The organism is Micromonospora sp. DT233, from assembly GCF_049841815.1.
In the GTDB taxonomy this organism is placed as follows: Bacteria; Actinomycetota; Actinomycetes; order Mycobacteriales; family Micromonosporaceae; genus Micromonospora.
On record NZ_JBNCLB010000002.1, the window covers coordinates 1 to 56035 of the forward strand.

50 protein-coding genes, 1 tRNA gene and 1 other RNA gene (1 of these 52 cut by a window edge) are annotated in these 56035 nt (G+C 71.4%); 17 read left to right on the forward strand and 35 right to left on the reverse strand.

All coding sequences use genetic code 11. The features are described from left to right. Window positions 1–391: 391 nt before the first annotated feature. From ACLQ2V_RS04130 to rnpB, 5 genes are all read right to left on the reverse strand, one after another. Window positions 392–2113, reverse strand: coding sequence for a GmrSD restriction endonuclease domain-containing protein (locus ACLQ2V_RS04130; RefSeq protein ID WP_425717012.1), 1722 nt, complete (start codon window positions 2111–2113; stop codon window positions 392–394). Between the two features lie 140 nt (window positions 2114–2253). Then, window positions 2254–3084 (reverse strand): IS630 family transposase, encoded by an 831-nt coding sequence (locus tag ACLQ2V_RS04135; protein WP_425717013.1) that lies wholly within the window; start codon window positions 3082–3084, stop codon window positions 2254–2256. Window positions 3085–3112: 28 nt separating this feature from the next. After that, window positions 3113–3352: a helix-turn-helix domain-containing protein gene (locus ACLQ2V_RS04140; protein WP_425717014.1), complete on the reverse strand. Its 240-nt coding sequence runs from the start codon at window positions 3350–3352 to the stop codon at window positions 3113–3115. A gap of 393 nt (window positions 3353–3745) precedes the next feature. Next, complete coding sequence (locus ACLQ2V_RS04145; RefSeq protein ID WP_425717015.1) at window positions 3746–5503, reverse strand: DUF4209 domain-containing protein; 1758 nt, start codon at window positions 5501–5503, stop codon at window positions 3746–3748. Window positions 5504–6130: 627 nt separating this feature from the next. Beyond that, window positions 6131–6546, reverse strand: an RNA gene (gene rnpB, locus ACLQ2V_RS04150) — RNase P RNA component class A. A gap of 192 nt (window positions 6547–6738) precedes the next feature. Between rnpB and ACLQ2V_RS04155 the strand changes: the two genes are divergently transcribed. Together ACLQ2V_RS04155 and ACLQ2V_RS04160 are read left to right on the forward strand one after the other, a co-directional pair. Further along, on the forward strand, window positions 6739–7500 hold the full coding sequence (locus tag ACLQ2V_RS04155; protein WP_425717016.1) for a sulfite exporter TauE/SafE family protein: 762 nt from the start codon (window positions 6739–6741) through the stop codon (window positions 7498–7500). Between the two features lie 48 nt (window positions 7501–7548). Beyond that, window positions 7549–8025 (forward strand): MarR family winged helix-turn-helix transcriptional regulator, encoded by a 477-nt coding sequence (locus ACLQ2V_RS04160; protein WP_425717017.1) that lies wholly within the window; start codon window positions 7549–7551, stop codon window positions 8023–8025. 56 nt (window positions 8026–8081) lie between these two features. Here the strand turns inward: ACLQ2V_RS04160 and mctP are convergent, their stop codons facing one another. The 7 genes from mctP to ACLQ2V_RS04195 all read right to left on the reverse strand — a co-directional run bounded on the left by mctP (window position 8082) and on the right by ACLQ2V_RS04195 (window position 15163). Continuing rightward, entirely contained in the window at window positions 8082–9737 is a 1656-nt protein-coding gene (gene mctP / locus ACLQ2V_RS04165; RefSeq protein WP_425717018.1) for a monocarboxylate uptake permease MctP, read from the reverse strand. A 58-nt stretch (window positions 9738–9795) separates the two neighbouring features. Continuing rightward, on the reverse strand, window positions 9796–10038 hold the full coding sequence (locus ACLQ2V_RS04170) for a DUF3311 domain-containing protein (RefSeq protein WP_425717019.1): 243 nt from the start codon (window positions 10036–10038) through the stop codon (window positions 9796–9798). A 301-nt stretch (window positions 10039–10339) separates the two neighbouring features. Next, the gene (locus ACLQ2V_RS04175; RefSeq protein ID WP_425717020.1) at window positions 10340–11560 is read right to left on the reverse strand and encodes a bifunctional RNase H/acid phosphatase; all 1221 of its coding nucleotides are present in this window, start codon (window positions 11558–11560) and stop codon (window positions 10340–10342) included. A 5-nt stretch (window positions 11561–11565) separates the two neighbouring features. After that, complete coding sequence (locus tag ACLQ2V_RS04180; RefSeq protein ID WP_425717021.1) at window positions 11566–12303, reverse strand: zinc ribbon domain-containing protein; 738 nt, start codon at window positions 12301–12303, stop codon at window positions 11566–11568. Then, window positions 12293–13228 carry a Nif3-like dinuclear metal center hexameric protein gene (locus ACLQ2V_RS04185; RefSeq protein WP_425717022.1) on the reverse strand — a complete coding sequence of 312 codons (936 nt, stop codon included), beginning with the start codon at window positions 13226–13228 and terminating at the stop codon, window positions 12293–12295. Before ACLQ2V_RS04185 ends, ACLQ2V_RS04180 begins: the two co-directional genes overlap by 11 nt. A 103-nt stretch (window positions 13229–13331) precedes the next feature. Next, entirely contained in the window at window positions 13332–13937 is a 606-nt protein-coding gene (locus ACLQ2V_RS04190) for a flavoprotein (RefSeq protein ID WP_425717023.1), read from the reverse strand. After that, on the reverse strand, window positions 13934–15163 hold the full coding sequence (locus ACLQ2V_RS04195) for a helix-turn-helix domain-containing protein (RefSeq protein WP_425717024.1): 1230 nt from the start codon (window positions 15161–15163) through the stop codon (window positions 13934–13936). Before ACLQ2V_RS04195 ends, ACLQ2V_RS04190 begins: the two co-directional genes overlap by 4 nt. 271 nt (window positions 15164–15434) lie before the next feature. Between ACLQ2V_RS04195 and ACLQ2V_RS04200 the strand changes: the two genes are divergently transcribed. Then, window positions 15435–16106, forward strand: coding sequence for a bifunctional DNA primase/polymerase (locus tag ACLQ2V_RS04200; protein WP_425717025.1), 672 nt, complete (start codon window positions 15435–15437; stop codon window positions 16104–16106). Window positions 16107–16507: 401 nt separating this feature from the next. Here ACLQ2V_RS04200 and ACLQ2V_RS04205 read toward each other — a convergent pair whose 3' ends face one another. The 5 genes from ACLQ2V_RS04205 to ACLQ2V_RS04225 are packed head-to-tail and all read right to left on the reverse strand — an operon-like array spanning window position 16508 to window position 22776. Beyond that, window positions 16508–17230: an FAD:protein FMN transferase gene (locus tag ACLQ2V_RS04205; RefSeq protein WP_425717718.1), complete on the reverse strand. Its 723-nt coding sequence runs from the start codon at window positions 17228–17230 to the stop codon at window positions 16508–16510. 49 nt (window positions 17231–17279) lie between these two features. Continuing rightward, complete coding sequence (locus ACLQ2V_RS04210) at window positions 17280–17873, reverse strand: FMN-binding protein (protein WP_425717026.1); 594 nt, start codon at window positions 17871–17873, stop codon at window positions 17280–17282. 36 nt (window positions 17874–17909) lie between these two features. Beyond that, window positions 17910–19325, reverse strand: coding sequence for a ferredoxin reductase family protein (locus ACLQ2V_RS04215; protein WP_425717027.1), 1416 nt, complete (start codon window positions 19323–19325; stop codon window positions 17910–17912). Continuing rightward, window positions 19322–20701, reverse strand: a complete 1380-nt coding sequence (locus ACLQ2V_RS04220) for a DUF1501 domain-containing protein (protein ID WP_425717028.1) — start codon at window positions 20699–20701, stop codon at window positions 19322–19324. Before ACLQ2V_RS04220 ends, ACLQ2V_RS04215 begins: the two co-directional genes overlap by 4 nt. An 8-nt stretch (window positions 20702–20709) precedes the next feature. Then, window positions 20710–22776: a DUF1800 domain-containing protein gene (locus tag ACLQ2V_RS04225; protein WP_425717029.1), complete on the reverse strand. Its 2067-nt coding sequence runs from the start codon at window positions 22774–22776 to the stop codon at window positions 20710–20712. 492 nt (window positions 22777–23268) lie between these two features. Between ACLQ2V_RS04225 and ACLQ2V_RS04230 the strand changes: the two genes are divergently transcribed. Beyond that, on the forward strand, window positions 23269–23526 hold the full coding sequence (locus ACLQ2V_RS04230) for a DUF3040 domain-containing protein (protein ID WP_425717030.1): 258 nt from the start codon (window positions 23269–23271) through the stop codon (window positions 23524–23526). Here the strand turns inward: ACLQ2V_RS04230 and ACLQ2V_RS04235 are convergent. Both ACLQ2V_RS04235 and ACLQ2V_RS04240 read right to left on the reverse strand, forming a co-directional pair. Then, window positions 23495–24628, reverse strand: coding sequence for an SWIM zinc finger family protein (locus tag ACLQ2V_RS04235; protein WP_425717031.1), 1134 nt, complete (start codon window positions 24626–24628; stop codon window positions 23495–23497). The two genes, ACLQ2V_RS04230 and ACLQ2V_RS04235, sit on opposite strands and share 32 nt — an antisense overlap. Continuing rightward, entirely contained in the window at window positions 24625–27957 is a 3333-nt protein-coding gene (locus tag ACLQ2V_RS04240) for an SNF2-related protein (RefSeq protein ID WP_425717719.1), read from the reverse strand. The genes ACLQ2V_RS04235 and ACLQ2V_RS04240 overlap by 4 nt, the downstream gene beginning before the upstream one ends. Window positions 27958–28055: 98 nt before the next feature. On the opposite strand from ACLQ2V_RS04240, the gene ACLQ2V_RS04245 reads away from it, so the two are divergent. Next, the gene (locus tag ACLQ2V_RS04245; RefSeq protein ID WP_425717032.1) at window positions 28056–28931 is read left to right on the forward strand and encodes a carbohydrate kinase family protein; all 876 of its coding nucleotides are present in this window, start codon (window positions 28056–28058) and stop codon (window positions 28929–28931) included. A 78-nt stretch (window positions 28932–29009) separates the two neighbouring features. Here ACLQ2V_RS04245 and ACLQ2V_RS04250 read toward each other — a convergent pair whose 3' ends face one another. After that, window positions 29010–29531, reverse strand: coding sequence for a DinB family protein (locus ACLQ2V_RS04250; protein WP_425717033.1), 522 nt, complete (start codon window positions 29529–29531; stop codon window positions 29010–29012). 99 nt (window positions 29532–29630) lie between these two features. On the opposite strand from ACLQ2V_RS04250, the gene ACLQ2V_RS04255 reads away from it, so the two are divergent. Next, a complete protein-coding gene (locus tag ACLQ2V_RS04255; RefSeq protein ID WP_425717034.1) occupies window positions 29631–29837 on the forward strand; it encodes a hypothetical protein in 207 nt (68 codons plus the stop codon). Between the two features lie 64 nt (window positions 29838–29901). Here the strand turns inward: ACLQ2V_RS04255 and ACLQ2V_RS04260 are convergent, their stop codons facing one another. From ACLQ2V_RS04260 to ACLQ2V_RS04270, 3 genes are all read right to left on the reverse strand, one after another. Continuing rightward, window positions 29902–31053 carry a polysaccharide pyruvyl transferase family protein gene (locus ACLQ2V_RS04260; protein WP_425717035.1) on the reverse strand — a complete coding sequence of 384 codons (1152 nt, stop codon included), beginning with the start codon at window positions 31051–31053 and terminating at the stop codon, window positions 29902–29904. A gap of 281 nt (window positions 31054–31334) precedes the next feature. Beyond that, on the reverse strand, window positions 31335–32363 hold the full coding sequence (locus tag ACLQ2V_RS04265) for a hypothetical protein (RefSeq protein ID WP_425717036.1): 1029 nt from the start codon (window positions 32361–32363) through the stop codon (window positions 31335–31337). Beyond that, complete coding sequence (locus tag ACLQ2V_RS04270) at window positions 32360–32941, reverse strand: PadR family transcriptional regulator (protein WP_425717037.1); 582 nt, start codon at window positions 32939–32941, stop codon at window positions 32360–32362. Before ACLQ2V_RS04270 ends, ACLQ2V_RS04265 begins: the two co-directional genes overlap by 4 nt. Before the next feature lie 111 nt (window positions 32942–33052). Between ACLQ2V_RS04270 and ACLQ2V_RS04275 the strand changes: the two genes are divergently transcribed. After that, complete coding sequence (locus tag ACLQ2V_RS04275; protein WP_425717038.1) at window positions 33053–33955, forward strand: aminoglycoside phosphotransferase family protein; 903 nt, start codon at window positions 33053–33055, stop codon at window positions 33953–33955. 87 nt (window positions 33956–34042) lie between these two features. Here ACLQ2V_RS04275 and ACLQ2V_RS04280 read toward each other — a convergent pair whose 3' ends face one another. Then, window positions 34043–34489 carry a MarR family winged helix-turn-helix transcriptional regulator gene (locus ACLQ2V_RS04280; protein WP_425717039.1) on the reverse strand — a complete coding sequence of 149 codons (447 nt, stop codon included), beginning with the start codon at window positions 34487–34489 and terminating at the stop codon, window positions 34043–34045. Between the two features lie 60 nt (window positions 34490–34549). Here ACLQ2V_RS04280 and ACLQ2V_RS04285 point away from each other — a divergent pair, with 60 nt between their 5' ends. The 5 genes from ACLQ2V_RS04285 to ACLQ2V_RS04305 all read left to right on the forward strand — a co-directional run bounded on the left by ACLQ2V_RS04285 (window position 34550) and on the right by ACLQ2V_RS04305 (window position 39535). Beyond that, on the forward strand, window positions 34550–35035 hold the full coding sequence (locus ACLQ2V_RS04285) for a MarR family winged helix-turn-helix transcriptional regulator (protein ID WP_425717040.1): 486 nt from the start codon (window positions 34550–34552) through the stop codon (window positions 35033–35035). Between the two features lie 228 nt (window positions 35036–35263). After that, a complete protein-coding gene (locus ACLQ2V_RS04290; RefSeq protein ID WP_425717041.1) occupies window positions 35264–35872 on the forward strand; it encodes a sigma-70 family RNA polymerase sigma factor in 609 nt (202 codons plus the stop codon). Window positions 35873–35925: 53 nt separating this feature from the next. Then, a complete protein-coding gene (locus tag ACLQ2V_RS04295) occupies window positions 35926–36891 on the forward strand; it encodes a hypothetical protein (RefSeq protein ID WP_425717042.1) in 966 nt (321 codons plus the stop codon). Between the two features lie 943 nt (window positions 36892–37834). Continuing rightward, window positions 37835–38722, forward strand: a complete 888-nt coding sequence (locus ACLQ2V_RS04300; RefSeq protein ID WP_425717043.1) for a hypothetical protein — start codon at window positions 37835–37837, stop codon at window positions 38720–38722. Window positions 38723–38968: 246 nt separating this feature from the next. Continuing rightward, window positions 38969–39535: an HD domain-containing protein gene (locus ACLQ2V_RS04305; RefSeq protein WP_425717044.1), complete on the forward strand. Its 567-nt coding sequence runs from the start codon at window positions 38969–38971 to the stop codon at window positions 39533–39535. Here the strand turns inward: ACLQ2V_RS04305 and ACLQ2V_RS04310 are convergent. The 3 genes from ACLQ2V_RS04310 to ACLQ2V_RS04320 all read right to left on the reverse strand — a co-directional run bounded on the left by ACLQ2V_RS04310 (window position 39523) and on the right by ACLQ2V_RS04320 (window position 41204). Beyond that, a complete protein-coding gene (locus ACLQ2V_RS04310; RefSeq protein WP_425717045.1) occupies window positions 39523–39993 on the reverse strand; it encodes an NUDIX domain-containing protein in 471 nt (156 codons plus the stop codon). The genes ACLQ2V_RS04305 and ACLQ2V_RS04310 overlap by 13 nt on opposite strands. Window positions 39994–39997: 4 nt before the next feature. Then, entirely contained in the window at window positions 39998–40756 is a 759-nt protein-coding gene (locus ACLQ2V_RS04315; RefSeq protein ID WP_425717046.1) for an XRE family transcriptional regulator, read from the reverse strand. A 163-nt stretch (window positions 40757–40919) separates the two neighbouring features. Beyond that, on the reverse strand, window positions 40920–41204 hold the full coding sequence (locus ACLQ2V_RS04320) for a hypothetical protein (protein WP_425717047.1): 285 nt from the start codon (window positions 41202–41204) through the stop codon (window positions 40920–40922). 7 nt (window positions 41205–41211) lie between these two features. On the opposite strand from ACLQ2V_RS04320, the gene ACLQ2V_RS04325 reads away from it, so the two are divergent. Continuing rightward, complete coding sequence (locus ACLQ2V_RS04325) at window positions 41212–42432, forward strand: helix-turn-helix domain-containing protein (RefSeq protein WP_425717048.1); 1221 nt, start codon at window positions 41212–41214, stop codon at window positions 42430–42432. A gap of 79 nt (window positions 42433–42511) precedes the next feature. Here the strand turns inward: ACLQ2V_RS04325 and ACLQ2V_RS04330 are convergent. From ACLQ2V_RS04330 to ACLQ2V_RS04355, 6 genes are all read right to left on the reverse strand, one after another. Next, window positions 42512–42583, reverse strand: a tRNA-Val gene (locus ACLQ2V_RS04330). A gap of 82 nt (window positions 42584–42665) precedes the next feature. Continuing rightward, the gene (locus tag ACLQ2V_RS04335) at window positions 42666–43133 is read right to left on the reverse strand and encodes a peroxiredoxin (RefSeq protein WP_425717049.1); all 468 of its coding nucleotides are present in this window, start codon (window positions 43131–43133) and stop codon (window positions 42666–42668) included. A gap of 89 nt (window positions 43134–43222) precedes the next feature. Next, complete coding sequence (locus ACLQ2V_RS04340; protein ID WP_425717050.1) at window positions 43223–43660, reverse strand: DUF3052 domain-containing protein; 438 nt, start codon at window positions 43658–43660, stop codon at window positions 43223–43225. A gap of 112 nt (window positions 43661–43772) precedes the next feature. Next, window positions 43773–46625: a thiamine pyrophosphate-dependent enzyme gene (locus ACLQ2V_RS04345; RefSeq protein WP_425717051.1), complete on the reverse strand. Its 2853-nt coding sequence runs from the start codon at window positions 46623–46625 to the stop codon at window positions 43773–43775. A 215-nt stretch (window positions 46626–46840) separates the two neighbouring features. Next, complete coding sequence (locus tag ACLQ2V_RS04350) at window positions 46841–47245, reverse strand: secondary thiamine-phosphate synthase enzyme YjbQ (protein WP_425717052.1); 405 nt, start codon at window positions 47243–47245, stop codon at window positions 46841–46843. Window positions 47246–47369: 124 nt separating this feature from the next. Beyond that, window positions 47370–47843 (reverse strand): hypothetical protein, encoded by a 474-nt coding sequence (locus ACLQ2V_RS04355; protein WP_425717053.1) that lies wholly within the window; start codon window positions 47841–47843, stop codon window positions 47370–47372. 297 nt (window positions 47844–48140) lie between these two features. Between ACLQ2V_RS04355 and aceE the strand changes: the two genes are divergently transcribed. Then, a complete protein-coding gene (gene aceE / locus ACLQ2V_RS04360) occupies window positions 48141–50885 on the forward strand; it encodes a pyruvate dehydrogenase (acetyl-transferring), homodimeric type (RefSeq protein WP_425717054.1) in 2745 nt (914 codons plus the stop codon). Window positions 50886–51101: 216 nt separating this feature from the next. Here aceE and ACLQ2V_RS04365 read toward each other — a convergent pair whose 3' ends face one another. Continuing rightward, window positions 51102–51548, reverse strand: a complete 447-nt coding sequence (locus ACLQ2V_RS04365; protein WP_425717055.1) for an SRPBCC family protein — start codon at window positions 51546–51548, stop codon at window positions 51102–51104. 208 nt (window positions 51549–51756) lie between these two features. Here ACLQ2V_RS04365 and ACLQ2V_RS04370 point away from each other — a divergent pair, with 208 nt between their 5' ends. The 3 genes from ACLQ2V_RS04370 to gltX all read left to right on the forward strand — a co-directional run bounded on the left by ACLQ2V_RS04370 (window position 51757) and on the right by gltX (window position 55852). Next, a complete protein-coding gene (locus tag ACLQ2V_RS04370; protein ID WP_425717056.1) occupies window positions 51757–53106 on the forward strand; it encodes a GH1 family beta-glucosidase in 1350 nt (449 codons plus the stop codon). A 3-nt stretch (window positions 53107–53109) separates the two neighbouring features. Then, complete coding sequence (locus ACLQ2V_RS04375; RefSeq protein WP_425717057.1) at window positions 53110–54375, forward strand: MFS transporter; 1266 nt, start codon at window positions 53110–53112, stop codon at window positions 54373–54375. Window positions 54376–54442: 67 nt separating this feature from the next. Further along, window positions 54443–55852 carry a glutamate--tRNA ligase gene (gltX, locus tag ACLQ2V_RS04380; protein ID WP_425717058.1) on the forward strand — a complete coding sequence of 470 codons (1410 nt, stop codon included), beginning with the start codon at window positions 54443–54445 and terminating at the stop codon, window positions 55850–55852. A gap of 155 nt (window positions 55853–56007) precedes the next feature. Here gltX and ACLQ2V_RS04385 read toward each other — a convergent pair whose 3' ends face one another. Next, window positions 56008–56035: the 3' portion of a copper resistance CopC family protein gene (locus ACLQ2V_RS04385; protein ID WP_425717059.1), read on the reverse strand. The gene runs 635 nt beyond the window's last position; the window shows 28 of its 663 coding nt (coding positions 636–663); its start codon lies beyond the right edge, outside the window; it ends in the stop codon at window positions 56008–56010.

Sequence of the window (56035 nt, forward strand, 5' to 3'; positions counted from 1 at the left end):
GCGGTGGCTGCTCCATGACCACGGACAAAACCACACCGCCACAGCAGGTCAGAACGGATCTCCTGCTGGAGTATTAGGACGTCAAACGTCGGCCAAAGTCGATCATCAACGACTATCGGTACCCGAACATAGAACCAGCTCAGAGCCTTGATCACGGCCCTGAGCTGGTGGGCGGCGGACGAGTCAACCTGTACGCCGGATTATCAATGCCCTACCCGCACGACCAGGGACGAAACCTGACGACAGCCAAGGTGGGCCGTCGCCAGGCCGTCGGAGGAGTCGTAGACTCAACTGGCGCATGAGGCCCTACCGCTGTGGCAACACTAGGCACTATGGCCAGCGGAAATGCCGCAGGGTCCTTTAACCAACAGGGGCGCACCGTCCCTCATTGTCATTCTGGTCCCTGTGAGTCAAACAAGGTCCCAGTGGGGAATATGTTTTCGAACATTGGGTCAATAGGTTGCTGCTGATAAGCGCCAGGAAGTAGTCGCCCAAGCCCTCGCCCAAGCCCTCTTTCAGGTTCCGCCTTCAGGTCAGCCAGCTTCCTACCGTAGGCGGCAAGCATTTCGGCGCGTTCAACTGCAAACTTCGTAAAGTCATCGCCGAACAGGCTTGGGGGAAGGAGAGCGGAGTCCATTACCCCGGTCACATCAGCTGGCATTTTCGATCGGTACACCGAAGGTGCCTTATCACTTATATCACGATTCTCGGCCCTGGAAATAATGGCAAAGTTCGCCAACGCATTAACCCTGCCATTCCAACTATTATCCTGAGGGTTCAACTTCGCAAGAAAGGCCCGCGGATAACAATGATGATACTCGCGCCTATTCGGCTCCGAAAGAACATCATCTAGCGAAACTGGCTCACCGGAGATAAAGGACTTAGGAACACGGGAAGCTAGAAGTAGGACGAAAGTCTTGGTCGCAACATTCCTTATGGAAAAGTTATTCCTCAGGAAAAAGGACGCCTTAAGCGAGGACGTAATGTCAGCTAGGCTTGATTCCTCACCCTTGCGCAAGTTGATCGCTTCTTCAATGTCACGCTTGATGTTGCGCTGGGGATTTCCACTGTATCGATGTGAGAAACAGCTACGCCAAAACCACTTCACAAGCTCCTGACGCTCACCGTCCGTTAGAGGATCGGATTGGCGCACAGAGAAGAATGCCGAGAGAGGAACCAACAAGCTAGGATAAGGCAAAAGCTTCAGGTGGCGAACGTGAAAATTCTGCCGGACAAAATCGATACTCCGACGAATAGCCCTCTCCACCACGCCGAAATCCTGGCGTACCACTCCGCCGTTCACGGACACGAGTGCTGTTGGTGAGGGGTCGCCAGTCAAGACCGCAGCCGTGCAGCGCATCATCAGATCGCTGTCATCCCCTACGTCCTCGAAGCCAAAATCCTCAAATTCTTCTGAGAGCTGAGCAAAGCGCTCTTGAAGATTAAAATCATCGCTCCAAGTCCAGGCCGTCAGAAGTTGATATGTATCGAGCGGCGTCCCCATACGATTAACCCGCTCGAAGACTATGGCGACCGTAGCCCGATCCTCTGTTTCAAAGGTCTGAACGGGCAACAATAAACTCAAGAATCTCTGCTGAACCGTAACTATTTCCCTATGCCGACTTTCGTCAAGCTCGCGGGTTTTTAGGGAGAATTCAACCGGTTCAAAAAAGGTGGACAACGGAAAATATCGTTGAGGGCTGGCCTGCTCAGGTGGCAACGCCGCAAAGCGGGAATCTTGAGCATCCTCAACCGCATCGAAATCGTAGTAAATTGGCAGCCAGACTTCCGGGTCGTGGACGGCAGAATCAATTCGCCGTTGAAATGTGGTGAAAATGGAAGTAAGTCGCTGCTGGCCATCCAATACGTAATCCACCGGGTAGTCTTTATCGGGAGGAGGCAGCTCGAAAGTTCCGAGCCTATTTTCCACCTTCAGGCGCTCGGTAGTACGCCACAGCAGGATTGATCCGATGGGGAATTGTTTATAAATGGAATCCATTAACAGCGCCGACGCTTTGGGCTCCCATACGAATTTCCGCTGAAAGCCAGGTATCCGGATCGTTCCATCAACTAGCCGGTCGATTGCCGACAAGATGCTCAGGTGTTCACTCACCCAAGCCACCATACTGGACAGTCGCGGCCGGGAACAGTCGTCGAACCGGCAGAGCGGATAGCTCGCTGCAGGCGTACGTCATCGACGCCGAGCCCGAAGATTCGCCCTGTCGCATCCCGCAGCCAGCGCCTAGTGCCTCGTCATGCAGCCTTGAACGGGTAATCCGGGTGGCGGATCTTGGATCCGGTGGCGAATGACGTCTTGGGTTTCGCGTGGTGGTTGTGCCAGCGGATGTAGGCGCCGATGGCGGCGTCCTGCTCTGTGTGGGTGCGGTGGTCGGTGCCGTTAAGGGCGAAGTACCACACGGCGGCGAACTCGGCTTCGATCCAGTTCAGCCATGACGCGTAGGTGGGCAGGAACACCAGGTCGACGGGGTTGGTCGCGCACCAGGCGCGGACCTCGGGGTACTTGTGCGGGGAGAAGTTGTCGCAGATGAGGTAGAGGCGCTGGTCGGGCCAGCGGGCGCGCAGCACCTTGAGGAAGCTGAGGAACTCCCGCGACCGTTTGCGGTCGCGGATGCGGATGCGGTAGTGCAGCTTCCCGGTGGTCAGGTCCAGGGCGGCGATCATGTGCCGCACGCCTTGGTCGCGCGTGTAGGTGGCGCGTAGTCGCACTGGTTGTCGGACAGGTCGCCAGGCGCGGCCGGGGCGGGGTTGCAGGTTCAGCGGCCCGAACTCGTCGACGCACAGGACCCGCCCGTCTGCGGGCGGGTGGTCGTAGAGGTCCAGGATCCGGCGCATCTTGGTCGTGAAGTCGGGGTCGGTGCTGGCCTTCCACGTCTTGGTGGCCTGCCACGACACCCCACGCTCGTGCAGGACCCGCCGCACCGTTTCGACGCTGATCGTCGTGACGTAGCCGGCGGCGATGAGGTAGTCGCGCAGCTTGGTCAGGGACCAGCAGGAGAAGGGTTTGCCGAGGAACCGGGGGTCGCACCGGGCGATGACGCAGATCCTCCTCGCGGGTCTGCTCATCGATCCGTCTCGGTGCGCCCCCGCTCCATCATGGGTCCAGCGCGTCGAACCCCCGTTCGTTGAACGCGTGGATCACGTCGCGGACGTAGTCCTCGGTCACCTTCAGCAGGTGCGCGATGTCCGGGGCCGGCTGGCCCTGGGCGGACATCAGCACCACGATCGCCCGCCGTAGCTTCACCGGGTCCTTCGCCGTCCTGGTGATCCGCTGCAACCGCTGACCCTCGGCCATCGACACCTGCCGCACGAACACCTCTGGCCGCCTACCCACCGGCCACCACCTCCCACACGAGTGCTGGGAGACAGCTTGCCCGACACGTCCTCAGAACAGATGGATTACACGATCAACGTTCAAAGACGAGGCACTAGTCGCTTACTCTTTACCCATGACTAGGTCCAAATGGTTCCAGCTCTCCGACCAACTGTGGACTACGTAGTCGACGAGCCGACCCCGTCCACGCACGGCAGGGAGGCGCAGACGCGCATCGGCCGCAATGGCGTCTCGCCCCCAAAACAGCGCCCGACGACCAGGGGCAGCCCGGGCAATGCCGTTGCCCGCCGAAACGTTTTTACAGAAGGAAGGACTACGGATTATGCGGTCAGGCAGTAGAACGGCCGAGGCTGGACATTTTTGACCAATAGCTAAAAAAACCTGACTAATGAGCTATACCCCCGGAGATGACGCTTCCCTCTCAACTGCTCCCACCCCATCTGGCACCTCCCCTGCCGGTCGCGGATCCGTCTGTGCATCCATCAGCATCCCGTAATATGACAGAATCACGAGCCTCAGGCACAGCCACCACGCATAGACTGCACTGACGCTCCACGACTGAGGGTCATTCAGCAAGCCATGGGCCAGATCATTGCGGAGGTTTGGGCCGATCTGTTCACATAAAAGAGCACGCAGCTCTAGGTTCAGGTCGGGCCCCAACAATTTAGAGGACTCCGACATATCAAGCAAGGCATTGAGCCCTTTTTCACTCTCAGAGCCATCCTCGTTGACAAAAAGAGTGAAAATTCCGTGGTCCTTCATGTGTCTGCGAACCATCTGCTCGATCTGTGGAACGAGCAGCGAGATAGCTGATGGAAAGTCGCCAGCAAGCCCGTGCGACAATCCACGCGCCCACAATCCACCGTGCATCGGGGGGACCACCGGAGATTCGTGACAGATGTTTGCGAGGAACCGGGCATCAAAGCGGTGTTCGAGCATCACAATCTCAAGGGCAGGGTAGATGAGCGCCTTGACCTTGAGATCAATACCAAGAGCGAACGACCTGACCACCTCAGCAAAAAGTGCCGTATCAGAAGGCTCATCCACACCGAGCCCTGGGCGGGACGCGACCTTACGTCCGTCAGCGCTAAAAGTCGAGCTTCCAAACAGGCGTGACAGGCTCCCGCGCGAGCGCTCTCGTTCGTCTTCTATTGCCTGCTTAGCATCGATCAGCGGCGCAATTCCAGAAAGGGCCACAAGTGCTTCTAAACGTCCCTTTCCTGACACCCGCTTACGCGCACCGTCTACGTAACGAGTGATATCGATCGGATCAGACTCGACGCGCATCATCTCCTCAAGAGAGATTTCTCGGGTATCAGCGAGTCGGTTACGTAAATAATGAATTCGCTGATCAAGATCGCGCGTGGTACGATATTTACGAGGGAGGCCACGTAGAGCTGTTATCGCCTTTTCGATGAACGTGCCTACGACGAGTGCCCCCCTGCCCTCCGCCAGTCGCTCCTCTGCCTCGTTGACGTAAGCCTGAGATATGCGTTCGATGCATTCGTTAGCGAGATCTACTTCACCGGCCCGCGAGAACCAAGTAGCGGCGTGGCGCTCATACGCGCGCCCGAGCCGATAGTTCCCCGCAACGGAAGAGGCGAGCGCTACGAAATGGTCGGCCAAACCCTGAGCCCGCTCCCGATTTGGAAACTTGGCGACGCCGAGCAGATCCGAAATTTCAGTCAGCATGAAGCCTGCAGAGCCATCATTGGCTAGCAGGAATTCAACCAACCTTGCCCCCATGTCCTCCACCACTTGGCGGCCGCCCTTGCCCCGGCGCAGCGACAGCTCAAGCCCTCGTCGCCAACCATCACGGCCCGAATTGAGCCAAGCTTCGCGCTCTAAAGGCACGGCGATATAGCCGTCCACCGCAGCAGCGAGTAGACCTATATTGGCCCGATTACCATAGGACCAAGCGATGTCAGCGACCCTTGCCCTCAGGGCCGGCTCCACAATAAGGGGTACAAGTCGCGCCAGCAGCTCCAGATCCACCTCGCTCAGGTCTTCCGGAACAAACGACCGGCGATTCCCAATTTCGATGGCAGGCGTGTACGGCTCTGCCCAGTTATCAGGAACCAGCATGGGGGATGCTGCCTTCGTTAGGACATCCAACACCCGCGTCCTGAGATTTTGCTCTCCTAACTCCATCTGCGCTTCCGCCCTCAGCCGGGCAAGGTCAATCGACAGCGTCTCTGGGAAATCATGTCCCCGCGAGCGGCCGTTCCCATGCACTAGAGCGGGAGCCCACCACGATGGGTCGATTGACTCCTCAGCTCCTGCCACCCCAGATGTGCCCGTCACCTGTGATTCCTCCATACTCCTCGCCAGCACCCACCCTCACACAGCATGCGAGATCACGATCATTCCGCAACAGCGGCTATGCCCGCATCTCGTTTCCTCTCCCGCCTTGTGGGTCCTCGCATGCCCGCCCGCCAACGGTAACGATCGTGTCAACCACCTAGCGGTATGTGAGCGTCGGTCATCTTTCGTCAAGAGACAAAAAGAGGGTGAGCTTGTGATCCGTCAGTTGATGTGCGACGCGGTTCCGCCAGGACATACCTGGCTCCCTCCCGCACGCCGCCCGCCGTCAACGAGGACCAGACCGCCGCCGAGCCCCAGAAGCCACCGCAAACGCGTCCACCTGACCGAGGAGTCAAGGAATCTTGGGCCGTCTCTGGGCCGTCAAACGCCACCCAACGATGATCAAGGCCAACCAACAGCACCAGACATAGAACCAGCTCAGTGCCTTGATCGAGGCTCTGAGCTGGTGGGCGACGGACGAGTCGACCTGTACGCCGGATTCTGTGCCCGGCGCGTACCCCTCGCGGGGTCCGCGCCAGCGGCGGCCATCCATCTAGGCCTGCCGTCGCCGGCAGGCTCGTGCGGCCTACCCGCAGACATCGGGCGGGCAGCCCTCAAGCGTCTGCGCTGGGTCACCATCTCGCGATGGCGGCCCATTTTGGCCTTGCTCCGGGTGGGGTTTACCGAGCCATCCCGGTCACCCGGGATGCTGGTGGGCTCTTACCCCACCGTTTCACCCTTACCGTCCCCGTGAGGTCGGCGGTCTGTTTTCTGTGGCACTGTCCCGCGGGTCGCCCCGGGTTGCCGTTAGCAACCACCCTGCCCTGTGGAGTCCGGACGTTCCTCGGCGACGGGCCGAAGCCCGCCGACGCGACCGCCCGGTCGACTCGTCCGTCGCGCCCTCATCCTAACGACGCCAAGTCCCACGCTATTGCGCCCCCTGGCCTCCACGGCAACATGATCGACTTCATGTACGGCATGTTGTGGCTACGAATGGCGAGGAACGGACGTTGTGCCGTACATGGAGTTGATCATGAGAGCGGGCGGAGGGCGCGCGGTGGGGCGTACTAGCCTCGGGGCCCATGGATGTCTCCGACGTCGTGTTGCTGGTGGTCGCCGGGCTCGCCGCGGGCACGGTGAACGCGGTGGCCGGGGGCGGCTCGCTGATCACCTTTCCGGCGCTGATCGCCGTCGGGCTCCCGCCGGTGGCGGCGAACGTCACGAACTCGGTGTCGGTCTTCCCCGGGTACGTGGCCAGCGTGGCGGGCAGCCGCGCGGATCTGCCGCGCGGGCGGTCGCTGTGGTTGCTGCTGCCCACCGCGGTCGTCGGGACCGCCGTCGGGTGCGTGCTGCTGCTGGCCACCCCGGCGCGGGCGTTCGAGCTGGTGGTGCCGTTCCTGGTGCTCGGGGCCACCGCCGTGCTCGCCTTCCAGGATCCGCTGCGCCGCCTGGTCGGGCACCCGGCCGAGTTGGGCGCGCGCCGTCGTACCGTCACGGTGCAGGCCATGGTCGCGCTCGGCACGGTGTACGGGGGCTACTTCGGCGCGGCGCTCGGGGTGATGCTGGTGGCCGGGCTGGCCCTGGTGCTGGACGCGACGCTGGCCCGGGTGTCGGCGGTGAAGAACCTGCTCTCGGCGGTGGTCGGGCTGACCACGCTGGTCGTGTTCGCGCTCTTCGGCCCGCTGAACTGGGCCGCCGTCGCGGTGGTCGCCCCGGCGACGCTGGTCGGCGGGTACGCGGGCGCGCGGCTGGCCCGCCGGCTGCCGCCGGTGGTGCTGAAGACGTTGATCGTGGTCTTCGGCACGGTGATCGGCTGCTACCTGCTGTGGCGGGCGCTGCGCTGACCTGGCATACCGCTCCGCCCCCGAACCCGATAGCTGTATCATACAGCTATGAGTGACGACCGCGTTACCGAGCCGGACGGTCCGGAGTCCGCCCTCGGCCGGATCGAGACCGAGGTGGCGCTGCTGATGCGCCTCGGCGAGGGGACCCGGCGGGCCACCGGCACCGCCGAGCACCGGGTGCTGGACCGCGCGGCGTACGTCATCCTGCGCCACCTGGCCGCCGCCGGCCCGCAGAACGTCTCGGCGCTGGCCGCCCGGCTCAACCTGGACGGCTCCACGGTCACCCGGCAGGTCTCCGCGATGCAGCGGGACGGGCTGATCAACCGCGCCCCCGACCCGAGCGACGGCCGGGGGACCGTCATCTCCCCCAGCCCGGCCGGCCTGCAGCGGATGGCCGCCGTCCGGGCGGCCCGCACCCGGCTCTACGGCGGCATCCTCGGCGACTGGACCCCCGAGGACCGGGAAACCCTGGCCGACATGCTCGCCCGCCTGAACCACGCCCTGGAGGACCACCCCCGCCGCTGACGCACCCACACGCGGGCGGCGCGTGAGGGCCCCCGCAGGGGCCCTCACGCGTACGGTCAGGCGACCGGTTCCGCGGTGGCGTCGGCGCCCCGGGAGGTGCCGGGGGTGACGCGCGGGTCGCCCTCGTCGGCGAAGTAGTCGTCCGGGGTGGTGCCGTCGACGCCCTCGTTCACCTTCGCGGCCCGCAGCACCAGGGTGACCAGCGCGGCGACGAGCAGGTTCGCCAGCACCGCGACGATGCCCACGTAGATCGTCTTGGTGGTGTCGAAGCCGAACTCGCTCAGCGGGAACGCCGAGCCGCCGAAGTGCTTCTTGCCGTTGGCCGGGTTGCCGATCTGGTAGAGCATCCACATGCCCAGCCCCATGCCCGCGGCCCAGCCGGCGACCAGGCCGGCCCGGTGGAACCAGCGGGTGTAGAGGCCCAGGGCGACCGCCGGCAGCGTCTGGAGGATGATCACGCCACCGATGAGCTGGAGGTCGATGGAGAACTGCGGGTCGAGGAAGACGATGCAGGCCACCGCGCCGACCTTCACCACCAGCGAGGTGATCTTCGAGACGTTCGCCTCCTGCTTCGGGGTGGCGTCCCGCTTCAGGTACTCCTTGTAGACGTTGCGGGTGAACAGATTCGCCGCCGCGATCGACATGATCGCCGCCGGCACCAGCGCGCCGATGCCGATGGCCGCGTACGCGACCCCGGCGAACCAGTTCGGGAACTGCTGGTCGAAGAGCACCGGGACGACGGTGTTCACGTCCGCGGTGCCGGCCTTCGCGCCGGGCAGCGGCTTCACCCCGGCTGCGATGGCCATGAGGCCGAGCAGCGCGATCAGGCCCAGCAGCAGGCTGTACGCCGGCAGCGCCGACATGTTCCGCTTGATCACGTCACGGTTCTTGCTGGCCAGCACGCCGGTGATGCTGTGCGGGTAGAGGAAGAGCGCCAGCGCCGAACCGAGCGCCAGGGTGGCGTACTGGAGCTGGTTGTTGGCGGTGAGCAGGATGCCGTCGTTCGGGTTGGGTGTCGCGGCGAACTTGGCCTCGGCGGCGTCGAAGATGCTGCCCCAGCCGCCCAGCTTCGTGGGCAGCCAGATCACGGCCACCAGGATCACGATGTAGATCAACGAGTCCTTGACGAACGCGATCAGCGCCGGGGCGCGCAGCCCCGACTGGTACGTGTACGCGGCCAGGATCGCGAACGCGATGATGATCGGCAGGTGCCGGGCCACCGCGTTGTCGCCGGTCACCCCCATCGTCTTGAGCACCGCCTCGATGCCCACGAGCTGCAACGCGATGTACGGCATGGTGGCGACGATGCCGGTGATCGCGATGATCAGCGCCAGCACCGGCGAGTCGAAGCGGCTGCGGACGAAGTCGGCCGGGGTGACGAAACCGTGCCGGTGCGAGACCGACCAGAGCCGGCAGAGCACCAGGAACACCAGCGGGTAGATGATGATGGTGTAGGGCACGGCGTAGAAGCCCAACGCCCCCGCGCTGAACATCAGCGCCGGCACCGCCACGAAGGTGTACGCGGTGTAGAGGTCACCGCCGACGAGGAACCAGGTGATCCAGCCGCCGAAGCTGCGCCCGCCGAGCCCCCACTCGTCGAGGTGGGCCATGTCCTTCGGCGCGCGCCACCGGGCGGCCACGAAGCCCATGACGCTGACCAGCAGGAACAGCGCCGAGAAGACGATGATCTCGGTAAGGTGGTCGCGCCACATCACTGCACCACCTTCGTTCGCGACTGCGGGGCGCGCAGGCCCGACTCACTCCTCGCGCTCACCGGTCACCCCGCTTCTTGGTCATCTGGTAGACCAGCGTGGTGGTGGCCACGCCGACCAGGATGTAGGCCAGTTGCAGCCAGTAGAAGCGCGGGAATCCGAGCACGCGCGGCGCGTCGGCGTTGAAGAACGCCGGGATCAGCGGCAGCACGATCGGGACAAACAACAACCAGTTCCAGGGGCTGTGGTCCTTCGCCCTGGACGACGCCGTCGCGGGCGCCTCCGGTTCGGGTGCAGCCATCCAACACACCTCCGGGATCTGACATCTCGTCACGGGACTGCCGGAGGTTACGGCCCTGTGACGCCCCCCTCACGGTCCACATGCGACGTTGCGCCGAACGGCCCTCCGCCTGCGCCCAACGGCACACCCCGGGCCGCGCCCAACGGCACAGCACGGCCTACGCCCAACGGCACAGCACGGCCTACGCCCAACGGCACAGCACGGCCTACGCCCAACGGCACAGCACGGCCTACGCCCAACGGCACGGCACGGGGGCACGGCGGTGGGGCGACCGCCGGAGGTCGGCGGCGGGGGCGCCGGGTCAGAGCGCGCTCAGGTGGGCGGTGTCGTTGACCGAGCGGACCGCCACGCCGCCGTCGGGCCAGCGGTCCAGCACGGAGATGCCGGCCGGGTCGAGGTAGAGCCGGTGCAGCAACGCGTCGTCGGCGGCGAGGGCGTCGCGCAGCACCAGCTTGATCGGCGAGACGTGCGTGACGACCACCACGGTCTCCCCGGGGTACGCCCCGAGCAGCGCCTCCGTGGCCCGGCCCACCCGCGCGGCGACCTCGGCGAACGACTCCCCGTCGGGCGGGGCGACCCGGGTCGAGGCGAGCCAGGCGTCCAGCTCCCCCGGCCAGTCGGCCCGCACCTCGGCGAAGGTGCGCCCCTCCCACGCGCCGAAGTCGCACTCGATCAGGTCGTCGACGGTGCGCACCGGCACGTCGCCGATGGCCCTGGCGATCAGCCGGGCGGTCCCCGTACACCGGGACAGCGGTGAGCTGACCACGGCGGCGACGGTCGGGGCGAGGGCGGCCACCCGGGCGGCCGTGGCCCGTGCCTGGGCCCGGCCCCGCGCGGAGAGCGGCACGTCGCCGCGGCCGGAGTAGCGGCGTTGCGCGGTGAACTCGGTCTCGCCGTGCCGGACCAGGATCAGCCGGGTGGCGGCCTCGGCGGGCCGGGGCTCCCAGGAGGCGGGGGTGGTGGCCGGGTCGGAGCCGGCCCCCCGGGTGGCGGCGCGCGCCGGGGCGTCGCCCGACGACGCGGGGCGGGCCGGAGTGTCGGCCGACGGCGGGGCGGCGCGGGCCGGCTCGGGGGACGGCGGTGGCGCGATCACCTCGCGGGGTGGCTTGCCGGCAGCGGCGTCCATGGCGGCGTTGGCGAGGGCGTCGGCGTGCTTGTTGCGCTCCCGGGGGATCCACTGGAAGCGCACCGCCGCGAACCGGCCGACCAGGGCCGCCGCCTGCGCGGCCAGCGGACGCAGGCCGGGATGCTTGATCTGCCAGCGGCCGCACATCTGCTCGACCACCAGCTTGGAGTCCATCCGGGCGTCGACCTCGGCCGCGCCCAGCTCGGCGGCGGCCTCCAGGCCGGCGATCAGCCCCCGGTACTCGGCGACGTTGTTGGTCGCCGTGCCGATCGCTGCGGAGCGCTCGAGGAGCACCTCGCCGCTGGCCGGGTCCCGGACCACCGCGCCGTAGCCGGCGGGGCCGGGGTTGCCCCGGGACCCGCCGTCGGCCTCGATGACGACCGCGCGCACCGCCATCGGGCCTACAGCCCCGACTCGTTGGTGCGGACCATGATCCGGCGGCACTCCTCGCAGCGGACCACCTCGTCCGGCGCCGCCTTGCGGATGCGGGCCATGTCCGCGCCGGAGAGCTCCAGCCGGCAGCCGCCGCACCGGGCGCCGGTCAGCAGCGCCGCGCCCAGGCCGGTGTCGGCGCGGATCTTGTCGTAGAGGGTGACCAGCTCGGCCGGGAGGTCACCGGCGAGGGGCTGGCGGGCGGTCCGCTTGAACTCCTCCTCCTTGGCGATCTCGGCGAGGGCGTCGTCGCGGCGGCGCTCGGCCGCCGTACGCCGCTCGCGGGCGTCGGCCGCGCGCCGCTCGACGCCGTCGAGGACGGCCTGGGCGGTCTCCCGCTGCTCCATCAGCTCCAGCTCGGCGTCCTCCAGGTCGCTCTGCCGGCGGTTGAGCGAGACCAGCTCGTGCTGGAGCGCCTCCAGCTCGCGGGCCGGGCCGGAGCCGGAGGCCAGCCGGGCCTCGTCCTTGCTCTTGCGGGCCCGGACCTGCTCGACGTCCTTCTCCAGCCGGGCGATGTCCCGGTCCAGGTCGTCGACGGCGACCTGGGCGCGGACCCGCTCGTCCTCCAGCGCGGAGAGCTCCCGGGCCACGGCCTCCAGCTCGGCCCGCTCGGGCAGGGAGCGGCGGCGGTGGGCGAGCTGGGCGAGGGTGGTGTCGATCGCCTGAAGGTCGAGCAGGCGGCGTTGGACCTTGGGGTCAGCCTTCACGGTCGGGGCTCCTTGTCGTCCGCGGCGAGGCGGGGTCGGGGTCGGCGGTGGGCGCCGGGGCGGGGTCGGCAGGTGCCGGGCCGGGGTGGGGCGCGGGGGCGTGCAGCGTCCACGGGTCGGTGTCCAGGTCGGAGACCGTGGTCTCGACGCCCAGCGCGGCCCGCAGCTCGGCGGCCAGGGCGTCCAGCCAGGGTCGTTCGGTCGCCCAGTGTGCGGCGTCGAGCAGGGCGGGGCCGCCGGCGGCGAGGTGCTCGCCGGCCGGATGGTGGCGCAGGTCGGCGGTGAGGTAGGCGTCGACGCCGGCGGCGGTCGCCGCGCCGAGGAAGCCGTCGCCGGAACCGCCGCTGACCGCAAGGGTACGCACCAGCAGGTCGGGGTCGCCGGCGGCGCGGACGCCCCAGGCGGTGGCGGGCAGCACGGCGGCGGCGTGCCGGGTCAGCTCGGCGAGGGTCATCGGTCGGGGCAGCTCGCCGATCCGGCCGATGCCCCGCCCCGCGCCGGCCGCCGGGGCGTTCGCCGCCGGGGGTTGCAGGGGGCGCAGCCCGGTCAGCCCGAAGCGGGCCGCCAGGGCGTCGGAGACGCCGGGGTCGGCCACGTCGGCGTTGGTGTGCGCCACGTAGAGCGCCACGTCCGCCTTGATCAGCCGGTGGACGATCCGCCCCTTGTACGTCGTCGCGGCGACCGAGGAGACCCCGCGCAGCAGCAGCGGATGGTGGGCGACGATCATGTCCGCCCCGGCGGCGAGGGCCTCGGCGACCGTCTCGGGCACCACGTCGACCACGCAGGCCACCCGGCGCACCGGGGCGGTGGGCTCGCCGAGCACCAGCCCGACCCGGTCCCACTCCTCGGCCCAGGCGGGCGGGTAGCGGCGCTCCAGCGTCGCCACCACGTCGGCCACCGTCGGCGGGGTCGCTGTTGTGCTCACGGCGGGCCACTCTACCGGCGCGGCCGGTACGGTCGGGGCTCGGCCGTTGGGAGGGGCCCCCGGCGCAACGGAATCCGTCAACAAGGGGCCCCTGCTTCTGTCGTCAGGCGGCGGGGGTGACCGGTTGGCGCCGGTCGCGGAGCGCGGCCAGGCCGGCGCCCCAGGGGAAGGCGTGCAGGTGCCGCTCGCCGGTGCCGGGCGGGTGCAGCGGCACCACATGGTCGCCGAAGATCACGTCGACCCCCCATGCGGCGAGTCGGGCGAGGCTGTCCCGGAAGGCCGGGTGCCCGGCCATCGTGACGTTGGTGAACGGCACCGCCACGATCGGCACGCCCCGGCACTGCGCCTCGACCAGCAGGCCGAGGGCGAGAGTGTCGGTGATCCCGGCCGCCCACTTGTTGACCGTGTTCACCGTGGCCGGGCAGACGATCATCGCGTCGGCCGGTGGCAGCACGTCCGGGTCGCCCGGGTTCTTGTAGCGGCTGCGGACCGGGTGGCCGGTCTGGCGGGCCAGGGCCGGCCGGTCGACGAACTTCGCGCCGTCCGGCGTGGTGATCACGCAGACCTCCCAGTCGTCCTGCTGGGCCAGCTCGACCAGGCGGCCGACGTGACCCGCCAGGGGCGACCCGCAGGCCACGACGTGCAGCACCCCGCGCCGGTTGCTCTCCTCGCGGTGCGGGCCGCTCGGGCCGATCCCCACCGCGCTCATACTCCGACTCCCATGTGCTCAGCCAACTCCGCAATCGGCGCGGGAGGCGCACCCCGTGTGCGACGCAGGACGTCCGACATCACCTCGTGGGCGATCGGGCGGCAGCGGATCTCCGAGGGCGCGAGCCGGTCGCCGCGCAGCAGCATCTCCCCGGCGTTGGGCACGTCGCCGATCTGGGCCATCGCCCGCGCGATGTCGAGCAGGTGGTGGGCCCGGCGCTCGGGCATCAGGGCGTCGAAGGCGGGCGCGATGATGCGCTGGTGGTGCACCTCCACCGCCCGCCCGCCGTCGCCCAGCTCCACGGCGGCGGCGGCCCGGTGCAGCTCGACGTTGGTCGGGCCGAAGGAGGTCCAGTAGTGGTTCTGGTCGCCGTCGAGCAGGAGGGCCACCTCCTCCGCGCCGTTGATCAGGTCGTCGACGGTGGCGGGGTCGCCCAGCCGAGCGGCGGCCATCGCGCCCTGCAACAGCAGCATCCCGTAGACGGAGAGGCGCTCGGGGGTGTGGTCGTTGAGGCCGCCGGGCGCCAGCCGGTTGGCGATGTTGACGTTGAGCTCGAGCGCGGGGCGGAACCGGCCCATGGCGACCATGGCGTTGCAGACCCGGGTGGTGGCGATCCCGGCCAGCAGCGGGTCGTCGGCCCGCTGGGCGACCCCCATCGACCGGTCGGCGGCCAGCCAGGCCAGGTCGCCCTCGCCCAGCTTGCGCAGCACCGAGGAGGCGATCTGGTACACCTGGGCGAGCAGGTGGGCGGCCTCCCGGGCCTGGTCGCCGCCGTGGCCGGCGTCGGCCGCCTGGGCGTCGCGCAGCAGCTTCGGCAGCGCCCGGGTGAGCATCCCGTAGCGGCCGTACTGGTAGGTGAGCCAGGCGTGGTTGACCGCCTTGCGCAGGTTCGCCAGCGGCGGCGGGAACGGGGCCGCGTCGAAGTAGGCGCTCATCGAGTCGTACCGCTCCAGGGCGGCCCGGATCTCCTGGATCTCGACCTGGTCGATGCAGTTCAGCGCGTCGGTACGCCGTTCCGGGTCCTTGCCGAGCAGCAGTTGCACGTCGATCTGGAGGATGGCGGCGATCTCGTAGAGGACGGAGAACTTGTCCAGCCGGCGCACCCCGCGCTCGACCTTGTCCACCCAGCTCTTGGACTTTCCGAGCCGGTCGGCGAAGACCTGTTGGGACATCTTGCGTCGGCCGCGCCAGTACGCCACCCGCCGGCCTATGGGTAACTCGTCCATCTCCCCATCCCTCCCCTGCGCCGGGTCCTCCTCGGATCCGGCACCGACCGCGCGGGCGTGGCCGCCGTCCGTTCTGTGCGGCTATTGGGTGGTCGCACAGCCTGTACGTTTTTGATGCGAAAGGTCCATTTAGCTTGGTGCAAGTTGCATGGAGCCGCGCTGGTGCAAATTGCATCAAGCCTCGGTCGAGTCAACGACAGCGGGGACAGGGCGGTAACGGCGCACAGGTGACCCGGCAGCTACCGCCGCCGGGCGAGGGGAGTTCGTACGCATGTGGAGGAACGTCGGGCCGCGGGTCGCGCAGCTCTCACCGCTGGAACGCGTCCGGCTGCGGTCGGTCGCCGTCCGCTACGCGATGCACGGCTGGGGAGTGACGCCCGGCGCCTTTCTGGCCCGCAGCCGCTTCGTGTGCGGCCGGGCGGGCTGTCCCACCGTAGGCTGCCACCCCGCCCTGGCGGAATGGGACCGGGCGGCCAGTACGGACCCGGCGCGGGTGGCGACCTGGTGGCGCAGCCGCCCGCACGGGGTGCTGCTGCCCACCGGCCGGGCGTTCGACGTGCTGGAGGTGCCGACCAGCCTCGGACGCGACGTCCTCGACGCGGTGCGGACCCACCCGGCCGGGGTCGGGGTCCGCGGCCCGGTGCTGGTCACGCCGACCGGTCGGTGGATGTTCCTGGTCCGCCCCGGCGATCCGCTGCGCCCCGAGCTGGAGCACTGCTTCGACGTGGTCCGCCACGGCGTCGGCTCCTGGATTCCGGCGCCGCCGACCCGGCTGCCGGAGGGCACGGTCCGCTGGGCGGTGGCCCCGGAACAGGCCTGCTGGCGGCTGCCCGACTCCTACCTGGTGCAGAACGTGCTGATCGACACGCTGCGGGCCACCGGCGTGACGCTCGCCCCCGAGATGTACTCCGGACGCCTGCCGCTGCCCCGGCGCGCCCGGTGACCCGGCGCGACGATCCCGCCGGGTCGGGCCGGGTCAGGCGGTGGTGTCGGTGAGCCGACGGGGGCCGGGCAGCGTCCCGGCGGCCCGGGAGGTCGTTGATGCGGACGAGGGGGCGACCACGCCCCGAGCGGAGGTGGGATGTCCAGCAGGGATGACGCGGCACGCCGACCCGACGGCGCGGAACCACCACCGGAGCACCGGCACGGCCACCGCTGGCCGCCCACCCGCCCGGTCGGCTCCCGCCCCGGCCGCCCCCGGCCCCCGGGCGCCCACCCGGCCGGCTCCCGCCGACCCGCCCGCTGACCAACGCGCGCGAGCGGGCCCGGGCCGCCACCCGGGCGCGGCCCACGTCCGCTGTCAGTCGATGAGCGGAAGTGCGTCAGTCGACGAGCGGAAGTGCGTCAGTCGACGAGCGGGAGTGCGGTGGAGTGCAGGCAGCGCCCGTCGTCGGTGACCACCGCGTGCAGGTGGCCGGGGAGGCGGTCGAGCCAGCCGATGCCGGCGGTCCCCATCGCCACCGCCGCCGTGGCGTACGCGTCGGCGACCCCGAGGTCCGGGCCGACCACGGTGACCGAGCGCAGGCCGGTGGCCGGGGCGCCCCGGCGCGGGTCGAGCACGTGCGCCCCGCGCTCGTAGACGCCGGAGGTCGCCACGGCCAGGTCGGTGCCGGCCAGCACCAGGCAGGTCGACATCGGCTCCCACGGGTGCCGCACGCCCACCCGCCAGGGCCGGCCGCCGGCCGAGAGCCCGCGCACGCGCACGTCCCCGCCGGCGTTCAGGCAGTGGTTCGCCGCACCCGAGGCCAGCAGCCGGTCCGAGGCGACCTGCGCCGCCCAACCCTTCACGTAACCGGACGGGTCCAGCCGCCCGGTGGCGTACGCGTCGAAGAAGCCGTCCGTGTCGCCCCACAGCTCCGCGCAGCGCTCCAGGACCGCCCGCAGCGCCGCCGACGCCTCCGACAGCAGCACCTCACCCCGGTCGAAGCGGCACACCTCGCTGTCGGCCCGGTAGGTACTGAACCGGGCGTCGACCTCGCGCAGCCAGTCGAAGACGTCGTCGGCCAGGGCGTCGAGCCGGGCCGCCGGAAGATCGTCGGCGAGGTCGAGGCTGATCGCCGTACCCATGATCTGCTCGACCCGGCGCAGGCCCGGGCGGGTCGCCGACGCGGCCACCTCAGCGCGCCTTGTCGATCGCCGCCTGCAACGACTGCCGGTACGACCCGCTGGTGGAGGTCGCCCCGGAGACGGTGTCCAGGTCGGCGCTCTGCCGCTGCACCACCTGCCCGGAGGTGCCGCTGTAGCGGCCGTCGACCTCCTCGTTGCGCCGCTGCGACTGGGCGAACTTCTGCGGCAGCTCCAACGCGACCGCCCGGACGATCCGGTCGCCGGTCAGGACGATCTGCACCTGCACGTTGCCGTACTCGTTGGTGACCACCGGGCCGGTCACGGTCCGGGTGGTCGACTTCGGCGGCGCGGCGGTGGTGGGGCGCGGGGCGGAGGTGGGCCGCTTCGGGGCGGTGGTGGTCCGCGCGCCCGGGGTGCGCCCGGCGCTGGCCTTGGGCTTCGGGGTGGCGCTGGTCTTGGCGGCCGAGCGCGACGGGGTGGGCCCGCCGGCCGACCGCTGCGGCGTCGGCCCGGAGGCCGCGACCGAGGGCCGGACGGCGGGCAGTTCCTGGGCGACCTGGGTGGCCTGCGGGGAGCCCTTGAGCACCACCAGGGCGGTGGTGCCGGCCGCGAGGCCGGTGATCGCGAGCAACGCGCGACGCATGGGTGGCCTTCCTTACAGCTCGAAGGTGACGAGCCTTTACAGCTCGAAGGTGGCGAGGTGGATCTGGCGGTTCGGCACGCCGGCGGTGCGCAGCGCCCGGACGCAGTGCCCGACCAGGCCGGGCGGGCCGCAGAGGTAGACGTCCCGGCGGGCCACGTCGGGCACCAGCCGGCGCAGCCCCTCGGCGCTGAGCACCTGCCGGGGGCCGGCGTCGTCGCGGGAGCCGATGACGTACCAGACGTCCGCGCCGCGCTCCTGGGCCAGCCAGTCCAGCTCCTCGTGCAGGAGCACGTCGTCGGGGGTGCGGGCGCGGTAGATCAGCGCCGCGCCGGGCGGCAGCTCCTCCAGCATGGCCCGCAGCGGGGTGATGCCGCTGCCGCCGGCGATCAGCAGGGCCCGCTCGCGGGTGCGGTGGGCGGCGGTGAAGGTGCCCGAGGGGCCCTCCGCCCAGACCCGGGTGCCCGGCGTCAGGTCCCGCAGGCCGGCGGTGTGCCCGCCGACGACCTTGACGGTCAGCCGCAGCCAGCGGCCGTTGGCGGCGGCGGAGACCGAGAACGGGTGCGACTGCCACCAGCGGCCGGCGGCGAGGAACCGCCACCGGAAGAACTGCCCGCCGAGCAGGTCGAGCTGCCCCAGCCGCTCGCCGGTCAGGTAGACCGAGACGGTGTCCGGGCTCTCGGCGACCACATCGGCCACCCGCAGCCGGTGGCGCAGGTTGAACCGCAGCGGGGCGACCACCCGGCCCCAGAGCACGGCGGCGGCCACCAGCGCGTACCCGGCGATCCAGCCGGTGCGCACCGGGCCGGGATGGAAGAGCTGGGTGCCGTTGCTGAACTGGTGGCTGAAGCCGAGCGCCAGCACCAGGTAGCTGGCGCGGTGCAGGTGGTGCCAGAGCTCGTAGGGCAGCGCCCGGCGGATCGCCCGGACGCTGGTCAGGCCGACCAGCACCAGGATCCCGGCGGCGGAGAACGCCGCCACCATGTCGTCGTAGTCGCGCAGCAGCTCACCGGCCTGACCGAGCACGGAGCGCCGGCCGGTGGCGGCGTAGCCGACCACGATCAGCGACAGGTGGGCCAGCACGGCGACCAGCAGGGTCGCGCCCACGTCGCGGTGCCAGCGGGAGAGCCGCTCGCCGGCCAGCCGCCCGAGGACGCCCAGCCGGCTCATCATCAGCACCTGCACCAGCAGCAGGTAGCCGGCGACCAGGCCGACGATCCGGCCGGCGGAGGTCACCGCCGCCCCGGTGGAGTCCAGCGAGTTGGCCGGGGTGTCCAGCCACCAGGGCAGCACCGCGGCCAGCAGGCCCGCCCAGAACAAGGCGGTCAGCGCCCGCCGGCCGCCGGGTCCGCGCCGGGGCACCGGCGGCGGGGGTACGGGAGCAGGCGACCGGCCGCCGTGCCGGGACGAGGTCCCGGTGCGGCGGCCGGCGGCGTGGGTGTGCTGGTACGTCACGCGTACAGCTTCATCGGCATGAACTTCTGCCGGGGGAAGATCTTGTCGACCTGGGCGGTGGTCAGCCCGAACCGCCCTTGGGCGACGGAGCCGTAGACGTTGAACATGTTGTTGTACTCCGGCACGTCGCCGGAGTCCAGGTCGTCCAGGCCGTCCCACTTGCCGAGCACCGAGCCGGCGAGCTTACGACCGGAGAGGATGGTGACCACGTTGCCGTGGCCGTGGTCGGTGCCGCCGCCGTTGGAGCCGACCCGGCGGCCGAACTCGCTGGACACCATGATCGTCACGTCGTCGGCCCGGTCGCCCAGGTCGGTGAAGAAGGCGGCCATCGCGCTGGCCAGCTCGCCGAGGCGCCGGTGCAGCTGACCGCCGGCGCGGGTGCCCTGGTTCTCGTGGGTGTCGTAGCCGCCCATGCCGACGGTGGCCACCCGCACGTTCGCCCCGCCCTTGATGAGCTGGGCGAGCTGCTGGAACGAGTAACCGACGCCCTCGTACTTCACGCCCTCGGCCGGCTGGTACGGCTTCGCCGCCAGCTTCTGCGCGGTGGTCAGCGCGCCGAGCCCGTCGTGCACCGCCTCGCTGACCGGGTGGTTGATGCCGGTGAAGAGGCCCCGGATCGCCTTCTCGGTGGCGGCCCGGTACTTCTCGTCGCCGTTGAGCCGCAGCGAGCCGACGCTGTTCATGGAGAGCGCGCCGTTGTTGCCGACCAGCGACCGGGGCAGGGTGCTGCCGATGCCGACGCTGCGGAACGCGGTGCCCTTGCCGAGGTTGTCGACGAGGCTGTCCAGCCAGCCCCGGCCGCCGGTCTCGCTGGGCAGGCCACCCAGGTTGCAGGCGTCCGCGGCCTGGAAGTGGCTGCGGGAGAGCCGCTCGTCGGAGGTCGCCGGGACGAAGCCGAGCTGACCGGCCTTGAGCCACTTCTCCAGCGGCTTGAACGCGCTGGTCAGCTTGAAGCCGCGGCCCAGGGCCAGGGAGTCGTCGCCGAGCAGCAGGTCGGGGCGGGCCTTGGCCAGCACCGGGTCGTCGGCCGGGGCGACCAGGCTCAGCCCGTCCAGCCCGCCGTAGAGGAAGACGTGGATCAGGGTGCCGGTCTTGGTCGCGGCGAACGACGCGGAGGTGGTGACGAACTGGGCGGTGGCCAGCGCGGTCGCGGTGGCGGCGGCCCCGGCGACGAACGTGCGCCGGGTGACGCCCCGGCCGTCCTGCTGGGCCTCCTCCAGGTGCTCCAACCGGCGGTAGCGGTCGGCCTCGGCGGCGTTCTCGGCGGCGACGATGTCGGCCTCCGCCCGCAGCAGCGCCTCGGCCGGGTTGTCGGCCAGCCGCCGCAGGTCGGGGCATTCGGGGTGCAGGGGGAACGAGTGCACAGTCTTCTCCATCGGATGCCTCACCGGAGGTGGTGCTGGGGGGACGCGAGGATCGCCCGCGCGACGGCGGCGACGGCCCCGTTGAAGGTGGCGTCGACCCGGGTGCCGGCCGAGACGCCGGCCACGTCGAGGATCAGCTCCCGCTCCCGGGAGCTGAGCTTCTGGTGCACCAGGCGCTTGGCCATCGCGTCCACGTACGCCCCGGCGGTCGTCGGCGGCTTGGCCACCAGCTTCTCCGGCTTGGTGAACGTGAACTGGGTGCGGTAGCCGGCCAGCAGCTCGCCGGCCTCGTTCCAGCCGTTGACCATGGTGCCGGCGGAGGTCCAGGCGACGTAGACGTCCGGGTAGCCGTCCGGGGTGGGCTGACCCATCGGGTACTGGCCCAGCGCGCGCATCTTGTCCTGGATCTGGCGCAGCCCCTGGGCGAAGGCGGTGCGCCGGCTGTCGCCCTGCTTGAAGCCGGGGGCGGCCTGCGGGGCGACGTCGAGGGTGCGGTACGTGGCGACCAGGTACTCCATCGGGCGGCGCACCTTCTGCCCGACCGACGCCCAGAACTCCGAGGAGCTGAAGAGCGTCATCAGCATCGGCTTGATCATGCCCTTGTTCGCCGCGTACGTCTTGGCCAGCCGGTCCACCAGGGACTTCGGCGGGGTGTCCGAGACGAAGCGGGTCGCCAGGCTCTGCGCGACGTACTTCGCCGTCGACTGGTGCAGCGCGATGTAGGCGATGTACGAGTCGATGGCCGCGTCGGCCTTCTTCGGGTCCTCGGAGTTGTTCGGGTGGCTGAAGCCGAGGACCTTCACCTTGCCCAGGTAGTGCCGCTCGGGGCGGAAGACGTACTTGCCGTCGTTGACGCCGCGCCCGGTCTGCAGCAGGGCGGCCTGCCGCACGTCCTTCTCGGTGTAGCCGCCGTCGACGCCGACCGAGTACAGCTCCAGGTTCTCCCGGGCCAGGTTCTCGTTGACCGCGTCGGCGCGGGAGTCGTTCTGGCTCAGGTAGAGCAGCAGCGCCGGGTGCTTGTTCGCGGCGACCAGCATCTCCGGGTAGCTGCCCAGCGCGTGCTTGCGCACCACGTCGGCGTCGAACGACGCCCGGTACGCCTCGCCGCCGTCGAAGTCGGCGGCGACGTGCAGGAAGTCGTTCCAGAAGTCGACCATCACCTCGAAGAGCTGCCGCTCCGACCAGATCTGCCGGGCGATGGTGGCGTCGACGATCTCGCGCTCCGGCTGCGCGCCCCGCTCGTTGAGCGCCTCGCGCTGCTCGCGCAGCTGCTTGGGGCTGAGCTTGAGGGTGGGCAGGTCGCCCAGCTTCAGCTCCGCCGCGCTCGGGGCGATCTTCTCGGGCTCCAACTGCTGGCGGATCCAGGCGTCGATGCCGAGCCGCTTGATGTCGGCCAGCAGCTTCGGGGTGGCCCCGAAGGTGGCCCGGCTGGCCAGGTGCCGGATCGGGTCCTTGGCCAGGACGGTCTTCACCGTCACCTCGGTGGCCGCGGCGGCGGCGGCCGGGCCCGAGAAGGTACGCCCACCGGTGGGGCTGTTCTTCTTCAGCGCCGTCCCGGCGCGGGAGCCCATGTAGCTCTCGTTCTGCTCGGTGTAGGTGCGCACCGTGCTCGGCTGCTGGCCGCTGGGGCGGGCGGGGGTGCCGTCGGTGACCGTGGTGCCCGTGGCGTCGCCGACGGGCGCGTCGCCGCCGAAGAGGTCGCGCACCTTCGGGGTCATCGCCAGGGCGGCGCCGCCGGCGACCACGGCGGCGGTGCCGCCGAGGGCCACGAGGGCCCGCCGCCGGCCCACCCGGCGGCCCGGGTCGCCGTCGTCGTCCAGGTTGGGCAACCCGTAGCCGGGCGTGGCGGTCTGGGCCGGCCGGCCCAGACCCTCCGGGCCCACCCACTGCGGGCCGCTGCGGGCCGGCGGGGCGCCGGCGGTGGCGTACCCGGGGGCGGGCTGCCCGCCGGGGTACGGGTGGTGCCCGGTCGGGCCGTTCGGGGCGGACGGGTCGTGGTCGCGGTGACCGTCCGGGGTGAGGTGCTGTCGTCCGTCCCAGCCGCGGTCGTCCCGCGGGCTGCGCGGTGGCACATTCTGGTCGGCCATGTACCAATCCCGTTTTCGTCGAGCGCCGGCACGGCTAACGCCCGGGGGTGGGGCGGGTGCGGCGACTACTGCCTGAGAAGTTGCTACGGGAACGTATCCGGGGGGTGGTGGACCGACAAGGTGCCCGGATTCGGCCATCGAGGGCACTTAAGACAGGGCTCAACGGGCCACCCGCCGCGAGGCATTGTGGCCGGTGCCGGCCTCGGCGTCCCCAGCAGGGCGAATCCGTCTCGCATCCACCCGAACACCGGTTCTCGCCCGGCCCGCGCGCCACTCGGCGCACCACCGGGCACAGGAAAACTTAAGGCGGGGATAAGGCCCCGCTCAGCCGGCCCGAACCCGCCTCCGCGCGCGGCCAGGGCGGCCCGGCCGCCGGGTCACCCGCCCGCGCGGGCTGCCGGGTCGAAAGTAGCAGCAGCAGGAGCGCGTGAGTCGCCGCCACAGCGGGTATGCCGCCGGACCGCTGACCGCGTGAGGGGAAGGCACACCACCATGCTCAGCAAAGAGGACCAGCGCAGATTCGAAGAGATCACCCGTCAGCTCCGAGAGAGCGACCCGAAGTTCTTCGCCCGACTGCAACACCGGACGCGGGCCCGTCGGGGCCGCTACCTGATGCTGTTGACCATCGTGCTCTGGGCCGCGCTTCCGGCGGCGACCGTGCTCGCCGGCGGGCTGGCCGGGGCGGTCTTCGCGGTGGTACTGCTGGCCAACGCCGCGCTCATGTGGCACTTCCGTCGTCGCTGGCTGTGACCCGGGCGGCCGACGGCCCAGTGTGGACCGGGGCGTCCGCCTCCGGGCGGGCGCGGCCGAACTCCCGGTACGCCCGGTGCAGCCGCTCCACCAGGCCGGGCCCGCCGAGCGCGGGGGCGGGCGCACCGAGCTGACGCAGCAGCAGGTCCGGGTCGGTCGACAGGTTCGGTGGCCGGTTCGGCAGCGGCACCGGCGGCACCCAGAACCGGTCGACCGCGTCGGCCAGCGCCGGCACAGGCAGCGAGACCAACGCCCGCGCGGCGCCCACGGCCGGCACCACCCGACCCATGCCGTCCACGCCGTCCACGCCGCCCACACCGTCCAGGCCACCTGCGCCGCCCGCGCCGTCCAGGCCGTCCGCGCCGTCCACGCCGGACGACCGGTCGGCCCGGTCGAGCCGGCCGGCCCCGCCCGCGCCACTGCCGGTGCCGCCCGCCGTGGCGGGTGATCCCGCCGGGACCGGGGCGGCGGGGCGGTCGCCGATGGGCGGGGCGGCGTCGGGGTCGACGGCGGCGGCGCGCAGGGCGCGCAGGCGGCCCAGCAGCTCCGCCCGACGCCGGCCCCGCCAGTGCAGCAGCTCGAACGGGTCGGCGTCGAACGCCTCCGCGAGCAGGTAGAACGTCGCCGCCAGGTGCTTGCACGGCACCGCGTAGTCGGGGCAGTTGCACCGCTGGGTCAGCTCGTCGACGTCGGCGGGGAAGAGCGGCGCCCCGGCCGTGGCGCAGAGCTGCTCCAACTCGGCCGGGAGGTCCCCGGCCAGCAGCCGGGCGCTGAAGAACGCCTGCGCCGCCAGCTCCGCCTCGATGCGCTGCCACAGCTTCGCCGGGAACGGCGCCAGCGCGATGCGCACCTCGTACGGCCGGGGTCGGGAGCCCTGCACGCGGGCGGTGACCACCCCGGGGGCGATGCCGAGGTCGAGCACCTGCCCCGAGCGCGCGTACGACCGGCCGCGGGTGAGCCGGGTGCCCAGCGCGAACGACTCCAGCACCTCCAGGAACCGCCGCGACCACCAGGACCGGCCGATCGCGCCCCGGGTGCTGCGGGCCCGCAGCCCGCCGTCGACCCGGCGCGGCGGGCCGTAGTCGGCGAAGCGGTCGGTCACTCCACCACCGCCCCGGCCTCCAGCGCGAAGAGCTCGCGCAGCCGGTCGGTGGAGAGCTCGGTGACCCACTGCTCGCCGCTGCCCACCACCGACGCCGCCAGGCTCCGCTTCTCGGCGATCATCGCGGCGACCTTCTCCTCCACCGTGCCGGCGCAGACGAACTTGCGGACCTGCACCCGGCGGCGCTGGCCGATGCGGAACGCCCGGTCGGTCGCCTGGTCCTCGACGGCCGGGTTCCACCACCGGTCGACGTGCACGACGTGGTTGGCGGCGGTGAGGGTCAGCCCCGTGCCGCCGGCCTTCAGCGAGAGCACGAACAGCGGCGGGCCGGCGGCGGACTGGAACCGGGCCACCATGGCGTCCCGGTCGGCCTTGCCGACCCCGCCGTGCAGGAAGAGCACCTCGCGGCCGAAGCGGGCGGAGAGGTGCCCGCGCAGCATCCCACCGAACTCGGCGTACTGGGTGAAGAGCAGGGCCCGCTCCCCCGCCGCGAGGACCTCGTCGAGGATCTCCTCCAGCCGGGCCAGCTTGCCGGAGCGGCCGGGCAGCGCCGAGCCGTCGTGCAGCAGCTGGGCGGGGTGGTTGCAGACCTGCTTGAGCCGGGTCATCGCTGCCAGCACCAGCCCGCGCCGCTCGATGCCGGTGCTGGAGGCGATCCGGGCCAGCATGTCGTCGACCACCGCCTGGTAGAGCGACGCCTGCTCGGTGGTGAGGTTGCAGAGCACCTCCATCTCCAGCTTCTCCGGCAGATCAGAAATGATCGACTTGTCGGTCTTGAGCCGGCGCAGCACGAAGGGGCCGGTCATCCGGCGCAGCCGCTCGGCGGCCTCGGTGTCGCCGTGCCGCTCGATCGGCTCCGCGTACGCCTTCTTGAAGCTGGCGGCCGGGCCGAGCAGGCCGGGGTTGGCGAACTGCATGATGGACCACAGGTCGGCCAGGCGGTTCTCCACCGGGGTGCCGGTGACCGCGATCCGGTGCCGCGCGGGCAGCGACCGGACGGCCTCCGCCTGCCGGGTGGAGGCGTTCTTGATCGCCTGCGCCTCGTCGACCACCACCCGGTGCCAGTCGATGCCGGCGAGCTCGACGGCGTCGCGGGCGGCCACCGAGTAGGTGGTGAGGACCAGGTCCGCGCCGTGCACGGCCTCCGCGAAGCCCGCCCCGCGCGCCCGCTCCGCCCCGTGATGCACGTGTACGCGCAGCTTCGGGGTGAACCGGGCCGCCTCCCGCTGCCAGTTGCCGACCAGCGACATCGGGCAGACCAGCAGCGTCGGCCCCGCCTCGGGCGGGTCCCCGGCGAGCAGGGCCAGCAACTGCACCGTCTTGCCCAGCCCCATGTCGTCGGCGAGCACCCCGCCGAGACCCAGCGACTCCAGGAACGCCAGCCAGGCCAGCCCGCGCCGTTGGTACGGCCGCAGCGTCCCGGCGAAGCTCGGCGGCGGGTCCAGCGGGGTCAGCCGCCGCTCGGCCTGCCCGGCCAGGAGGTCGCCGAGCGCGCCGTCGGCGACCACCTCCAGCACCGGCAGCGCGTCGTCGGAGTCGGCGTCGGCCAGGCCGAGCCGGAGCAGGTCGGCCACGGTCAGCTCGCCGGCCGAGCGCAGCAGCCGCAGCCCGGCGGCCAGCCGCCCCGGGTCCAGTTCCACCCAGCGCCCCCGCAGGCGGACCAGCGGGGTCTTCAGCTGCGCCAGCGCGGCCAGCTCCGCGGCGGAGATCGGCTCGTCGCCGAGCGCCACCTCCCACTGGTAGTCGACCAGCGCGGCCAGCCCGAACCCGCTGTCGGCGGTGGTCACGGTGCCCGGCGCGGTGCGGCTGCGGGCCTGCAACCGGGCCCCCAGCCGCGCCGAGGGCCGCCGCCACCAGCCCGGCAGCAGCACCCCGAACCCGGCGGCGTGCAGCACCGGGGCGCCCTCGCGCAGGAACCGGTGCGCCCCCTCCACGTCCAGCTCCAGGGCCTGCGGGGTGGCGGTACGCAGGGCCGCGTCCAGCTCCGGCCAGAGCCGGCTGGCCCGGCCCAGCTCGGCGAGGAGGGTCTCCTGCGGGGAGTCCAGCCCGCCGGCGAGGGCGGGCACGGTGTGCGGGGACTGCCAGACCTGCGCGGCGTCGACGACCAGGCTCGGCTCGTCGGCGGCCTGGAGCCCGAACTCCACCCGCCAGCGACCGGCGACCGAGATGGCCGCCGTGCCCGTCGGGTCCGGGGCGGGCACCAGGGCATCGGCGAGGGGGTCGACGGCCGGTTCCACCAGGCGGAAGCTCGCCCGCACCGCGCCGCCGGCCGCGTCCCGCTGCCAGTCGTCCAGCTCGGCGGCGAGGGCGTCGAGGGCGGCCGGGGCGGCGGAGAAGTCGCCGTACGGCCCGGTCAGCGCGGCCAGCCAGGCCGGCACCGCCCCGGACTGCCGGCCGCCGCCCCGGGGCACCGAGGCGCGGGTGAGGGCCGACCGGGCGGCGGCGTCGGTGAGCGCGTCGAGGGCGTCGGCGATCAGCTCACCCGGGGGCAGGTCGACGGCGGCCCGAGCGGCCGGGGGCAGGGCCAGGGCCAACGACCGCGCCCAGGCCGCGTCGCCGCCGGTGAGCACCGGCCGCCACACCGCGAACGCCCGCACCGGCCCCGCCGACCGGGACCGACCCGGCGTCACCGCCGCCCCGGACCGGCTCGGCGTTCCGGACCGGCTCGGCGTCCCGGGCGACCGCGACCCGCCCGGCATTCCGGTCGGCGGGGACCAGTCCGGCGGTCCGCCCGATCCGGGGCTGGGCGCGGGGGCGGCTGGCCGGAAGGCCGTCGGCCCGGGCCCGGCGGCGGCTGGCTGGAAGGCCGTCGGCCCGGGCCCGGCGGCGGCTGGCTGGAAGGCCGTCGGCCCGGCTGCGGGGGCCGGGGCGATGCCGGGCAGCACCCGGCCACGGCGGACCAGGTCGGCGGCGAAGTCGGCCAGCTCGGCGAGGTGCCGCAGGGTGGCACCGGGCACGGCGGCCCGGTCGCCGACGGCGCGCAGCAGCGCGGGCACGGCCTGTGGGGCGTACCGGAGGGCGGGGGCCCGCCAGCCGGCGAGGGTGACCGGCCCACGGAGCGGTTCGCCGACGTCGGCGCGGACCAGCTCCGGCGACTCGGCCGGGGTGCCCGCCCGGGTGGGCAGGCGCAGCAGCACCGTGCCGGCCTCGGCGGGCCAGGCGACGGCGTCGAGGGCGGCGGTCAGGGTGGCGTGGTCGGCGGCGAACGGGTGGGGGCGCTCGCGGGGGGCCCGGCCGGGGCGGCGGGGGGCCCGGGGCGGCCGGGCGCTGTCCTCCGCCCAGACCACGAGCCCCGCGCCGGGCAGCCACGACCCGTGGACGACCAGCACCGCTCCCCCTCCGGCCGACGACATCCGAGGATAGCCGGGCCCCGGTCCGGCCGTAGGACGACCTGTCCGACGCGGCCCGGTCGACTAGCCTCGGCGCGATGTTCGACCTACTGGTGCTCGGGGGCCTGGGGGTGGATCTGCGGGTACGCGTGCCGCAGCTTCCGCTGCCGGCCGCCGACTCGCTCACCGTCCCCCCGATCGACCTGCGGATCGGCAACACCGGGGCGGGCGTGGCGCTGGCCGCCCGCGCCCTCGGGCTGCGCGTCGCGGTGGTCGACGTGCTCGGGGCCGACCCGGCCGGCACGGTCGTACGCGAGGCGCTGCACCGGGCCGGGGTGCCCGCCGTGCTGGCCGTGGACCCGGGCGGGACCCGCCGGTCCGTGAACCTGGTCGACCCCACCGGCCGCCGGATGTCGCTCTACGATCCCCGGCCGTGGCAGGGGCCGCCGCCGTTCGCCGCGCAGCGGTTGGCCGAGCTGGCCCGGGACGCGGCCCACGTACACGTCTCGATCATGGATTGGCTGCCTGCCCGGCTGCCCGCCCTGCGCGCCGGCCTCCCCGCCGGGGTCGGTCTCAGCACCGACCTGCACGACTGGGACGGCGACGATCCCTACCACCGGCCCTTCGCCGAGGCCGCCGACCTGGTCTTCGTCAGCGGCGTCCGCCTCGGCGACCGGGCCGGGGCGCTCGCGGCCGGGCTGGCCCCCCGGACCGTCGTGGTCACCCGGGGCGCGGACGGGGCGGAACTCTTCGCCGGCGGCACCCCGGCCGTCCGGGTGCCCGCGGCCGTCCCACCGGGGCCGGTGGTGGACAGCAACGGCGCCGGGGACGCCTTCGCCGCCGGCCTGGTCGCCGCCCGGCTGCGGGGGGCGGGGCTCGTCGAGGCGGCGGCGTACGCGGCTCGGGTCGGCGCGGCGGCCTGCGCCCACGACGGCATGGAGTACCCGCCGGGCCTGCTCCCGCCGCCGCGGTGAAAGGCCGAGGGCGCTCGGGGCCGGCCGGGGTCGGAACGGCCGTGTTCGGGGCGCCTTCGGGCGGGGCAGCGGGACGGGTCAGCGGACGCCGGTGGAGCCGTCGGTGAGCTCGCGCAGGATGTCGGCGTGGCCGGCGTGCCGGGCGGTCTCCTCGATCAGGTGCGTCAGGATCCAGCGCAGCGACACCTCGCCGAGTTGCTCGTGCGGCACCACGTGGTCGAGGTCGAAGCGCGCCGCCAGGTCCCGGGACAGGGCGCAGGCCTGCTCGTAGTCGGCCAGCAGGGACTGCACCGTGTCGGCGTCGTCGAGGGCGAAGCTGGCCGCCGCCGCCTCCTCGGTGGTCTCGTAGACGTCGTCCGGTCGCGGGGCGAGCAGGCGCGGAAACCAGTTTCGTTCGACCAGCGTCAGGTGCTTCACCAGGCCGGCGAGGGTGGTGGCGGAGGGCACCAGCCGGCGGCGAGCGGCGGCGTCGCTGAGGCCGCGCAGCTTGCGCGCCACGATGTCGCGGTGGAAGTCGAGGAAGGAGTTCAGTACGGCGCGCTCGTCGCCGGTGCGGGCCAGCACCGGACCGAGGGTCGGATCGATCACGATTTTCGTCATCGCGGCAGCGTAATCGACCGGTGACTCGCGTCCCGACCGTCAGGTGGGGACGGTCTGCCATCTCCTGCGAGGTGGGCGCGCGGCAGGCAGGATGGTGCCATGGCAGCAACGGTAGAGATCCCACTGGCGGGCGGCAGCGCCGACGGGCAGACGGTCACGGTCGAGCTGGACAGCAACGGCCGGCCCCCGCTGACCCACCACCACATCGGCGAGCACGGGCTGGCCGGGGCGGAGATCTACGAGCTGGAGTCGGTCGCCGAGGGCGACCGGGATTGGCGCTACCGGTCGCGCGGCCCGGCCTCCTGACCCGGCGCGAGCCCGGCAACGCCCGCCGCCGAGCGCGGCAACGGCCCGCCGACGGGCCCTGGCGTCAGGCCGCTGCGGCCCGCTTCGCGGCCAGGGTACGCAGGCTCGCCAGCACCGCGCCGGTCACCTGCGAGGTGCCCCGGGCCTGGTCGCAGACCTCGGCCACCCGACGGGCCGTGGCCTCCGCGCGGGCCTCCCGCTCGTCCCAGAGCCGGTCGACCTCGGCCAGCAGGGGCCCCTCGACCTCGCGTTCCACCCCGCGCAGCGCGGGCACGCCGAGCCGCTGGGCCAGGTCGAAGACCTTCCCCGCGTACGGCAGGGGCAGGAACGGCGTGCCGACCATCGCGGCGAAGATCAGGAAGTGCAGTCGCATGCCCACGGCCAGGTCGAAGTGGCGCATCAGCCCGAGCACCTGCCGGGGCGAGTAGTCGCCGTGCAGGATGCGGCCCCGTTCGGCGGAGGTCATGTGCGACATCACCCCGTGCGCGTGCCGGATGTCGTCGCGTTCCATGGGCACGAAGAGCACGTACGCGTCGATCCGGTGGATCAGGAAGTCGGCGATCTGGGCGATCAGCCGGTGGTAGCCGTCGACGTCGAGGCGCTCGGCGGCCCGGCCCGGCTCCCGGACGCTGAGCCCGACCAGCCGGGTGCCGGCGGGCACCCCCTCCTCACGCAGGAAGCGCTCGGGGAACTCCTCGGGCGTGAGCAGGAACGCCGGGTCGCCGGTCACCGTGATGGGGTTGAGCAGGCCGGCCTCCTCCAGCACCATCCGGGACTCCTGGTCGCGCACGGTCACCTCGATCGCGTCGGCCAGGGTCTCCCGCACCATGCCGGTGTCCACCGGGTCGCTCAACGGCCCCACCCCCACCGCGTACGTGATCAGGGGCAGGCCGCGCTCCTGGGCGACCCGGACCACCCGCAGGTAACGGCGGGCCTCCCGGTCGTAGAGGATGCCGCCACCGCCGAGGATCAACAGGTCCAGCTCGGCCAGCACCTGCGACGAGTCGACCCGGCTCACGCCCTCCCAGGGCACCGCCTCCACATCGGGGTGCGCGTGGGCGGTGTGCGCCGGGTTCCGGGAGAAGACGATGATGCGCGCGTGCGGCTCGTGCGAGCGCAGGTCGGCCAGGAGAGCGGTCAGGATGGCCTCGTCGCCGAGGTTGCGCCCGCCGTACGAGCCCAGCACGCCGATCGTCAGCGCGGTGCGGTTCCCCATCGCCTCGCTCCTCCCGGTGTGCGTCCGGCCAGGGTTCCCGGGTGCGTCCGGGCAGGGTTCCCGCTGGGTGCGGGGGCACACCTGGGGCGCTCAGCCCTGCCCGACCGGGGCGGCCGGCGCGCTGGGCTGCCCGGCCGGCTCGCGTCCCCGGTGCGCGGAATGCACCTCGATGTTGTGGATCCACGGCAGGGCCGGGCCGGCCGGGGCACCGCGCTGCGCCCCTCCCCCACCCGCCGGAGCCGCCCACCCACCCCGCCCCGGTGATCAGGACGCCATGGTCGTCATCCGGGCGTTTTAGGGTCCATGGCGTCCTGATCACCTTTGGTCGACAGGTGGTGGATGGCGTCGCGGTAGGCGGCGAAGGCGAGCTTGGGCCGGTAGGCGTCGGTGACCAGCCCCAACGTCGCGGTGGGCTGGTCGGAGGCGCTGTCGGCGTCACGCAGGCCAAAGAGCTCGTACTGGGTGATGTGCAGCGCCTCCCGGCGGGCGAGGACGACGCCGAGCATGTCGGTCAGGGAGTCCCGCTGCCCCCGCTCGGTGCGCCCCGCCCCGCTGGGGCTGCCGTTCTCGGCCACGTGGATCGGCACGCCCGCCGGGATGCCGGCGCGGGGCAGGCAGTGGTGGCGCAGGTGGTCCAGGGCGTGCGCGGTGAGGGACGCGACGTCCCCCGGCTCGCCGCGCGGGGCGACGGGTGAGAAGGCGTCGGGATACAGGCCCAGGCCGACGTAGTCGACGTGGGCGGCGAAGTCCCGCCGCGGCAGGGCGGAGAGGTACGCCCAGAACGCGTCGTCGCCGCCCAGCCACTCCGCCGGCTCGGCGACGGAGAAGCCGACCCGTACGTCGTGGTGGCCCCGGCGGTCGAGCGCGGCCCGCGCGTGGGGCACCCCGAGGGCCAGGGCCTGGAGTACGCCGGGCGAGCTGCCGTCGATGAGCGGGATCGGGAAGTTGGCTTCGAGCGTCACCTGCAAACAGCGTGTCAGGTGGCCGTAGCGGTCGACGACGGTGTCGAGGAAGGCCAGCCAGCCGGGGATGTCGGCGGTCGACGGCAGGTAGCTGACCACGAGGTCCAGCTCGCGTCCCGCCTCGACGTACCACTGGTCGGGCATCGTCAGGTGGGCGAGTTCGTCGCCGGCGTCGAGCCCGGCGACCGCCTCCGGTGGGGCGTCGTCGCCGAGGAAGTGCACGTACTCGCGGACGACGAACGGGTGGCCGCCGGCCAGGTCGTCGACGAGGGCGCGGATCGCGGTCGGGTCGGGCGGGCGCGCGCAGAGGGTGCCGACCCGCCCGCCCGGGTAGATGCCGAACTTCATGCGCCGCTCCCTGCTGCGTCGCCGGGGTGCGCGCCCGGCCAGTCGATGTCGTGCGAGCGGATGCGCGCCGCCAGGGTCCTGACCCAGCCGGCCTCGGCGGCCACGACGGTGGCCCAGTACGCGGCTTCGAGCATGTGCGCCTCGGCCACCCCGTCGGGTGTCTCCCGCAGGGCCGGCAGTTCCCGGTCGAGCCGGGCGGCGCGGGTGTCCAGGATCGACGCCGCGTGGTCTGCCGGGAGGATCCCCAGGTAGGCCACGGCCATGACGAAGTCCGCCGAGGCGGCCGGGCCGTCGCGCAGCCCCTGCTCGACCCGGCGGCGGAGGTCTGCCACCCCCGCCTCGGTCGGCTCGTACGCCGTGCGCGGCGGCCGGTTGCCCACCCGCTCGGGGACGCCGGCGGCGACCAGACCGGCCCGCTCCAGCGCCTTGAGCAGGGAGGTGACGGTGCTGCGGGTCACCGACAGGTGCCCGTACCGGGTGCGGAGGCGGGTCGTGAGGTCGTAGGCGTGCGCCGGCTGCTCGACGAGGAGCCCGAGCAGCGGCAGCACGAGGCTGTTGCGGGAGGCGTCCAGGGGCACCCGGACAACCTATTAGACGTATACGTCTAACGGCAAGGGCGGTGCGACCGCGCGGACCGCAGAGCGTAATTGGTTGGTGTGGCGCCGCCGCGCCGCACTACGGTGCCGGTCGTGCCCATCCACGACGACGAGGTCCGCGCCACCGTCGGTCAACTGCGCCGACTGCTGGCGGCCCAGTGCCCGCAGTGGGCCGACCTCGCGGTGACGCCCCTGGCCGACGACCTGGAGGGCACCGATCACGTGCTGTTCCGGATCGGCGACGACCTGGTCGCCCGGCTGCCCAAGATCGGCTGGGCGGTCGACCAGGCCGACTCCGACGCCCGGTGGCTGCCCGCGCTGGCCCCCCACCTGCCGGTGCGGATCCCCGTCCCGTTGCACGTCGGCGAGCCGGGCGCGGGTTACCCGTGGCGGTGGACGGTGGTGCCGTGGATCCCCGGCGCGACGCCGCCCCGGCTGGGCAGCGACGACGTGCCGCTGGCCCGCGAGCTGGCGGCCTTCGTGCACGCCCTGCACCGGGTGGATCCCACCGGCGGTCCGGTCAAGCGGCCGGGGGCCCGAGGGGCCGCCCTGCGCCACGTCGACGACGGCGTACGCCAGGCGCTCTCCCGCCTCGCCGCGCACGACGACGGCTTCGACGTCGCCGACGCCGAGGCCGCCTGGGAGGTCTGCCTCGCCGCCGCCGACTGGGCCGGGGACCCGGTCTGGATCCACGGCGACCTGCAACCGGGCAACCTGATCACCGACGCCGGCCGGCTCGCCGCGGTCGTCGACTTCGGGGCCCTCGGCGTCGGCGACCCGGCACCCGACGTCGCCCCGGCGCTCTGGACCTTCACCGGCGCGGCCCGCGACACCTACCGAAAGGCGCTGGGGTACGACGACGACACCTGGCGCCGGGCCTGCGGCTGGGCCCTCGCACCGTCGCTGACCGGGGTGGACTACTACCGGCACAGCCTGCCCCGGATGGCCGAGCACGGCCGCCGGATGGTCCGCGCGGTCATCGCCGAACTGACGTGAGCGCCGCCGCCGTGGGCGTGAGCCCGCCGCGGGGGCGTGAGCGAACGCCCGGAGGCGTTCTCCGCCCAGGGCCTCCGGGGCGGCGGCTCAGGCGCGCTCCTCCAGGTTGGCGACCATCGTCTGCAGGCCGGCGACGACGCGGTCGTACTCGCCGTCGGCGAGCCCTCGCACCGTGCGGTCGCGAATGGCTCGCACCTCCTCGGCCAGGCTTTCGAGGAGCGCACGGCCGGTCTCGGTGAGCTCGTACGCTCCCCCGGTCGCCGCGACGACGAGTCCCCGCGTCGCGAGCGGGGCGAGGTGCGGCTCGACGGTCTCGCCGGTCGTTCGGTCGAGGAACGGGGCGACCGCCGCGTTCAGGGCATCGGACGTGGCAGGCCCCTCGGCGAGCATGTTGAGCAGTTGCCACTGACGGCGGCTGATGTCGCGGTTGCCGAGGGCGCACTCGAACCTCTCGTCGATCAGCCCGTCGAGTTTGCGCAGGAGAAGGCCGATCGGTGGTGGGAAAAATCGCCGCTGCCCATCAGTTGTAGTCATACAATCATTTCAGCGGCGAGCGCCATGATTGTCAAATAACAACTGTCGTAGGGTGACGGCATGCCAAAACGAGAGCGCGCGCCGGAGGACGTCGTCGAACGGGCGCTCGTGCGCATCCGCCGCGACCAACAGGCGGCCCGCCTGCACCGCACGGCGACAAAGGGCGGATCGGCCAAGGCACCCTCGCCGGGTGCGGCACGATTCCGCTACCTCGATGCCCTCGACGAGGCAGAAGACGGCATGGCCATCTCCGAGATCGCTGCGGCGATCGGCGTCGACCGGCCCAGGGCCAGCCGCCTGACGACCGAGCTGCTCGACGACCGGCTCATCGAACGCCGTGCGGACCCCGGCGACTCCCGGTACGCCCGCATCCGGCTGACCGCGCGGGGGAGGTCCCTCGTGGACGACATCCACGCGACCCGGCGGGCCGCCGTCACCGAGGCACTTGCCGGATTCACTGCGGAGGAGTCCCACACCTTCGCCGCTCTCCTCGACCGCTTCGTCACCGCGTGGCAAAGGCGCGGCAGCGCCATCCAGCACCGGTAGACGAAGCTTCCGTTGTTCCGGCTCCCGATCAACGTCCAGGTCGTACCGATCGACGGATCGGCGGGGTTCGGCGCGAAGAACCCGCTGGAGGAGCAGTACGGGCCGCCGGGCCCGGAGGACGCCCGCTCGTCGACCCGGGCCTCGAAACCGCGCAGGGCGTGCCGGTAGACCGCCACGACGCTGCCGCCCTGCCGGGACGCGAGGGAGCGGGGTCGTGCTGCCGACAGCATGGGCAACACCAGCCGCCGAAGCCATAGATCGATGTCGGCTTTTGTCCGATCGACGAAGAATTTCTTCCGTGCCGGTAAATGGATCGAGGCGCTGATGCGTAAACCCCGTGTGGAACGAGAACAGAAGGACTTCGCGGACTTCTACCAGCGCTTCCGAGACAACTGCCTGCGTGCCGTACTAGCTGGCACGGGCGATCGCGCGCTGGCCGAAGATTTGGTCGCTGAGTCGTTCGCGCGAGCCTGGGCCTCCTGGCCGCAGGTGAGCCAGCATCCGGCACCGGCGGCGTGGGTGGTGCGCACCGCCCTCAACATCCGGGTGTCCTGGTGGCGGCGACGCCGACGGGAGGTGGCCCTCGACGGCCATGAGCGGGCGTCCCTCATCGAGGACGACCCCGACACGAACGATGCTCTGCTGGCCGCCGTTCGCCGGCTGCCGCGGCGGCAGCGCGAGGTGGTCGTGTTGCGCATCTGGCTCGACCTGGACACCAGGTCCGTGGCAACGGTGCTGGACATCTCCGCCCAGACCGTAGCCGTCCACCTGTCCCGTGCCACCGCAACCCTGCGGGCGCAGCTCGCGCCCGCAGCCCGTCAGGAGGTTCGATCATGAATGACGACGATGAGCTGTGGAACGCGGTGAGGCAGACCCTTTCCGACGTACGGATGGATCGTCCCGTCGAGGCGATCGAGCAGCGCGGCCGGGCACGGCGGCGCAGGCGCCACGTTCTCGGCGTGGCGACCGGTGGTGGCGTCGCGGCCGTGGCCGCGCTCGCGCTGGCCCTGCCGATGGCCCTGGGAACCGGCCCGGCCTCGGCCCCGACCAACCCGGCCTCGGCCCCGACCGGCCCGGACAACCAGGCTGGGCCGACCTCCCCGGCACCGGCAGGCAACACCAAGCTCGTGTCCCTGGCGACCAACCTCACCGCGGAAAACGCCGCGCTGCCGGGTGACGCGTCGCTGATCATCGAAAAGGTCGATGTCCGTCGGGGCAGGCCGCCATCTCGTACCCGGTACCACCTGTACACCGACAGCGGCATGTACTACTACACGGGGGCCAAGCGCGCACTCCCACCGGTGATCGCCCGTGGCGAGTACCTCGGCAACGGCTTCCACCCCCGTGGGCTGGCGGCGGCGCGGTACGCCGCAACCGGTGACGTCGCCAAAGCCCGCGAGCAAATGATCAACGCCGTGTACGACGAGGGAAAGCCCCCTCCCGCCGAGGAGGCCCGCCAACGGGAGCAGGTCCTTCGGGGGAAGGGGATCACCTCCCCGCCGGCTATCGATGAGGCCCGCAAGCGCGCCATCGCCGACAACCACCTCTGGGTCAACAGCGTCGACGTGCTCTCCGCGGGGGGAGGCGACCCGAAGGTACGGGCGGGCGTGCTTCGTCTGATCGCCACCATTCCCGAGGTCACCGTTGTGGATTCGACGGCCGGCGGGCAGCCCGCCCTGACCCTCACCGCAAAGGTGTTCGAGGGCTACGACAACCGGCAAGTGCTGACGATCAACGCCCAGAACGGGGTGCCGATCAGGTCCGTGACGGATGACCCGGAGTCGAAGACCCTCTCTGTGTCGACCTTCAAGGTCTCCCGGGTGACGGTGGCCGACATCAGGGCCGGCACGTTCTGACCCTCGCCCCTTCACGCCACTACCCGCCCTACGAGCAAGCGAGACGATGAAGGCCACCGGTCATCCGGTGTCCTGCATCGTGTGCTGGTCAGAGTGTGGGCGCGGCAGGTTTCGAACCTGCGACCCCTCGCTTGTAGGTTCCGGGCGCTCCCGTCCGGGCGCGTCCGCGCATGTCTCTGACGTCGAGCGCTGATCCGTAGCCTTCCGTTGCTGGTCACTGCTGTCCGGCCCTGTTGCTGTCACCGTTGCTGTCGACAGCAACAGGGCACGGCATAGTTCATCGCTACAGCTCGTCTCCGTCGCTCGCAGCAGCACCACCGAGCCACGAGGTTCGTGCGATCCAACGGTATGAGAACTCGACGCCCTGCTCGACGTTCACAATGCTTCCTTCAAGCAGGTTCTCCTCTAGCGCCTCGGTAGCAGCGGCAATCGCAGCGTCCGCAGCTTGGTTGATCCGCGTGGCGTGCTGATTACGCTCGCCTAGCTGGACATCAAGCGTTAAACGGAGGTACTTGGGCGTAGATCCAGACACACGCTCTCCAAGGGGTGACGGTTTAGGCTTCCGGGCATCCTAGGCATCACCTACTGCCGTTGCATGCAAAAGACCGATTCAATGTCGCCAATCGGACAGTTAGGCTGACGACATGACCTGCGCGGCTCGTTCTCTGTTAAAGCGTCGCTAAGGTCCTCGGCTCGCCACCAGCACCAGAAACCCTGCTGGACCTGGCCCTCCTATCACCGGGTCACTTGACCCCCAGGCAACCAGCACAACCATGCAACCTGCGGTGACCCACGACGACCCTCAGCTAGGTCGTCCCCTGGCGTCCGCCTGCGTCCAGGCTTGCGTTTCTCGATCGTCACTCAGTTAGTCACCCCGGATGGCAGTCCGCTCATTGCCCGACCACCGTAGCCGCGCGTGCCGATCACCCTTACATTGAGTGTCATGTCTGGCATCCAGTTGACCTTCGCCATCCTCGGTGCAGCCTTCACGTTGGCGGGTCTCGTCTGGACGATCACATGGGCCATCAGATCTTGGCGCAAGGGCGGTGCCGAGATCACTGCCGAGCTTGGGCAAGGCTATGTGGACAAAGACGGCATCCTTCACGTGTTCTTCCAAGACGGACGATCGAAGATCATTAGGATTGAGGATGATCCGCAGGAGCGTCGCAAAAAGGCTCAACGACCGTCGAAGGCGCGCGCCAAGAAGACCAAGGGTAGGACCAGGGTCAAGAATGAAGATTCGCCTCAGCGTGAACAGCAAGCCGTGAACGCTGTGTTCGCCAGGAACAGTGGCCGAACCGCCGTGACGGTAACCAGGTGTGTTTACGTACTGGACCTGGATCCCACAAAGGTGTTCGACTTTGAGGCGCAGCCGAGCGTAAGCCCCTGGGGTGAACTCCTGCCAAAACGGATCGAAGCTGGCGAAGAAATCCTCTTGCTTCACGACAAGGAGACGATGTGGGCCCTGCTCAATGCTGTGATGCGGAATCACGGTGTCTTTCAGACTGTCTACGGCGTCTACCTTGAGCTTGGCAATGGCACCTTTATCTTTGCGGGCCCACCGATCCTGACGCAGGCTTACATGGATGACGAAGAATATGCAAAGGTTGCCGAACTGGTCCAGCGAGAAGAGTATCAAGGCCCAGAATTCGACGAACCTGGACGCCTCCGCCACCTATGGAGGTTTTGGCGCGCCAGTCGGCGGATGAGAAAGACGTTAGTCAGGGAAGACGATCTTCACCCGGATGATCTACGCGCCATCCGAGGCAAGACTAAAGATCGTTTGCCCAATCGCAGGCGCAAATATCCGGGGCAGGACTCAATACTCTAATCGTAGCTAGTTTCACCGGCGTGCGGACAGAGTTGCGGGCCCCGGTTGTCACTCAGTTCGTCACCCACCAGGGCCACATCGACCACTCGCCTGTAAGCTCTGCGCGCTCCGCGGAGGGGTCCGCTCTTGCCCCTTACCGACCGCCCCAACTGACGGATCACACGGGTGGCCGGCCGCCTCGCCTTTGCCTCGCCGGTCAGTGGACACGGGATGGCGTGGGCTTAGTGCACTCCATACCCTGACGGCATGGCCGCCTTCGTCGATACCGCCCGGGAAGTTGCGCGACAACTACTGGAGAAGCCGTTGCCTCGTCGGTGGAGCCACGTCCAGGCGGTCGCCGCCAAGGCGGACAGGATCAGCGGGGCGGTTTCGGCCGAGGATCGGGAGGTGCTCGTAGCGTCGGCGTGGCTGCATGACGTGGGTTACAGCCCTGACCTGGTCGACACCGGCTTGCACTCCCTCGACGGGGGGCGGTGGCTGCGGCGCGAGCGGTTCGATGGGCGGATTGCCGCTCTGGTGGCTCACCACTCCTGCGCGTGGCTGGAGGCGGAGGAACGCGGGCTCGGTGAGGTCCTGGCCGCCGAGTTTCCTCGGGAGGAGACAGCGGTGACGGATGCGCTCTGCTTCTCGGACATGACGACCGGGCCGGACGGCCAGGACTTCGAGGTGCTGGACCGGCTCGCGGAGATTCGCTCACGGTACGGGCCGGAGCATCTGGTGACCCGGTTCATCCGCCGGGCAGAGCCGGAGATCGTCGCCGCCGTGCAGCGGACTCTGCGCCGGCTCGCCGGCAGCGTTGCTCAGCCGATGTAGGGCTCGGGGCGTTCCTCGTAGCCGTGGTCGACGCGGAGCAGGGTCGACGGGTGGACGTCGAGCGCGCCCAGTTCGTCGCGGGCCACCCATCGGACATCACGTGACTCGTCGCTCGGGGTCGGGGTGCCGCTGACGGGTACGGCTCGCAGGCAGAGCGAGAACTGCTGTCGTACCTCGCCGTCGGAGTACTCGATGACGTGGCCGGGGTCGGAGTAGACGCCAACCATCCCGGTGACCTCGACCCTGACCCCGGTCTCCTCATGGGTCTCCCGGACCGCCGTCTGCGCTACGGACTCGCCAATTTCCTGGCCACCGCCGGGCAGCGACCACAGGTTGTTGTCGGTGCGCTGGATGAGCAGCACCCGGCCGTCATCGTCTCGGACGAAGACGGAGACGGCCACGACGATGCTGTTGGCCTTCGGCGCGTTCGGGTCGTGGTAGTGCTCGACTCTCGCCATGGTCCTAGGCTCCGACCTCGCCGCCCGGCTGCGGCTTCGAGGCGGCCAACACCCGGTCGAAGCTGTCGGAGTAGGTGCCGAACAGGTCGCCACCGTTGAGCCGACGCAGGTGCAGCACCGGGGCGTGTGGCGCCGGGAAACCGAGGACGTGCACGTTGACCAGCATCTCGTCGTCGAACCGATAGATCGAGTTGTACAGGGTCGTGTCGTGGAACAGCACCTGGGCCCCCGGTGCAGCATCAAGCCGGTTGTAGTACTGCTGCACCTGCCGAATCTTCGCCGCCACCACGCCCGGCGCGCCTTCCTCGATGCTCTTTCGCTCGATCGCGGCGCTGGTCGGGTCGCCGAGCAGGATCGTCACCGCAACACCATCAACGGCCTTTTGACGCAGGACATCGATGAGTCTAGGGTCCTGCTCCACGAGGAACAGGCCCGCGTAGGCCAGCACGTCGATCCGCTTCTCTGCCCGCTCGATCAGTCGACGCCAGAGGTCGTACGGCACGGAGGATCGCCGGGAGTAGAGCTGGACCAGCTCGCTCTGCCCGATCTTCGACGCCTTCTCCGGAGTCACCGCGTCCGGCCACAGGTACGGCACATCCTCGCGCACTATCGCCGCAATCGCGTGCCGATGACGGGGATACGGCGTCCGATCCTGCGTAATCCACCGCTCCACGGTCTTCGGGTCCACCCCGACCCTCTCGGCGACGGCGACGGGGGTGAGCCCGTTGCGCAGGATCGCGTCGCGAAGCCGGTGATTCGGCACTCGACCCTCCACGAAGGGACAACTAGGACGCACTCACAGTAACGAAGACGTCCCAAGTCGTCCAGCCCATCGGCTGGGGTGTCCCGGAGTTTTCAGGAGCCTCATTCCCAGCCATCAACGCAGGTGTGGCCCTGTCGGTGAAAGGGGCATCATGGGATCAAGATCAGGCAGTCGAACCTTCCACATCCACCCGGTGATTACCCGCTTCTGCGAGATCCTGCGCCGCAGGTCGCATGGGCATGGCAGCCAGGATGCCGCACCGGATAGCGGGCGGGCGGGGCAGGAAGCGGAGTTCCGCGCGGCGCAGCAGTTGATCCTCGACGAGGCCGAGCGCCAGCGCGGCACCCCGGAACGCGGACTGCACCGCCGGCACACCGAGCAGGCCCAGATCGTTCCACTCGCTGAACGACGGGCGTCCCTGCTCGACTGCGGTCAGCAGCGCAACCACCAGCGCCGTGACTGATCTGCCCGCCGGCCGGCGGATGGCGTACTGGCGGGACCGGCGCGGAATGTCGCAGCAGACGCTCGCCGACGCGCTCGGCAAGTCGAAGAGCTGGGTGGACAAGGTCGAGCGAGGCGTCCGCCGGCTGGACAAGCTCTCCAACCTCCAGGACATCGCCCGGGCGCTCCGGATCGACGTCCAACTCCTGCTCGACACCGACCCGCCCCCGGCCGCCAGTCCCGGCACCGTGGCGGACCGGCCGATCTCCGACCGGGACATCGATGCCGTCCGAGCGGCCCTGTTCCGATGCGCGACCCCCACCCACCTGGACCGCGCTCACACACCCCCGGCCGAACTCGATCGCAGCGCCGAGCACGCCTGGCTGGCCTTCCAGCACGCCGATTACCGGCAACTCCTGCGTACCCTGCCCGACCTGCTGCGCGGCACCCAGCTCAACCGGGCCGCGCACCCCGGCGCGCGGACGTGCCACCTGCTCGGGCAGGCCCATCAGCTCACCTCGGCGGTCCTCGGCAAGGTGGGCGAGACCGGCATGGCCTGGCTCGCCGCCGACCGGGCCATCACCATCTGCCAGGACGCCGACGACGAACTCCTCGCCGCAGCCGCGACCGTCCAGCTGGCCCGCGTGCTGCGCGCCCTGGGTCACCCCCGGGACACCATGGAGGTCGCCATCACCGCCGCGCAGCGACTCGCCCCGACCGATCCGCGCACCGCACCACCGTCACGCCTTTCCTGGTACGGAACCCTGCTGCTCCAGGCCGCAGCCGGTGCCGCCGGCTGCGGCGCTCGGCACACCGCCACCGAGCTACTCGACCAGGCCGACGAAACAGCCGCCCTGCTCGGCGAGGACCGCAATGAGCGCGGGATCAGCTTCGGCCCGGTCGTGGTGGACCTGGCCCGAGTCACCACCACGCTCGATCTCAGCGGCCGCACCGACGCGCTCGCCCTACACCGAAAACTCGTCGCCGCCGCCGCATTCCAACAGCTACCCAAACAATGCCGGGCGGCTTACCTCGTCGACGTCGCCGGGCAATGCGTGCGGCTGGGCGACCTGCCCGAGGCCGGACGCGCCCTGCTGCTCACCAACCGGGTGGCCCCCACCGAAATACGACACCGCCCCGCCGCCTGCGACACCCTCCGCGCCGTGGTACGCCGAAGCACCCGACCCGCCCCCGAGATCATCCGCCTAGCCGAGACCCTGCGAATAGCCGTATGACCCAGCTCGGCGCGGCCCAGGGCAGCACGGCGATCGAACTCCGGCCGCTCATCGAGCGGCCCGCGCTGGTGGTGATGGGTGGGCGCGGCAGGTTTCGAACCTGCGACCCCTCGCTTGTAAGGCGAGTGCTCTCCCACTGAGCTACGCGCCCCGAACGCCCGCACGGCGGGCCGGAGTCCGGCAAGCTTACCCTGCCGACCCAGGCCCGCCGAGCGGGTGTGTCCGGGAGTGGATCAGGCGGCGACGGCCTCGGCGAGGGCCTTGCGCCAGCCCTGCTGGTCGCGCGCCTCGCCCGGCATGTTCATCTCGGCGAAGCGGACCACGCCGGCCTTGTCGATCACGAAGGTGCCCCGGTTGGCGATCCCGGCGACGTCGTTGAAGACGCCGTACGCCTGGGCCACCGCGCCGTGCGGCCAGAAGTCGGCCAGCAGCGGGAACTGGTAGCCCTCCCGGTCGGCCCAGACCTTGTGGCTGTAGACCGAGTCCACGCTGACGGTGAGCACCTGCACGTCGTCGTTGACGTACTCGTTGAGGTTGTCCCGCACCTCGCAGAGCTCGCCCTGGCAGACGCCGGTGAAGGCGAGCGGGTAGAAGACCAGCAGCACCGTGCGCTTGCCGCGGAAGTCCGACAGCCGGACCTCCTGGTTGTTCTGGTCCTTCAGGACGAAGTCCGGCGCGTCGGCGCCAACCTCGATCGGCATGCAAGCTCCCTGGGGTCGAGTCGGGGTGGCATCAGCCTGCCACACCCGGCGGCCGGGGCGACCGGGTGTGGCAGGCGGAGGTCCTGCTGTTACTTCTTGGCCTTGGCGCCCCGGCGCAGCACCAGGCGGGCGCCGCTCCAGTCCCGGCCGGCGTTGATCGTGGACGTCTGCTGGAGGCCAGCGGTGGGCGCGGACTCCGCGACCTCGCTCGGCTCGACGTGACCCTCCCGCCCGGCCTTGGGCGTCAGCAGCCACACGACGCCGTTGTCGGCCAGCGGGCCGAGGGCGTCGACGAGGAGCTCGAAGAGGTCACCGTCGCCGTCGCGGTACCAGACCAGCACCGCGTCGACCACCTCGTCGGTGTCCTCGTCGACCAGATCTCCACAGCGGTCGGTCAGGGCGTCCCGGAGTTCCTGGTCGACGTCGTCGTCGTACCCCATCTCCATGACGACCATCCCCGGCTCGATCCCGAACCGGTCCGCCAGGAGACGTACCCCGTCGGCGGCCTGACCAGCGGTCGCGCTCACTGTCGCGTGCCTCCTCATCTCATCCCTGCTCGCGGCATCGTTGCGACGCCGTCAGGCAAAGTCCACACACTCCTGGCCCCCCGCGCAAGTGGCGCACCGGGTGGAACGGAATTTACCGTGCCAGCAGCGTACGGGCACCGTGGGTGATGGCCTCCTCCGAGACCAGCACGTGACGGGCAGCCGGGCCCAATGGTACAAAAGAGTCAATACTGGCGACTCGCAGCGCCGTACCGACGTATCCGCCGTCGACCAGGGCGGAGATCACGCCCTCCCCGACCCCGCCCGAGCGGCGCGTCTCGTCCACCACCAGCACCCGGCCGGTCGCCGAGGCCTCCCGGACGATGTCCGCGACCGGCAGCGGCGCGATCCACCGCAAATCCACCACCCGGGTGCCGACGCCCTCCTCGGCGAGCGCGGACGCCGCCCGCAGCGACATCCGTACGCCGTTGCCGAAGGTGACGATGGTGACATCCTCGGCGGAGCCCACGCCGTACACGCGGGCCCGCCCGATCGGGGCGTGAGCGGCGGCCCACCGCTCGGGCCCGGCGTACTCGGCCAGCCATTCACCGTCACCCTCGGTGTACAGGTCGCGGGTGTGGTAGAGCGCGATCGGCTCGACGAAGGCGCAGACCGTGCCGTCCACGGCCGCCCCGGCCAGGCAGGCCCGCAGCATCGGCGCGGCGTCGTCCGGGCGGGCCGGCACCGCGATCACCAGCCCCGGCACGTCGCGGAGCACGGCCAGGGAGTTCTCGTTGTGGAAGTGGCCGCCGAAGCCCTCCTGGTACGCCAGGCCCGGCAACCGGACCACCATCGGGTTACGGAACGCGCCCGAGGAGAAGAACCGCATCGTGGCCGCCTCCCCCCGCAGCTGGTCCTCGGCGTTGTGCAGGTACGCCAGGTACTGGATCTCCGGCACCGGCAGCAGCCCGGCCAGCCCGGCGCCCAGCCCGAGCCCGAGGATCGAGGTCTCGTCGAGCAGCGTGTCGAAGACCCGGGCCGCGCCGAACCGGTCCCGCAGCCCCTTGGTGACCCCGTACACCCCGCCCTTGGCGGCGACGTCCTCGCCGAAGACCACCATCCCGGGGTGGTCGAGCATCCCGTCGGCGAGGGCGGCGTTGATGCTCTGGGCCAGGGTGAGCGGGCCGGCGCGCTCGGGCAGCCGGCCGCCGAACGCCTCGGCCCGCACGCCCGCGCCGGCCCCGGCGGCCCGGGTGCCCGCGTCGGCCACCGCGCGGGTGACCCGGGCCGGCCGCCGGGGCGCGATGTCGGCGGCCACCTCGGCCGCGGAGGCGAGCTTCGGCTCGTCGATCACCTCCTCGGCGATCCGGCGTACCTGCCAGCCGCGCTCGTCGTACCGGGCCAGCAGCTCCTCGGCGCTCGCCACGCCGGCGGAGACCAGCCGCCGCGCGGTGGCCAGCACCGGGTCCCGCGCCAGGTCCGCGGCCAGCTCACCGGGCCTGCGGTACGCGGCCTCCGCGTCCGCCCCGGCATGCCCCATCAGCCGTACGGTGGTCAGGTGCAGCACGGCCGGCCGCCGGTGCCGGCGCACCCAGCCGGCCGCCTCGACCGTCGCCTGGTACGTCTGCACCGGGTCCGTCCCGTCGGCGGAGAAGTAGCGGATGCCCGGCTTGGCCCGCAGCGTCGCCTCCACCCAGCCCTTCGGCGAGCGGACGCTGATGCCCAGCCCGTTGTCCTCGCAGACGAAGAGCACCGGGATACGCAGCCCGGTGTGGTCGTACCAGCCGGCGGTGTTGAACGCGGCGGTGGCGCTGGCATGGTTGACCGAGGCGTCGCCGAACGAGCAGACCACGATGGCGTCCGGCGGCCACGGCGAGCGGGGCGGGTGCCCGACGTCGCCGACCGGGGCCGCCCCGGCCCGCCGCCCGGCCGATTCGCGCCGGCGCAGCCGCTCAAGCGCCAGCCCCGCGCCGACCGCCCGGGGCAGGTGCGAGGCGATGGTGGAGGTGGTCGGGACGACGGCCAGATCGGCCCGACCGAAGACCTTGTGCCGGCCCCCGGCGATCGGCTCCCGGGCGGAGGCGACCATCCCGCGCAGCACGTCCCGCGCCGCCCCGGTGTACGCGTCCTCGGCAATCTCCCGCACGTCCGGGACGGCCTGTGCACCCGGGTCGGCCTGTGCATCCGGGGCGGCCTGTGCATCCGGGGCGGCCTCCCTGTCCGGGGCGGTCTCCGCCGAGGCGGCGGGAGCCGGCCCGCCCGAGCCGGCCGGCACCTCATCCGCGGCGGCGGACGAGCCCGAGCCGGCCGGCGCCGCACCGGCGGCCGCCTTCGGTTCCGAGTCGTCCGGCGCACCGGTGGAGGGCTCCGTGTCCCGGCCGGCCCGCGTCGCGTCGGCGGGGGTCCCGTCCGGCGTCGCCGGGCCGGAGGAGCCGGTCACCGGGCCGGCGGGGAGCGCGATGGGGCCCGCCACGTGCGGCGGATTCTCGGGGCCCTCGGTGGTCGCGCCGACCTCCGGGCGGCTGGGCGGTGCCGGGCGTTCCTCCACCGCCCCGGAGCTCGCCCCGCCGGCCAAGCCGGACCCGGCACGATCGGACCCGGCACGATCGGACCCGGCACGATCGGACCCGGCACGATCGGGGGCGGAGAAGGCGGTCTCGCCGGCGGCCTGGGCGGCGCGCAGGCAGTAGAACGCGCCCGAGCGGTAGTGCAGCAGGGCGGGGTCGGTGGGGCGCAGCGCGGCGGCGACCGCCGCGTTGCCCTCGTGACCGGCGGAGCCGATCGTGTAGAAGCCCTCGTCGAAGCTGCGCAGCCACCGCCCGGCGAGGTCGAGTTGCCGGCTGGTGACCTGGGCGTCGAAGAGATCCAGCAGTTGCGCCCCGGTCAGCGGTAGGTCGTCGCGGGCGGGCTCGCCCGGGTCACCGGGTCGCGGCGCGTCGGCGAGCCCGGCGAGGGCCGCCCGGAACCGGTCGTCGAGATCTTGCGGGGTGGTCACGTCCGACAGCATTACCGAATCAGCGGCCGGTCGCCCACTCAGACACGATCCGGGCGGGCCCGCTCACCGGTGACCGACCGCTCGGCCGCCCCGCCGCGACGCGGCAAGATCCGAACAACTTCGGGGAAAATGCTGGGTCGACCCCGCGCCGAGGCAGCATTTTCCCTGAAGATTCACGGATCTTGGGTGACGGTGCGGGTGCGGGTGCGGGTGGGGGTCAGGCGGGGTCAGCCGGGGAGGAAGGAGAGGCGGACCCTGCGGGTGGGGTTGTCGCCGTTGGTGTCGACCAGGCAGATCGACTGCCACGTGCCGAGGGCGAGCCGCCCGTCGACCACCGGCAGGGTGGCGTACGGCGGGACGAACGCGGGCAGCACGTGATCGCGCCCGTGACCGGGCGAGCCGTGCCGGTGCCGCCACCGGTCGTCGGTGGGCAGCAGGTCGTCCAGTGCGCGGAGCAGGTCCTCGTCGGAGCCGGAGCCGGTCTCGATGATCGCGAGGCCGGCGGTGGCGTGCGGCACGAAGACGTGCAGCAGCCCGTCGCCCTGATCGGAGACGAATCGCTCGGCCTCGGCGGTGATGTCCCGGACGGTCGGCCGGGATCCGGTCTGCACGGTGATCACCTCGGTACGCATACGGCGCATTCTGCCCCAAGCGCGACGGACCCACCGGACCGGCGGGCCGACATCCGCTCGGCCAAAGACCCGCAGACCGCAGACCCGCACGCCGGCGCGCGCCCGAGTCCCGTCGACGGCGGCGTCAGCCGCCCGACGACCCGCCCGAGTCGCCACCGCCACCGGAGAAGCCGCCACCGGAGAAGCCGCCACCGGAGTCGCCGCCACCGGAGAGGCCGCCACCGGAGTCGCCGCCCGACCAGCCGCCGCCGAAGTCGCCCCACCAACTCGATCCGGAGTGGCCCGACCGGCCGCCGGAGTCGCCCGACCCGCTCGACCCGGAATCACCGGGCCAGCCACCGCCGGAGTGGTCGCCCGTGCCGGTGCCGCCGTAGTGGCCGCCCGGCCCGTAGGGCTCGTTCGTGCCGGCGTAGCGGTACCGACTGCGCCGGCCACGGGCCAGGGGGAACAGCATCAGGCCCCCCGCCAGCAGGGCCAGGCCGACCAGCCCGAGCGGGGCCGTGTCGAGGTTGCCGTCGGCAAGCCCCAGCAGCGTCAACAGGAGGATGAGCCCGCCGACCAGTACGAGTGCGCTCGCCACCGCCCGCAGCATCGTCATCCCCCCACGGTAGGAAACCCGGGCAAGCGCGCTCCGGGGCTGCCGCCGTTGGCGGCCAGCGCGGGAGCCCGGCGACGGACACCCCGCAAGGAGGGCCGTAGGGGGACCGGCGTCAGCCCCGACGTCAGCCGGCGGGGCGGCGGCGTGGCCAGGGGTTCGGGGGCGCGGACACCGAAGGTTACCGACTGGTACCTGTGTTCAGCGTCGCGTCTGGGGGAGGCAGACGTGACGGTAGCTGCCCCGGGGGGGCAGGATGGCATCTAGAGACCTGTCCCACACACACCCGAGGGAACGCCTGTGGCCACGGAACGCAAGCGCCCGGTGATCACCGCCGGTCTGCCGAGCCAGCTTCCGGACATCGACCCCGAAGAGACCGGCGAATGGGTCGAGTCGCTCGACGGAGTGATCGACGAGCGCGGAACCAAACGCGCCCGCTACGTCATGCTGCGTCTGCTCGAGCGTGCGCGAGAGCGCCAGGTCGGGGTGCCGTCGCTGACGACCACCGACTACATCAACACCATCCCGCCGGAGCGCGAGCCGTGGTTCCCGGGTGACGAGCACATCGAGCGGCGGATCCGGGCGTACGTCCGGTGGAACGCGGCGATGCTGGTGCACCGCGCGCAGCGACCCGAGATCGGCGTCGGCGGGCACATCTCCACCTTCGCCAGCTCGGCGTCCCTCTACGAGGTGGGCTTCAACCACTTCTTCCGGGGCAAGGAGCACCCGGGCGGCGGCGACCACATCTTCTACCAGGGCCACGCCTCCCCCGGCATGTACGCGCGGGCGTTCCTCGAGGGGCGGCTGAGCGAGCACCAGCTCGACGGGTTCCGCCAGGAGCTCTCGCACCCCGGCGGCGGGCTGCCGTCGTACCCGCACCCGCGGCTGATGCCGGACTTCTGGGAGTTCCCCACCGTCTCCATGGGTCTGGGCCCGCTGAACGCGATCTACCAGGCCCGGTTCAACCGGTACCTGCACCACCGGGGCATCAAGGACACCTCCCAGCAGCACGTCTGGGCGTTCCTCGGTGACGGCGAGATGGACGAGGTCGAGTCGCTCGGCGCGATCGGCGTGGCCGCCCGCGAGGAGCTGGACAACCTCACCTTCGTGATCAACTGCAACCTCCAGCGGCTCGACGGGCCGGTGCGCGGCAACGGCAAGGTCATGCAGGAGCTGGAGGCGTTCTTCCGGGGCGCCGGCTGGAACGTCATCAAGGTGGTCTGGGGCCGGGAGTGGGACCCGCTGCTGGCCGCCGACACCGACGGCGCGCTGGTCAACCTGATGAACACCACGCCCGACGGCGACTACCAGACCTACAAGGCGGAGTCCGGGTCGTACGTGCGGGAGCACTTCTTCGGTCGGGACGCGCGGACCCGCAAGATGGTCGACGGGCTCAGCGACGACGAGATCTGGAACCTCAAGCGGGGTGGCCACGACTACCGCAAGCTCTACGCGGCGTACAAGGCGGCGACGGAGCACACCGGCCAGCCGACGGTGATCCTGGCCAAGACGATCAAGGGTTGGACGCTCGGCTCCCACTTCGAGGGGCGCAACGCCACCCACCAGATGAAGAAGCTGACGCTGGAGGACCTGAAGCTCTTCCGCGACCGGCTCTACCTGGACATTCCGGATAAGGCGCTGGAGGAGAACCCGTACCTCCCGCCGTACTACTCCCCGGGCGAGGGCTCGGACGAGATCGCCTACCTCAAGGAGCGGCGCCAGCAGCTCGGCGGGTACCTCCCCTCCCGGCGGACCGCCGGCAAGAAGCTGGCGATCCCGGGCCCCGAGCGGTTCTCCGACGTCAAGCGTGGCTCCGGCAAGCAGAAGGTGGCCACCACGATGGCCTTCGTCCGCCTGCTCAAGGACATCATGAAGGACAAGGAGTTCGGCAAGCGCTGGGTGCCGATCATCCCGGACGAGGCCCGTACCTTCGGCATGGACTCGCTCTTCCCCACGGCGAAGATCTACTCGCCGCACGGCCAGCGGTACACCTCGGTCGACCGGGAGCTGTTCCTGTCGTACAAGGAGTCGACGTCCGGGCAGATCCTGCACGAGGGGATCAACGAGGCCGGCTCCGTGGCCTCGTTCACCGCCGCCGGCACGGCGTACGCCACCCACGACGAGCCGATGATCCCGCTGTACATCTTCTACTCGATGTTCGGCTTCCAGCGCACCGGTGACGGCTTCTGGGCGGCGGCCGACCAGATGGCGCGGGGCTTCGTGCTCGGTGCCACGGCGGGGCGGACCACGCTCAACGGTGAGGGGCTGCAGCACGAGGACGGCCACTCGCTGCTGCTGGCCGCCACCAACCCCGCGGTGGTCGCCTACGACGCGGCGTTCGCGTTCGAGCTGGCGCACATCGTGGAGAACGGCCTGCACCGGATGTACGGCGAGCAGCCGGAGAACATCTACTACTACCTGACGATCTACAACGAGCCGATCCACCAGCCGGCCGAGCCGGCGGACGTGGACGTCGAGGGGATGCTCAAGGGCATCTACCGCTACTCCCCCGCCCCGCAGGTGTCGGGGGACGGGCCGAAGGCGAACATCCTGGCCTCCGGCACCGGTATGCAGTGGGCGCTCAAGGCCCAGCAGTTGCTCGCCCAGGACTGGGGGGTGGCCGCCGACGTCTGGTCGGTGACCTCCTGGACGGAGCTGCGCCGCGACGCGGTGGAGTGCGAGGAGCACAACCTGCTCAACCTGGGCGCGGAGCCGCGGGTGCCGTACATCCAGCAGAAGCTGGCCGACGCCGACGGCCCCAAGGTGGCGGTCAGCGACTGGATGCGCGCGGTGCCGGACCTGATCGCCCGCTGGGTTCCGGGTGACTACACCTCGCTCGGCACCGACGGCTTCGGCATGTCGGACACCCGGCACGCGCTGCGCCGGCACTTCAACGTCGACGCCGAGTCGGTGGTGGTCGCGACGCTGCGGCAGCTCGCGCTGCGCGGTGCGGTGCCGGCCACCGTCGCGGCCGAGGCGGCGAAGAAGTACGCGATCGACGACGTGAACGCCGCCCCGGTCGGGGAAACCGGCGGCGACAGCTAGTCGGCGAGACGGCGAGGGGCCCGGCGCGATGCGCCGGGCCCCTCACGTCGTCCAGGCGAGCTCACGTCGTCCAGGCGAGCTCACGTCGTCCAGGCGAGCTCACAGGCGAGCTGGCGTCGTCGGGCGGCCCGCATGCGCGACGGCGGTGGCCCGCACGCCCCTGGCGGGGGCTGCCGGGCCACCGCCGTCGCGGGTGGTGCCGCGGAGCGGGACCGGTCAGCCGACGGCGGCCAGGTCGGTCAGCCGGGCCAGCGAGTCCTCCAGGTCGGCGCCGACCCGTCGCAGCCCCAGCCGGAGCAGGGCGGCCTTGACCGGGCCGGCCGGCCAGCGTACGACGATGAGCCGCACGATCGTCCCGCCCGCCTCCTCGTCGCTGGTGAGCTGGACGTAGATCTCGGTGCGGGCCTCGGCGCGGGCGCCGGCGCCCCGGGCGCGTTCCCGCCAACCGATCAGGTTCGGCTCCTGGTAGGCGATCACCTCGGCCTCGTGCGCCGAGCCGCGCCCGGCCTGGACCAGTTGCCGGCGACCGAAGCCCTCCCCCGAGAGGACCTCCGCCGCGCGGACCCCCGCCAGCCAGGCCGGCAACTGCTCCGCCCGCTGCACCACGTCCCAGACCACTTCCACCGGCGCCACCACGTGCGCACTGCGTTCCACGAGGATCATCTTTGCTACTTCCCCCACTGAGGACATCCGCGATATTCGGCACTCTATGCAATAAAACGGACTAACCGGGACGTCTTCGGAAAAGACACGCCGAAAACCCTTGCGCACCGATCGCCGACGGCCTATGGCGCGACCCCCGCCTGCGGACCTAGAGTCCGAGGATGTCTCGCGTCCACGCGCGGCACCCCCGGCCTCGCCTGGAGGACGCATGAGCACCGAGCCGCCGCCCGAGTTCCCGCCCGGCTTCCGCTGGGGCGTCGCCACCTCCGCGTACCAGATCGAGGGGGGCGCGACCGCCGCCGGGCGCGGAACGTCCATCTGGGACACCTTCGCCCGCACGCCGGGGCGGATCGCCGACGGCAGCACCGGCGAGGTCGCCTGCGACCACTGGCACCGCCACCGTGAGGACGTCGCGCTGCTGGCCGGCCTCGGGGTGTCGGCGTACCGGTTCTCGGTGGCCTGGCCCCGGGTGCAGCCCGGCGGCACCGGCCCGGCCAACGCCGCCGGCCTGGACTTCTACGACCGCCTCGTCGACGACCTCGCCGCCGCCGGCGTCGACCCGGTCGCCACCCTCTACCACTGGGACCTGCCGCAACCGCTGGAGGACGCGGGCGGCTGGCTGGCCCGCGACACCGCCGCCCGCTTCGCCGAGTACGCCGACCTGGTCGCCGCGCGGCTCGGCGACCGCGTGCGGCTCTGGATCACCCTCAACGAGCCGTTCGTGCAGCTGAGCCTCGGCTACGGCACCGGCGAGCACGCCCCCGGCCGGGCCCTGCTGTTCGACGCGTTCCCGGTGGCCCACCACCAACTGCTCGGGCACGGGCTGGCCGTCGCCGCGCTGCGCGCCCGCAGCGCCGCCCCGGTCGCGCTCACCAACAACTACTCGCCGGTGCGCGTGGCCGGCGACGGCGGGGCCGACCGGGCCGCCGCCGACGCGTACGACGCGCTGCACAACCGGCTCTTCACCGACCCGCTGCTCGGCCTCGGCTACCCACGGCTGCCGATGGCCGTCGAGCCGGGGACCGTCCGCGACGGCGACCTCGCGGTGATCGCCGCGCCGATCGACGTGCTTGGGGTCAACTACTACAACCCGACCGGCGTACGGGCCCCCGAGGCGGGCTCACCGCTGCCGTTCGAGCTGGTGGAGCTGCCCGGCCACCCGCGCACCGCGTCCGGCTGGCCGGTCGCCCCGGACGGGCTGCGCGAGCTGCTCACCGGCCTGCGCGCGCGGTACGGCGAGCGGCTGCCGCCGATCCAGGTCACCGAGAACGGCTGCGCGTACGACGACGTACCGGATGCCGACGGCCGGGTCCACGACCCGCAGCGGATCGCCTACCTCGACGGGCACCTGCGCGCGCTGCGCGCCGCCCTCGACGACGGGGTGGCCGTGACCGGGTACTTCGCCTGGTCGCTGCTGGACAACTGGGAGTGGGCGGAGGGCTTCACCCGGCGCTTCGGGCTGGTGCACGTCGACTTCGCCACCGGCGCCCGCACGCCCAAGTCCTCGTACTCCTGGTTCCGGGGCGTGGTCACCCGGCCGACGCCGGCCGGGGAGTAGGCGGTGACCGCCGCCGACCCGCTGCCAGCGGCGCTCGCCGAGCCGACCGTGCCGGTCCGGCGGGGCTGGATCGCGTTGATCTTCGCGGCGAACCTCGGGGTCTGGATGGCCTTCTTCACCCCCATCCAGGTGCTGCTGCCGCAGCAGATCGAACGGATCGCCCCCGACCACAAGGAGGCCGTGTTCGCCCTGGTCACCGGCTTCGGGGCGCTCGCCGCCGTGCTGGTCAACCCCCTCGCCGGGGCGCTGTCGGACCGGACCGGACCGCGCCTGCTCGGGCGGCACCTGGGCCGCCGGCACCTCTGGACGGCCGGCGGCGCGCTGCTCGGGGCGCTCGCCCTGGTGCTGCTGGCCCGGCAGCACACGATCATCGGGGTGACCGTCGGCTGGGTGGCCGCCCAGGTCTGCCTCAACGCCATGCTGGCCAGCCTCACCGCCGCCGTCCCCGACCGGGTGCCGGTGGCCCAGCGCGGCGGCGTCTCCGGCTGGGTGGGCATCCCGCAGGCGCTCGGGCTGGTGGTCGGCGCGGTGCTGGTGACCGCCGTGGTGAGCGGCACCGCCGCCGGGTACGCCGCCGTCGCGGCGGCGCTGCTGCTGCTGGCGCTGCCGTTCGCGCTGCTCACCGCCGACGACCCGCTGCCCCGGGGGCACCGGCCGGCGCTGCGGGCCCGCACGCTGCTGGCCTCGATGTGGGTCGACCCGCGCCGGCACCCGGACTTCGCCTGGGCCTGGGCCACCCGGTTCCTGGTCCAGCTCGGCAACGCGCTGGGCACCCTCTACCTGCTGTACTTCCTCACCGACGGGGTGCGCCATCCGGATCCGGAGGGCGGGCTGCTGGTGCTGATCCTGCTCTACACCCTCGGGATGATGCTCACCGCCGTGCTCTCCGGCCGGCGCTCCGACCGCTCCGGCCGGCGGAAGGTCTACGTGATCACCTCCGGGGTGGTGATGGCCGTGGCCGCGCTGCTGCTGGCCGTCGCGCCGGTGTGGCCGATGGCCCTGGTCGCCGCCCTGCTGCTCGGCGCCGGCTACGGCGTCTACCTCTCGGTGGACGCGGCCCTGATCACCGAGGTGCTGCCGGCCGCCACCGACCGGGCCAAGGACCTCGGGGTGATCAACATTGCGAACTCCGCGCCGCAGGTGCTCGGCCCGGCGCTCTCCGCGCCGATCGTGGTGCACCTGGGCGGCTACCCCACGCTGTACGCGGTCACGGCGGCGGTCACCCTGCTCGGCAGCGCCCTGGTCGTCAAGATCCGTGGCGTGGCGTGAGCGGGAGCACCGGCCGGAGGCCCCCTCCCTGGCATAACCGGTGGCCGGCGGCCCTAGGCTGGGGGGCGTGACAGTACGTGTGCGTTTCGCCCCCTCCCCGACCGGCATGTTCCACGTCGGCGGCGCCCGCTCCGCCCTGCAGAACTGGCTCTACGCCAAGCAGCAGGGCGGAGTCTTCGTGCTGCGCATCGAGGACACCGACGCGGCCCGCAACAAACCCGAGTGGACCGAGGGCATCCTCGCCGCCATGGAGTGGATCGGCATCAACCGGGGCAGCTACGAGGGCCCCTACTTCCAGTCGTCGTACGCGGGCGAGCACCGCGCCGCCGCCCAACGCCTGCACGACGGCGGCCGGGCCTACTACTGCGACTGCACCCGGGAGGCGGTGCGGGCCCGCACCGACTCGCAGTACTCCGGCTACGACGGCTTCTGCCGGGACCGGGGCCTGGCGCCGGGCGAGGGTCGGGCGCTGCGCTTCCGCACCCCCGACACGGGCGAGACCGTGGTGGTGGACCTGATCCGGGGCACGCCGACCTTCGAGAACAAGCTGATCGAGGACTTCGTCATCGCCCGGGGCGACGGGTCGCCGGTGTTCCTGCTGGCCAACGTCGTCGACGACATGACCATGGGCATCACCCACGTCATCCGGGCGGAGGAGCACCTGCCCAACACCCCGAAGCAGCAGCTGCTCTGGGACGCCCTCGGGGTCACCCCGCCGATCTGGGCGCACGTGCCCGTGGTGGTCAACGAGAAGCGGCAGAAGCTCTCCAAGCGGCGCGACAAGGTCGCCCTGGAGGCGTACCGGGACGAGGGCTACCTCGCCGACGCGATGCGCAACTACCTGATGCTGCTCGGCTGGGCGCCCTCGGGCGACCGGGAGATCGTCCCCTGGTCGGTGGTCGAGGAGGAGTTCCGCCTGGAGGAGGTCAACCCCTCCCCCGCGTTCTTCGACGAGAAGAAGCTGCGCGCGTTCAACGGCGAGTACATCCGGGCGCTGCCGGTCGAGGAGTTCGTCGCGGCCTGCCAGCCGTGGCTGACCGGCACCGACACCATCGCCCCGCCGCCGTGGCAGCCGGCGGAGTTCGACGCCGCCGCGTTCGCCGCCGTCGCCCCGCTGGCCCAGACCCGCATCGCCCTGCTCAGCGAGATCGTGCCGAACGTCGACTTCCTCTTCCTGGCCGCGCCGCTGATCGACGAGGCGGCCTGGGCCAAGACGATGAAGGAGGGGTCGGCCGAGCTGCTGGACTCGGCCATCGCCGCGTACGAGGCGCTGTCGTCGTGGGACGCGGCGGCGCTGAAGGAGACGCTGGAGGCGGTCGGCCTGGAGCACGGCCGCAAGCTGGGCAAGGCCCAGGCCCCGGTCCGGGTGGCGGTCACCGGCCGCACCGTCGGCCTGCCGCTGTTCGAGTCGCTGGAGGTGCTGGGCCGCGAACGCACCCTGACCCGGCTGCGCGCCGCCCGGCTGCGCCTGCCCTGACTGTGAGGCTGGCCGGGTCGGCCCGCCTGCGGTGGGCAAGATCGACCCAAATGTCAGTGACAACGCGTACTCCGGCACCTCGGAGGGCGCGTTGTCACTGACATTGCGTGCCGCGCGGCCGCTACCGGCCGGCCGCTGCCCCTCCGCCGGTGTCGTCAGGGGCGGGTGGCGCGGCGGCGGGTG

Excerpts from the sequence above, each read along its gene's own strand:
- ACLQ2V_RS04135 (WP_425717013.1), bottom strand. The coding sequence starts at position 3,084 with ATGAGCAGACCCGCGAGGAGGATCTGCGTCATCGCCCGGTGCGACCCC.
- ACLQ2V_RS04145 (WP_425717015.1), bottom strand. The coding sequence starts at position 5,503 with ATGGAGTTAGGAGAGCAAAATCTCAGGACGCGGGTGTTGGATGTCCTA.
- ACLQ2V_RS04155 (WP_425717016.1), top strand. The coding sequence starts at position 6,739 with ATGGATGTCTCCGACGTCGTGTTGCTGGTGGTCGCCGGGCTCGCCGCG.
- ACLQ2V_RS04160 (WP_425717017.1), top strand. The coding sequence starts at position 7,549 with ATGAGTGACGACCGCGTTACCGAGCCGGACGGTCCGGAGTCCGCCCTC.
- mctP (WP_425717018.1), bottom strand. The coding sequence starts at position 9,737 with ATGTGGCGCGACCACCTTACCGAGATCATCGTCTTCTCGGCGCTGTTC.
- ACLQ2V_RS04170 (WP_425717019.1), bottom strand. The coding sequence starts at position 10,038 with ATGGCTGCACCCGAACCGGAGGCGCCCGCGACGGCGTCGTCCAGGGCG.
- ACLQ2V_RS04175 (WP_425717020.1), bottom strand. The coding sequence starts at position 11,560 with ATGGCGGTGCGCGCGGTCGTCATCGAGGCCGACGGCGGGTCCCGGGGC.
- ACLQ2V_RS04190 (WP_425717023.1), bottom strand. The coding sequence starts at position 13,937 with ATGAGCGCGGTGGGGATCGGCCCGAGCGGCCCGCACCGCGAGGAGAGC.
- ACLQ2V_RS04195 (WP_425717024.1), bottom strand. The coding sequence starts at position 15,163 with ATGGACGAGTTACCCATAGGCCGGCGGGTGGCGTACTGGCGCGGCCGA.
- ACLQ2V_RS04200 (WP_425717025.1), top strand. The coding sequence starts at position 15,435 with ATGTGGAGGAACGTCGGGCCGCGGGTCGCGCAGCTCTCACCGCTGGAA.
- ACLQ2V_RS04205 (WP_425717718.1), bottom strand. The coding sequence starts at position 17,230 with ATGGGTACGGCGATCAGCCTCGACCTCGCCGACGATCTTCCGGCGGCC.
- ACLQ2V_RS04210 (WP_425717026.1), bottom strand. The coding sequence starts at position 17,873 with ATGCGTCGCGCGTTGCTCGCGATCACCGGCCTCGCGGCCGGCACCACC.
- ACLQ2V_RS04220 (WP_425717028.1), bottom strand. The coding sequence starts at position 20,701 with ATGGAGAAGACTGTGCACTCGTTCCCCCTGCACCCCGAATGCCCCGAC.
- ACLQ2V_RS04225 (WP_425717029.1), bottom strand. The coding sequence starts at position 22,776 with ATGGCCGACCAGAATGTGCCACCGCGCAGCCCGCGGGACGACCGCGGC.
- ACLQ2V_RS04230 (WP_425717030.1), top strand. The coding sequence starts at position 23,269 with ATGCTCAGCAAAGAGGACCAGCGCAGATTCGAAGAGATCACCCGTCAG.
- ACLQ2V_RS04245 (WP_425717032.1), top strand. The coding sequence starts at position 28,056 with ATGTTCGACCTACTGGTGCTCGGGGGCCTGGGGGTGGATCTGCGGGTA.
- ACLQ2V_RS04250 (WP_425717033.1), bottom strand. The coding sequence starts at position 29,531 with ATGACGAAAATCGTGATCGATCCGACCCTCGGTCCGGTGCTGGCCCGC.
- ACLQ2V_RS04255 (WP_425717034.1), top strand. The coding sequence starts at position 29,631 with ATGGCAGCAACGGTAGAGATCCCACTGGCGGGCGGCAGCGCCGACGGG.
- ACLQ2V_RS04260 (WP_425717035.1), bottom strand. The coding sequence starts at position 31,053 with ATGGGGAACCGCACCGCGCTGACGATCGGCGTGCTGGGCTCGTACGGC.
- ACLQ2V_RS04265 (WP_425717036.1), bottom strand. The coding sequence starts at position 32,363 with ATGAAGTTCGGCATCTACCCGGGCGGGCGGGTCGGCACCCTCTGCGCG.
- ACLQ2V_RS04280 (WP_425717039.1), bottom strand. The coding sequence starts at position 34,489 with ATGACTACAACTGATGGGCAGCGGCGATTTTTCCCACCACCGATCGGC.
- ACLQ2V_RS04285 (WP_425717040.1), top strand. The coding sequence starts at position 34,550 with ATGCCAAAACGAGAGCGCGCGCCGGAGGACGTCGTCGAACGGGCGCTC.
- ACLQ2V_RS04290 (WP_425717041.1), top strand. The coding sequence starts at position 35,264 with ATGGGCAACACCAGCCGCCGAAGCCATAGATCGATGTCGGCTTTTGTC.
- ACLQ2V_RS04295 (WP_425717042.1), top strand. The coding sequence starts at position 35,926 with ATGGATCGTCCCGTCGAGGCGATCGAGCAGCGCGGCCGGGCACGGCGG.
- ACLQ2V_RS04300 (WP_425717043.1), top strand. The coding sequence starts at position 37,835 with ATGTCTGGCATCCAGTTGACCTTCGCCATCCTCGGTGCAGCCTTCACG.
- ACLQ2V_RS04305 (WP_425717044.1), top strand. The coding sequence starts at position 38,969 with ATGGCCGCCTTCGTCGATACCGCCCGGGAAGTTGCGCGACAACTACTG.
- ACLQ2V_RS04310 (WP_425717045.1), bottom strand. The coding sequence starts at position 39,993 with ATGGCGAGAGTCGAGCACTACCACGACCCGAACGCGCCGAAGGCCAAC.
- ACLQ2V_RS04335 (WP_425717049.1), bottom strand. The coding sequence starts at position 43,133 with ATGCCGATCGAGGTTGGCGCCGACGCGCCGGACTTCGTCCTGAAGGAC.
- ACLQ2V_RS04345 (WP_425717051.1), bottom strand. The coding sequence starts at position 46,625 with ATGCTGTCGGACGTGACCACCCCGCAAGATCTCGACGACCGGTTCCGG.
- ACLQ2V_RS04350 (WP_425717052.1), bottom strand. The coding sequence starts at position 47,245 with ATGCGTACCGAGGTGATCACCGTGCAGACCGGATCCCGGCCGACCGTC.
- ACLQ2V_RS04355 (WP_425717053.1), bottom strand. The coding sequence starts at position 47,843 with ATGACGATGCTGCGGGCGGTGGCGAGCGCACTCGTACTGGTCGGCGGG.
- ACLQ2V_RS04365 (WP_425717055.1), bottom strand. The coding sequence starts at position 51,548 with ATGATCCTCGTGGAACGCAGTGCGCACGTGGTGGCGCCGGTGGAAGTG.
- ACLQ2V_RS04370 (WP_425717056.1), top strand. The coding sequence starts at position 51,757 with ATGAGCACCGAGCCGCCGCCCGAGTTCCCGCCCGGCTTCCGCTGGGGC.